The organism is Citrobacter sp. 506, assembly GCF_050434985.1.
Classification (GTDB): Bacteria; Pseudomonadota; Gammaproteobacteria; order Enterobacterales; family Enterobacteriaceae; genus Citrobacter; species Citrobacter braakii.
Map to the genome: position 1 here is coordinate 228,141 of NZ_JBNDJN010000004.1, position 57,671 is coordinate 285,811.

At 52.6% G+C, this 57,671-nt stretch carries 50 protein-coding genes, 1 tRNA gene and 1 pseudogene (2 of these 52 cut by a window edge); 32 read left to right on the forward strand and 20 right to left on the reverse strand.

Annotated elements, in window-relative coordinates; genetic code table 11:
* The 4 genes in view from ureC to ureG are tightly spaced (at most 9 nt apart) and all read left to right on the forward strand, a layout consistent with a single transcriptional unit that may run on beyond the window.
* On the forward strand, positions 1 to 532 hold the 3' end of the coding sequence (gene ureC, locus ABIE10_RS16620) for an urease subunit alpha (protein WP_016154544.1). It extends 1,172 nt beyond the left edge of the window; the window shows 532 of its 1,704 coding nt (coding positions 1,173-1,704); the start codon falls outside the window, past its left edge; the stop codon is at positions 530 to 532.
* 9 nt (positions 533 to 541) lie between these two features.
* Positions 542 to 1,000, forward strand: a complete 459-nt coding sequence (gene ureE / locus ABIE10_RS16625) for an urease accessory protein UreE (RefSeq protein WP_286455561.1) — start codon at positions 542 to 544, stop codon at positions 998 to 1,000.
* Positions 1,000 to 1,671: an urease accessory protein UreF gene (locus tag ABIE10_RS16630; protein ID WP_016154546.1), complete on the forward strand. Its 672-nt coding sequence runs from the start codon at positions 1,000 to 1,002 to the stop codon at positions 1,669 to 1,671. Before ureE ends, ABIE10_RS16630 begins: the two co-directional genes overlap by 1 nt.
* 9 nt (positions 1,672 to 1,680) lie before the next feature.
* Positions 1,681 to 2,298, forward strand: a complete 618-nt coding sequence (ureG, locus tag ABIE10_RS16635; protein WP_016154547.1) for an urease accessory protein UreG — start codon at positions 1,681 to 1,683, stop codon at positions 2,296 to 2,298.
* Between the two features lie 48 nt (positions 2,299 to 2,346).
* Here ureG and tsaD read toward each other — a convergent pair whose 3' ends face one another.
* On the reverse strand, positions 2,347 to 3,360 hold the full coding sequence (gene tsaD / locus ABIE10_RS16640; RefSeq protein ID WP_003024694.1) for a tRNA (adenosine(37)-N6)-threonylcarbamoyltransferase complex transferase subunit TsaD: 1,014 nt from the start codon (positions 3,358 to 3,360) through the stop codon (positions 2,347 to 2,349).
* 235 nt (positions 3,361 to 3,595) lie between these two features.
* Here tsaD and rpsU point away from each other — a divergent pair, with 235 nt between their 5' ends.
* From rpsU to rpoD, 3 genes are all read left to right on the forward strand, one after another.
* A complete protein-coding gene (gene rpsU / locus ABIE10_RS16645; protein WP_001144069.1) occupies positions 3,596 to 3,811 on the forward strand; it encodes a 30S ribosomal protein S21 in 216 nt (71 codons plus the stop codon).
* Positions 3,812 to 4,051: 240 nt separating this feature from the next.
* Positions 4,052 to 5,797, forward strand: coding sequence for a DNA primase (gene dnaG / locus ABIE10_RS16650; protein WP_046276250.1), 1,746 nt, complete (start codon positions 4,052 to 4,054; stop codon positions 5,795 to 5,797).
* 164 nt (positions 5,798 to 5,961) lie between these two features.
* Positions 5,962 to 7,806 (forward strand): RNA polymerase sigma factor RpoD, encoded by a 1,845-nt coding sequence (rpoD, locus tag ABIE10_RS16655; protein ID WP_016154549.1) that lies wholly within the window; start codon positions 5,962 to 5,964, stop codon positions 7,804 to 7,806.
* A gap of 45 nt (positions 7,807 to 7,851) precedes the next feature.
* Here rpoD and mug read toward each other — a convergent pair whose 3' ends face one another.
* Positions 7,852 to 8,358 carry a G/U mismatch-specific DNA glycosylase gene (gene mug / locus ABIE10_RS16660; protein ID WP_429156343.1) on the reverse strand — a complete coding sequence of 169 codons (507 nt, stop codon included), beginning with the start codon at positions 8,356 to 8,358 and terminating at the stop codon, positions 7,852 to 7,854.
* 125 nt (positions 8,359 to 8,483) lie between these two features.
* On the opposite strand from mug, the gene ABIE10_RS16665 reads away from it, so the two are divergent.
* Positions 8,484 to 8,559: transfer RNA gene (locus ABIE10_RS16665), tRNA-Ile, on the forward strand.
* A 483-nt stretch (positions 8,560 to 9,042) separates the two neighbouring features.
* Here ABIE10_RS16665 and ABIE10_RS16670 read toward each other — a convergent pair.
* Positions 9,043 to 9,195: pseudogene (locus ABIE10_RS16670) on the reverse strand (regulator); the annotation flags it as partial.
* Positions 9,196 to 9,295: 100 nt separating this feature from the next.
* Here ABIE10_RS16670 and ABIE10_RS16675 point away from each other — a divergent pair.
* The 4 genes from ABIE10_RS16675 (at position 9,296) to ABIE10_RS16690 (ending at position 13,498) form a co-directional block, all read left to right on the forward strand.
* The gene (locus ABIE10_RS16675; RefSeq protein ID WP_103767161.1) at positions 9,296 to 9,919 is read left to right on the forward strand and encodes a phage repressor protein CI; all 624 of its coding nucleotides are present in this window, start codon (positions 9,296 to 9,298) and stop codon (positions 9,917 to 9,919) included.
* Positions 9,920 to 9,930: 11 nt separating this feature from the next.
* Entirely contained in the window at positions 9,931 to 10,824 is an 894-nt protein-coding gene (locus ABIE10_RS16680) for a BRCT domain-containing protein (RefSeq protein ID WP_103767094.1), read from the forward strand.
* A gap of 3 nt (positions 10,825 to 10,827) precedes the next feature.
* Positions 10,828 to 11,844 carry a phage integrase gene (locus tag ABIE10_RS16685; protein ID WP_103767093.1) on the forward strand — a complete coding sequence of 339 codons (1,017 nt, stop codon included), beginning with the start codon at positions 10,828 to 10,830 and terminating at the stop codon, positions 11,842 to 11,844.
* Between the two features lie 91 nt (positions 11,845 to 11,935).
* Positions 11,936 to 13,498: an ATP-dependent nuclease gene (locus ABIE10_RS16690; protein WP_103767092.1), complete on the forward strand. Its 1,563-nt coding sequence runs from the start codon at positions 11,936 to 11,938 to the stop codon at positions 13,496 to 13,498.
* A gap of 473 nt (positions 13,499 to 13,971) precedes the next feature.
* Here ABIE10_RS16690 and ABIE10_RS16695 read toward each other — a convergent pair whose 3' ends face one another.
* The 5 genes from ABIE10_RS16695 to ABIE10_RS16715 all read right to left on the reverse strand — a co-directional run bounded on the left by ABIE10_RS16695 (position 13,972) and on the right by ABIE10_RS16715 (position 18,925).
* Entirely contained in the window at positions 13,972 to 14,295 is a 324-nt protein-coding gene (locus ABIE10_RS16695) for a DUF1889 family protein (RefSeq protein WP_429156346.1), read from the reverse strand.
* A 113-nt stretch (positions 14,296 to 14,408) separates the two neighbouring features.
* Positions 14,409 to 16,220: a diol dehydratase reactivase subunit alpha gene (locus ABIE10_RS16700; protein WP_429156348.1), complete on the reverse strand. Its 1,812-nt coding sequence runs from the start codon at positions 16,218 to 16,220 to the stop codon at positions 14,409 to 14,411.
* A gap of 10 nt (positions 16,221 to 16,230) precedes the next feature.
* Positions 16,231 to 16,659, reverse strand: coding sequence for a diol dehydratase small subunit (locus tag ABIE10_RS16705; RefSeq protein WP_429156350.1), 429 nt, complete (start codon positions 16,657 to 16,659; stop codon positions 16,231 to 16,233).
* Positions 16,660 to 16,661: 2 nt separating this feature from the next.
* On the reverse strand, positions 16,662 to 17,246 hold the full coding sequence (locus tag ABIE10_RS16710) for a propanediol/glycerol family dehydratase medium subunit (RefSeq protein ID WP_016154579.1): 585 nt from the start codon (positions 17,244 to 17,246) through the stop codon (positions 16,662 to 16,664).
* Between the two features lie 11 nt (positions 17,247 to 17,257).
* Positions 17,258 to 18,925, reverse strand: coding sequence for a propanediol/glycerol family dehydratase large subunit (locus ABIE10_RS16715; RefSeq protein ID WP_016154580.1), 1,668 nt, complete (start codon positions 18,923 to 18,925; stop codon positions 17,258 to 17,260).
* Positions 18,926 to 19,316: 391 nt separating this feature from the next.
* On the opposite strand from ABIE10_RS16715, the gene ABIE10_RS16720 reads away from it, so the two are divergent.
* The 4 genes from ABIE10_RS16720 to ABIE10_RS16735 are packed head-to-tail and all read left to right on the forward strand — an operon-like array spanning position 19,317 to position 21,832.
* Positions 19,317 to 19,745, forward strand: coding sequence for a GlcG/HbpS family heme-binding protein (locus ABIE10_RS16720; protein ID WP_047499194.1), 429 nt, complete (start codon positions 19,317 to 19,319; stop codon positions 19,743 to 19,745).
* Positions 19,746 to 19,767: 22 nt separating this feature from the next.
* Positions 19,768 to 20,931: a 1,3-propanediol dehydrogenase gene (gene dhaT / locus ABIE10_RS16725; protein WP_016157511.1), complete on the forward strand. Its 1,164-nt coding sequence runs from the start codon at positions 19,768 to 19,770 to the stop codon at positions 20,929 to 20,931.
* A 16-nt stretch (positions 20,932 to 20,947) separates the two neighbouring features.
* A complete protein-coding gene (locus tag ABIE10_RS16730; RefSeq protein WP_047499192.1) occupies positions 20,948 to 21,301 on the forward strand; it encodes a glycerol dehydratase reactivase beta/small subunit family protein in 354 nt (117 codons plus the stop codon).
* Positions 21,302 to 21,832: a cob(I)yrinic acid a,c-diamide adenosyltransferase gene (locus tag ABIE10_RS16735; protein WP_047499190.1), complete on the forward strand. Its 531-nt coding sequence runs from the start codon at positions 21,302 to 21,304 to the stop codon at positions 21,830 to 21,832.
* Here ABIE10_RS16735 and dhaR read toward each other — a convergent pair.
* Both dhaR and ABIE10_RS16745 read right to left on the reverse strand, forming a co-directional pair.
* A complete protein-coding gene (gene dhaR, locus ABIE10_RS16740) occupies positions 21,810 to 23,735 on the reverse strand; it encodes a dihydroxyacetone kinase operon transcriptional regulator DhaR (RefSeq protein WP_047499188.1) in 1,926 nt (641 codons plus the stop codon). The genes ABIE10_RS16735 and dhaR overlap by 23 nt on opposite strands.
* 92 nt (positions 23,736 to 23,827) lie before the next feature.
* Complete coding sequence (locus tag ABIE10_RS16745) at positions 23,828 to 24,925, reverse strand: glycerol dehydrogenase (protein ID WP_016154586.1); 1,098 nt, start codon at positions 24,923 to 24,925, stop codon at positions 23,828 to 23,830.
* A gap of 561 nt (positions 24,926 to 25,486) precedes the next feature.
* On the opposite strand from ABIE10_RS16745, the gene ABIE10_RS16750 reads away from it, so the two are divergent.
* Positions 25,487 to 27,145, forward strand: coding sequence for a glycerone kinase (locus tag ABIE10_RS16750; protein WP_279263750.1), 1,659 nt, complete (start codon positions 25,487 to 25,489; stop codon positions 27,143 to 27,145).
* 65 nt (positions 27,146 to 27,210) lie between these two features.
* On the opposite strand, the gene cfa is transcribed toward ABIE10_RS16750, so the two are convergent.
* Positions 27,211 to 28,365 (reverse strand): cyclopropane fatty acyl phospholipid synthase, encoded by a 1,155-nt coding sequence (gene cfa, locus ABIE10_RS16755; RefSeq protein ID WP_019077741.1) that lies wholly within the window; start codon positions 28,363 to 28,365, stop codon positions 27,211 to 27,213.
* Positions 28,366 to 28,432: 67 nt separating this feature from the next.
* Here cfa and ABIE10_RS16760 point away from each other — a divergent pair, with 67 nt between their 5' ends.
* A complete protein-coding gene (locus tag ABIE10_RS16760; RefSeq protein ID WP_047358672.1) occupies positions 28,433 to 29,281 on the forward strand; it encodes a helix-turn-helix domain-containing protein in 849 nt (282 codons plus the stop codon).
* On the opposite strand, the gene ABIE10_RS16765 is transcribed toward ABIE10_RS16760, so the two are convergent.
* On the reverse strand, positions 29,282 to 30,055 hold the full coding sequence (locus tag ABIE10_RS16765) for a siderophore-interacting protein (RefSeq protein ID WP_049040510.1): 774 nt from the start codon (positions 30,053 to 30,055) through the stop codon (positions 29,282 to 29,284).
* Between the two features lie 235 nt (positions 30,056 to 30,290).
* Between ABIE10_RS16765 and ABIE10_RS16770 the strand changes: the two genes are divergently transcribed.
* Positions 30,291 to 30,965: a PadR family transcriptional regulator gene (locus ABIE10_RS16770; protein WP_161623113.1), complete on the forward strand. Its 675-nt coding sequence runs from the start codon at positions 30,291 to 30,293 to the stop codon at positions 30,963 to 30,965.
* 53 nt (positions 30,966 to 31,018) lie between these two features.
* Here the strand turns inward: ABIE10_RS16770 and ABIE10_RS16775 are convergent, their stop codons facing one another.
* Positions 31,019 to 32,539, reverse strand: coding sequence for a methyl-accepting chemotaxis protein (locus ABIE10_RS16775; protein ID WP_016154592.1), 1,521 nt, complete (start codon positions 32,537 to 32,539; stop codon positions 31,019 to 31,021).
* A 430-nt stretch (positions 32,540 to 32,969) separates the two neighbouring features.
* Between ABIE10_RS16775 and ygjG the strand changes: the two genes are divergently transcribed.
* Entirely contained in the window at positions 32,970 to 34,349 is a 1,380-nt protein-coding gene (gene ygjG / locus ABIE10_RS16780; protein WP_049259762.1) for a putrescine aminotransferase, read from the forward strand.
* A gap of 90 nt (positions 34,350 to 34,439) precedes the next feature.
* On the opposite strand, the gene ABIE10_RS16785 is transcribed toward ygjG, so the two are convergent.
* Positions 34,440 to 34,772 (reverse strand): tRNA-binding protein, encoded by a 333-nt coding sequence (locus tag ABIE10_RS16785; RefSeq protein ID WP_016157522.1) that lies wholly within the window; start codon positions 34,770 to 34,772, stop codon positions 34,440 to 34,442.
* A 209-nt stretch (positions 34,773 to 34,981) separates the two neighbouring features.
* Between ABIE10_RS16785 and ebgR the strand changes: the two genes are divergently transcribed.
* The 4 genes from ebgR (at position 34,982) to ABIE10_RS16805 (ending at position 41,210) form a co-directional block, all read left to right on the forward strand.
* Entirely contained in the window at positions 34,982 to 35,965 is a 984-nt protein-coding gene (gene ebgR / locus ABIE10_RS16790) for a transcriptional regulator EbgR (protein ID WP_200084101.1), read from the forward strand.
* Positions 35,966 to 36,172: 207 nt separating this feature from the next.
* On the forward strand, positions 36,173 to 39,265 hold the full coding sequence (gene ebgA, locus ABIE10_RS16795; protein ID WP_429156357.1) for a beta-galactosidase subunit alpha: 3,093 nt from the start codon (positions 36,173 to 36,175) through the stop codon (positions 39,263 to 39,265).
* Positions 39,262 to 39,711 (forward strand): beta-galactosidase subunit beta, encoded by a 450-nt coding sequence (locus ABIE10_RS16800; RefSeq protein WP_016154597.1) that lies wholly within the window; start codon positions 39,262 to 39,264, stop codon positions 39,709 to 39,711. The genes ebgA and ABIE10_RS16800 overlap by 4 nt, the downstream gene beginning before the upstream one ends.
* A gap of 65 nt (positions 39,712 to 39,776) precedes the next feature.
* A complete protein-coding gene (locus tag ABIE10_RS16805; RefSeq protein ID WP_016154598.1) occupies positions 39,777 to 41,210 on the forward strand; it encodes an amino acid permease in 1,434 nt (477 codons plus the stop codon).
* A gap of 211 nt (positions 41,211 to 41,421) precedes the next feature.
* Here the strand turns inward: ABIE10_RS16805 and ABIE10_RS16810 are convergent, their stop codons facing one another.
* The 5 genes from ABIE10_RS16810 to ABIE10_RS16830 are packed head-to-tail and all read right to left on the reverse strand — an operon-like array spanning position 41,422 to position 47,049.
* Complete coding sequence (locus tag ABIE10_RS16810; protein WP_216403284.1) at positions 41,422 to 42,480, reverse strand: glycoside hydrolase family 130 protein; 1,059 nt, start codon at positions 42,478 to 42,480, stop codon at positions 41,422 to 41,424.
* A complete protein-coding gene (locus tag ABIE10_RS16815) occupies positions 42,464 to 44,047 on the reverse strand; it encodes an alpha-glucosidase (RefSeq protein WP_216403285.1) in 1,584 nt (527 codons plus the stop codon). Before ABIE10_RS16815 ends, ABIE10_RS16810 begins: the two co-directional genes overlap by 17 nt.
* 11 nt (positions 44,048 to 44,058) lie before the next feature.
* Positions 44,059 to 44,886 (reverse strand): carbohydrate ABC transporter permease, encoded by an 828-nt coding sequence (locus ABIE10_RS16820; RefSeq protein ID WP_216403286.1) that lies wholly within the window; start codon positions 44,884 to 44,886, stop codon positions 44,059 to 44,061.
* On the reverse strand, positions 44,887 to 45,753 hold the full coding sequence (locus ABIE10_RS16825) for a carbohydrate ABC transporter permease (protein WP_200047064.1): 867 nt from the start codon (positions 45,751 to 45,753) through the stop codon (positions 44,887 to 44,889). It abuts the gene before it with no gap.
* A gap of 9 nt (positions 45,754 to 45,762) precedes the next feature.
* Entirely contained in the window at positions 45,763 to 47,049 is a 1,287-nt protein-coding gene (locus tag ABIE10_RS16830; protein ID WP_016154603.1) for an ABC transporter substrate-binding protein, read from the reverse strand.
* Between the two features lie 211 nt (positions 47,050 to 47,260).
* On the opposite strand from ABIE10_RS16830, the gene ABIE10_RS16835 reads away from it, so the two are divergent.
* From ABIE10_RS16835 to ABIE10_RS16850, 4 genes are all read left to right on the forward strand, one after another.
* Positions 47,261 to 48,307, forward strand: a complete 1,047-nt coding sequence (locus tag ABIE10_RS16835; RefSeq protein ID WP_016154604.1) for a LacI family DNA-binding transcriptional regulator — start codon at positions 47,261 to 47,263, stop codon at positions 48,305 to 48,307.
* A gap of 25 nt (positions 48,308 to 48,332) precedes the next feature.
* Positions 48,333 to 49,721: a phosphomannomutase CpsG gene (locus ABIE10_RS16840; protein WP_429156362.1), complete on the forward strand. Its 1,389-nt coding sequence runs from the start codon at positions 48,333 to 48,335 to the stop codon at positions 49,719 to 49,721.
* Positions 49,718 to 50,785 (forward strand): ABC transporter ATP-binding protein, encoded by a 1,068-nt coding sequence (locus ABIE10_RS16845; RefSeq protein ID WP_049040409.1) that lies wholly within the window; start codon positions 49,718 to 49,720, stop codon positions 50,783 to 50,785. The genes ABIE10_RS16840 and ABIE10_RS16845 overlap by 4 nt, the downstream gene beginning before the upstream one ends.
* A gap of 141 nt (positions 50,786 to 50,926) precedes the next feature.
* Positions 50,927 to 52,945, forward strand: coding sequence for an FAD-dependent oxidoreductase (locus ABIE10_RS16850; RefSeq protein WP_429156364.1), 2,019 nt, complete (start codon positions 50,927 to 50,929; stop codon positions 52,943 to 52,945).
* A 56-nt stretch (positions 52,946 to 53,001) separates the two neighbouring features.
* Here the strand turns inward: ABIE10_RS16850 and rlmG are convergent, their stop codons facing one another.
* The gene (gene rlmG / locus ABIE10_RS16855) at positions 53,002 to 54,138 is read right to left on the reverse strand and encodes a 23S rRNA (guanine(1835)-N(2))-methyltransferase RlmG (RefSeq protein WP_216403289.1); all 1,137 of its coding nucleotides are present in this window, start codon (positions 54,136 to 54,138) and stop codon (positions 53,002 to 53,004) included.
* 83 nt (positions 54,139 to 54,221) lie between these two features.
* On the opposite strand from rlmG, the gene ABIE10_RS16860 reads away from it, so the two are divergent.
* From ABIE10_RS16860 to sstT, 4 genes are all read left to right on the forward strand, one after another.
* Positions 54,222 to 54,722, forward strand: a complete 501-nt coding sequence (locus ABIE10_RS16860) for a M48 metallopeptidase family protein (RefSeq protein ID WP_103767079.1) — start codon at positions 54,222 to 54,224, stop codon at positions 54,720 to 54,722.
* A gap of 72 nt (positions 54,723 to 54,794) precedes the next feature.
* Complete coding sequence (locus tag ABIE10_RS16865) at positions 54,795 to 55,793, forward strand: Gfo/Idh/MocA family protein (RefSeq protein WP_047499168.1); 999 nt, start codon at positions 54,795 to 54,797, stop codon at positions 55,791 to 55,793.
* A 271-nt stretch (positions 55,794 to 56,064) separates the two neighbouring features.
* Complete coding sequence (locus ABIE10_RS16870; RefSeq protein WP_016154611.1) at positions 56,065 to 57,033, forward strand: TerC family protein; 969 nt, start codon at positions 56,065 to 56,067, stop codon at positions 57,031 to 57,033.
* A 242-nt stretch (positions 57,034 to 57,275) separates the two neighbouring features.
* A protein-coding gene (sstT, locus tag ABIE10_RS16875; protein ID WP_049283300.1) for a serine/threonine transporter SstT crosses the window boundary here: on the forward strand, positions 57,276 to 57,671 show its 5' portion. 849 nt of this gene lie beyond the right edge of the window; the window shows 396 of its 1,245 coding nt (coding positions 1-396); the start codon lies at positions 57,276 to 57,278; the stop codon falls past the right edge of the window.

Genomic DNA, 57,671 nt, shown 5'->3' on the forward strand with positions numbered 1-57,671 from the left:
AACAGGCGACAACGACAACCAGCGCGTTAAACGCTACGTCGCCAAATACACGATCAACCCGGCGCTAACCCACGGCATCGCCCACGAAGTTGGCTCCGTTGAGCCTGGCAAGCTGGCCGATCTGGTGCTGTGGTCCCCAGCCTTTTTTGGCGTAAAACCAGCGACGATCGTAAAGGGCGGGATGATCGCCTGTGCGCCGATGGGCGATATCAACGCCTCGATACCCACCCCGCAGCCGGTGCATTACCGCATGATGTTCGGCGCACTTGGCGCGGCGCGGCATCGTACTCGGCTGACCTTTATTTCGCAGGCCGCTAACGCGCAAAACATCCCGCAGCAGCTCAATTTGCAAAGCGCCATCGCCGTCGTCAAAGGCTGTCGGACGGTGAAAAAGGCCGACATGATCCACAACGGCCTGCAACCCAATATCACCGTCGATGCTCAGACTTATGAGGTGCGCATTGATGGCGAACTAATCACCAGCGAACCGGCAGACGTTTTGCCAATGGCGCAACGCTATTTCCTGTTTTGAGGAGTGACGATGATCTACCTGACCCAACGCCTTGACCACGCCTACCGCGTCACCGCAAGCGTCACGCTACCCATTGATATTCGAGTAAAAAGCCGTGCCAGAGTGACGCTGAACGACGGTCGCGAAGCCGGGCTAATGCTTCCGCGCGGTTTGCTGTTACGCAGTGGTGATCTGCTGACCACCGAAGATGGCAGCGAGGTTATCGAAGTGATCGCCGCGCCGGAGTCGGTTTCCGTGGTGCGCTGCGCCGATCCTTTCCTGCTCGCCAAAGCCTGTTATCACCTCGGCAATCGCCACGTTCCGCTGCAAATTCTGCCGGATGAGTTGCGCTACCATCACGATCATGTGCTGGACGCCATGTTGCGCCAGTTCAGCCTGGAGGTGACGTTTGCTCAACTACCGTTTGAACCGGAAGCAGGCGCTTATGCCAGTGAATCACACGGGCATCATCACGCCCATGCGCACTGATGCATAACATCCAACAGCTGCGTCTGATGCAGCTCGCCAGCAGCGCTCTCCCGGTGGGGTCGTTTACCTGGTCCCAGGGTCTGGAGTGGGCGGTTGAAATCGGCTGGGTGAAAAGCGCCGATGACTTCTCTGACTGGCAAATCCAGCAGATGGAGCAGAACTTCTTTACCGTCGACCTACCGCTACTGGCGAGACTGTATCGCGCCTGCGAGCAGGACGATCTCGCTGCAGCACGCCGCTGGAGCGCTTACCTGTTGGCCTGTCGGGAAACCCGCGAACTACGGGATGAAGAACGCAGTCGGGGCGCGGCGTTTACGCGGCTGGTCACCGACTGGGAAGCAGATTGCTCGCGGGAGTGGCGCGCGCTCTTTGTCGACAGCCAACTCTGCGGTATGGCCTGGCTGGGCGTGCGCTGGAAAATCCCCCTGACGGAGCTGGCATTAAGCCTCGGCTACAGCTGGATTGAGAGCGCAGTGATGGCTGGCGTCAAACTGGTCCCTTTTGGGCAGCAGGCGGCCCAGCGTTTGATCATTGCGCTCTGCAACCGGTATGCACAAGGTCTGGCACAGGCGCTGGCGTGTCCTGACGCCAGCCTCGGCTCAGCAACCCCGTTGGCGGCCATCGCATCTGCCCGGCATGAAACCCAATATTCCCGATTATTCCGCTCCTGAGGAGAAAAAATGAGTAACAACAAGCATCCCCTGCGCGTGGGCGTTGGCGGCCCGGTTGGCTCCGGCAAAACGGCGCTGCTGGAAGCGTTATGCAAATCCATGCGCAGCAGCTATCAACTGGCGGTGGTAACCAACGATATCTATACCAAAGAAGATCAGCGCATTCTCACCGAAGCAGGCGCACTGGAGCCAGACAGGATCGTCGGCGTGGAAACCGGCGGTTGCCCGCACACCGCTATCCGTGAAGATGCGTCGATGAATCTGGCCGCCGTTGAGGCGCTGAGCGAGAAATTCGGCAATCTGGATCTGATTTTTGTGGAAAGCGGCGGCGATAACCTGAGTGCCACCTTCAGCCCGGAATTAGCGGATCTGACGATCTATGTGATCGACGTTGCCGAAGGTGAGAAGATCCCGCGTAAGGGTGGCCCGGGGATCACCAAATCTGATTTTCTGGTGATCAATAAAACCGATCTGGCCCCTTACGTAGGCGCCTCGCTGGAGGTGATGGAGCGCGATACCCTACGCATGCGCGGCGAGCGTCCGTGGACGTTTAGTAATTTAAAATCCGGAGAGGGTCTGGAAAAAATTATCGCGTTTCTGGAAGAGAAAGGGATGCTGCGGGAGTAGAGTATTGCCCGGTGGCGCTACGCTTACCGGGCCTACAATATTATGTACTTATGCCGCCGGTAATTCCGCCAGCGGCCAGCGAGGACGCACGGTCACGCCAAGATCCGCCGTTGCACCCGCTTTAAAACGCACCATGCCCGCGTAGGCGATCATCGCCCCGTTATCGGTGCAAAATTCCGGACGCGCGTAAAACACTTCGCCACGACGCTTTTGCATCATCTCGGCCAGTTTTGCACGCAGCGTACGGTTAGCGCTCACGCCCCCCGCCATTACCAGACGTTTAAAACCGGTTTGATCCAGCGCGCGTTTACACTTGATCATCAGCGTATCAACCACAGCATCTTCAAACGCACGGGCGATATCTGCACGCGTCTGATCGTCATTTTCGTTATTACGAATGGTATTCGCGGCGAAGGTTTTCAGGCCGGAGAAGCTGAAATCCAGACCCGGACGGTCGGTCATCGGGCGCGGGAAGACAAAGCGTTTTTCAACGCCTTGCGATGCAAGCTTTGACAGCATTGGGCCGCCAGGATAATCCAGCCCCAGCAGCTTGGCCGTTTTATCGAACGCTTCACCAGCGGCATCATCTATCGATTCACCCAGCAATTCATACTGCCCAATACCGGTGACGCTGATCAGTTGCGTGTGACCGCCGGAAACCAGCAGCGCAACGAACGGGAAAGCAGGGGGATTATCTTCCAGCATCGGCGCCAGCAGATGCCCTTCCATATGGTGCACAGGAATTGCCGGTACGCCCCAAGCGAACGCCAGCGAACGTCCTACGGTTGCGCCGACCAGCAGCGCGCCAACCAGACCAGGACCTGCGGTATACGCCACCGCATCAATCTCTTTTGCCGTCAGTCCCGCTTCTTTCAGCGCGGCCTGGATCAGCGGTACGGTTTTACGTACGTGATCGCGCGAGGCCAGTTCTGGCACTACGCCGCCGTAGTCAGCGTGTAATTTCACCTGACTATACAATTGGTTGGCTAAAAGACCTTTTTCATCGTCGTAAATGGCGATGCCGGTTTCATCGCAGGATGTTTCAATACCCAGTACACGCATGACTTGTTTTACCTCGCTCTATTACCGCGCAGTGTAGGACCAATGCGGGTTGATGTAAAACTTTGTTCGCCCCAGGAGTTCCGCTCGTGTATACTCCTTATCCTTATAAAAGTCCCTTTCAAAATCGCGTCGGTGCTTTACAAAGCAGCAGCAATTGCAGTAAAATTCCGCACCATTTTGAAATAAGCTGGCGTTGATGCCAGCGGCAAACCGAATTTATAAAGGTGAGAGTTACATGCCGGTAATTAAAGTACGTGAAAACGAGCCGTTCGACGTAGCACTGCGTCGCTTCAAGCGTTCATGCGAAAAAGCAGGTGTTCTGGCGGAAGTTCGTCGTCGTGAGTTCTATGAAAAACCGACTACTGAACGTAAGCGCGCTAAAGCTTCTGCTGTGAAACGTCACGCGAAGAAACTGGCTCGCGAAAACGCACGCCGTACTCGTCTGTACTAATCCATTGAGAGCCAAGGCTCTCAATTCAGACAGAGTTGTAGTTGTAAGGCCGTGCTTCCGGAAGGAATGCGCGGCTTGTTTTCGTTTATACGCGTCATCATTCAAGCTGCCTCTGCGTTGGCTGCAGTCGTTCCCTCCAGTCACGTACTGATGTACGCTCCTGAGGATTCGCTCCCTTGCCGTCTTGATGCATCTTGAATGATTTTGTGTATATAAGTCATAAAAAAATAAACGGGGCATATGGCTGGACGAATTCCACGCGTATTTATAAATGACCTGCTGGCAAGAACCGACATTGTCGATCTCATCGACGCGCGGGTAAAGCTGAAGAAGCAGGGCAAAAATTATCACGCGTGCTGTCCGTTCCATAACGAAAAAACCCCCTCTTTCACCGTAAACGGTGAGAAACAGTTTTATCACTGCTTTGGGTGTGGCGCACATGGCAACGCCGTCGACTTTCTCATGAACTACGACAAGCTCGAGTTTGTGGAAACCGTCGAAGAACTGGCCGCAATGCACAACCTTGAAGTGCCCTATGAAGCAGGCAGTGGCCCTAGTCAGATAGAGCGCCATCAACGGCAAAGCCTTTATCAATTGATGGACGGCCTGAACACTTTTTATCAACAGTCTTTGATGCAACCCGCCGCTACCCCCGCGCGCCAATACCTGGAAAAGCGAGGATTAAGTAGCGACGTGATCACCCGTTTTGCTATTGGTTTTGCGCCCCCCGGCTGGGACAACGTCCTGAAACGGTTTGGCGGCAATGCTGAGAATCGTAAATCGCTGGTCGATGCGGGAATGTTGGTCACCAACGATCAGGGACGCAGTTACGATCGCTTCCGCGAACGGGTGATGTTCCCCATCCGCGACAAACGTGGTCGAGTCATTGGTTTTGGTGGACGCGTGCTGGGCGATGCCCTGCCGAAGTATCTCAACTCCCCGGAAACCGATATTTTCCATAAAGGTCGCCAGCTGTATGGCCTTTATGAAGCCCAGCAGGATAACGCCGATCCGCAGCGCCTGTTAGTGGTAGAAGGCTATATGGATGTGGTGGCGCTGGCGCAATACGGCATTAACTACGCTGTGGCATCCCTTGGGACGTCAACCACCGCCGATCACATCCAGTTGTTGTTCCGCGCGACGAACAACGTAATTTGCTGTTACGACGGTGACCGTGCCGGACGCGACGCAGCATGGCGCGCGCTGGAAACCGCACTGCCCTATATGACAGACGGACGCCAGCTACGCTTTATGTTTTTACCTGACGGCGAAGACCCCGATACGCTGGTGCGTAAAGAAGGGAAAGAGGCCTTTGAAGCCCGGATGGAGAAGGCGCTGCCGCTCTCCGCGTTTTTATTTAACAGCCTGTTGCCGCAGGTGGATTTGAGTACCCCGGACGGACGCGCACAGCTCAGCACGCTGGCATTACCGCTGATTACTCAGGTACCAGGCGAAACGTTACGCATTTATCTGCGACAGGAGTTGGGAAACAAGCTCGGCATTCTGGATGACAGTCAGCTTGAACGTTTAATGCCAAAACTGGCAGAAAATGGGGCTTCCCGCCCTGTTCCACAGCTAAAACGTACGACCATGCGTATACTTATAGGGTTGCTGGTACAGAACCCGGGTCTCGCCCCGCTGGTTCCGCCGTTAGGCGCACTGGATAGCAATAAGCTGCCTGGACTTGGCTTATTCAGAGAACTGGTCAACACTTGTCTGGCTCAGCCAGGTCTGACCACCGGACAACTTTTAGAACACTATCGTGGCACAAATGATGCTGCGACCCTTGAAAAACTGTCGATGTGGGACGATATAGCAGATAAAGATATCGCAGAAAAAACCTTCACCGACTCACTCAACCATATGTTTGATTCGATGCTTGAGCTGCGCCAGGAAGAGTTGATAGCTCGTGAGCGCACACACGGTTTAAGCAGCGAAGAACGCCGGGAACTCTGGACGCTGAACCAGGAACTGGCCAAGAAATAACAGAAAGACAAAAGTATTTAACGGCTTAACTGCCGAATATCGCTCGGGAAGCCCCCGACAGCCGCACGGAGAGGCAGCGGCAAAATATAAGTATGCCCTCGTTTTGCCGTTGGCGGTTTTACCGCCCAACACCAATCAAACGAATTAAGTGTGGATACCGTCTTATGGAGCAAAACCCGCAGTCACAGCTGAAGCTACTTGTCCAACGTGGTAAGGAGCAAGGCTATCTGACCTATGCCGAGGTCAATGACCATCTGCCGGAAGATATCGTCGATTCAGATCAAATCGAAGACATCATCCAAATGATCAATGACATGGGTATTCAGGTGATGGAAGAAGCACCTGATGCCGATGATCTGCTGCTTGCTGAAACCTCCAACAGCACCGATGAAGACGCGGAAGAAGCGGCTGCCCAGGTTCTATCCAGCGTTGAGTCTGAAATCGGTCGTACAACTGACCCGGTCCGCATGTACATGCGTGAAATGGGTACCGTTGAACTGTTAACCCGTGAAGGCGAAATCGACATCGCTAAACGCATCGAAGACGGGATTAACCAGGTTCAATGCTCTGTTGCCGAATACCCGGAAGCCATCACCTATCTGCTTGAGCAATACGATCGTGTAGAAGCTGAAGAAGCGCGTCTTTCCGATCTGATCACCGGCTTTGTCGATCCGAACGCGGAAGAAGACATGGCGCCAACGGCGACACACGTCGGTTCTGAGCTCTCTCAGGAAGAGATGGATGACGATGCAGACGAAGATGAAGAAGATGACGACGACAGCAGCGATGACGACAACAGCATCGACCCTGAATTAGCGCGTGAAAAATTCGGTGAACTGCGTACTCAGTACGAAATCACTCGCGACACCATCAAAGCGAAAGGCCGCAGCCATGCTGCCGCGCAGGAAGAAATTCAGAAGCTGTCTGAAGTGTTCAAACAGTTCCGCCTGGTGCCGAAGCAGTTCGACTACCTGGTAAACAGCATGCGCGTCATGATGGACCGCGTGCGTACTCAGGAACGTCTGATCATGAAGCTCTGCGTTGAGCAGTGCAAAATGCCGAAGAAAAACTTCATCACCCTGTTCACTGGCAACGAAACCAGCGAAACCTGGTTCAACGCGGCAATCGCGATGAACAAACCGTGGTCTGAAAAACTGCACGACGTGGCAGATGATGTTCACCGCGGACTGCAGAAACTGCAGCAGATTGAAGAAGAAACCGGCCTGACCATCGAGCAGGTTAAAGACATCAACCGTCGCATGTCCATCGGTGAAGCGAAAGCCCGCCGTGCGAAAAAAGAGATGGTTGAAGCGAACTTACGTCTGGTTATCTCTATCGCCAAGAAATACACCAACCGTGGTCTGCAGTTCCTGGATTTGATTCAGGAAGGTAACATCGGTCTGATGAAAGCGGTTGATAAGTTTGAATACCGTCGTGGTTACAAGTTCTCTACCTATGCAACCTGGTGGATCCGTCAGGCGATCACCCGCTCGATCGCGGATCAGGCACGTACCATCCGTATCCCGGTACATATGATTGAGACCATCAACAAGCTCAACCGTATCTCCCGTCAGATGCTGCAAGAGATGGGCCGCGAGCCGACGCCAGAAGAGCTGGCTGAACGCATGCTGATGCCGGAAGACAAGATCCGTAAAGTGCTGAAGATCGCTAAAGAGCCTATCTCCATGGAAACGCCGATCGGCGACGATGAAGATTCGCATCTGGGTGATTTCATCGAGGATACCACCCTCGAGCTGCCGCTGGATTCTGCTACTACCGAGAGCCTGCGTGCCGCAACGCACGACGTTCTGGCTGGCCTGACCGCCCGTGAAGCGAAAGTTCTGCGTATGCGTTTCGGTATCGATATGAATACCGACCACACGCTGGAAGAAGTCGGTAAACAGTTCGACGTTACCCGCGAACGTATCCGTCAGATCGAAGCGAAAGCGCTGCGTAAACTGCGCCACCCGAGCCGCTCTGAAGTGCTGCGTAGCTTCCTTGACGATTAATCTCGCCGCATAAGCATAAACGCCACCGCAAGGTGGCGTTTTTCTTTATAGTCCCCGCCTGGCCAGGGCGTCATTCACTTCCCGATACGCCTCCACCAGTTTATCCAGAGTAATCCGACTTAACCCGCTGGGATTCGGCAAAACCCATATTTGCGTCGCGCCAATAGTCAGCGTTTGTTTTCCCCATTGCGCCCCACGCTGGCTGAGGCCCAGCTCAAATGCCTGCTTCCCAAGGATTGCGAGTGCGGCGGGCTGATACTCTTCTATTTTCTCAATGAGCTTACGGCCGCCGTTGCGCATCTCCTGTAGCTTCACTTCATTGGCTTGCACCGTCGGTCTGTCGACAAATTTAGTCACGCCGCAACGGAAGTCCAGCAAGTGTTGTGCCTCTTCGGGTTTGAGCTGGCGATCGGTAAATCCCGCCTGATGGATGACCTTCCAGAAGCGATTAGCGGGATGTGCAAAGGGGAATCCTGTACCTGCGGAAGACAACCCCGGATTGATGCCGCAAAACACCACCCGCAGCCCCGGCGCCAGTATGTCCTTAACCATAATTACTCCCATCAATACATCAGAGGAACAAGTATAACGGACTGAAAATACATTGTTTATAAAAACAGCATCCGTACGCTTATGTCTGGATTGCAACGCGGAGTTACTTTATAATCCACCGCCACGGCCCCTTAGCTCAGTGGTTAGAGCAGGCGACTCATAATCGCTTGGTCGCTGGTTCAAGTCCAGCAGGGGCCACCAAATTTTAGCTTTAAAATCATATAATTAAGCCACCTTTGAGAAGGTGGCTTTTTTATTTTAAATAGTCAGTGTCCCCTTTTTGTCCCCTCATGCCAAAAGAGCCCCCCTCCTCGTCCGCATCCTAATCCAACACCATGCCCATTTTTTACATTTTGCTCATGGCTGGTTATGATTCAGGCGCAAAATTTATAAGGAAATGTTTCTGGCACTCACTAAATGCAAAGAATGCAAAAAAGAAGTATCAACCTCTGCAAAGACCTGCCCACACTGTGGCGTAAAAGATCCTGGCTTTGGTGCAAAGCAGAAACTTAGCGGCTGTCTGATACTGATTATCATTGTGGGAATAATCATGTATTTCGTTGGCAGTGGTGACGATGAAAAAGCAGCTGAAACTCCAAAGGTATGTTCTAACACTGACACCCAGTGCAACTTTGATAAGAATCTGGTAGATGCTGTGACGAAATGCAAACCATTGGTTGAGCGTTCCTTCTTGCGGATAGGTAAACGACCCTCGCGGATCATCTGACGGGCATAGCTAAGCTTGTAGCCAGTGCGACAACAGAACTCATCCAGTGTGATGAATAGCTCAGACACCACAAGATTGATGCTGGGGCGCATTGAAAAGTTACGATTCATGATGCACTATTCCTCAATTTGAGCGACGAACTTACTACTCGTCACTGTTTCACACTATTCACAACATCTTGAATCGAGATATTAGGATCACCAAATGAACGTGTCAACCACAAGCTTAACGAAAAATGATGATATCAGCTTGATTCGAGATTTTATATTCCAGAATAGAGGTGGTAAAGAGGTGATAGGGCGCATCCTTGAAGCCTATGGGTTTACGACCAGAATATCCCTATGTAATCAATTAGGTGTATCTCAGAGCACCATGGCGAACAGGTATGCGCGCGACACATTCCCGGCTGATTGGGTCATAGTTTGCCATCTCGAAACGGGCGCATCATTAATCTGGCTAAGTACGGGCACTGGCAATAAATTTGTGGATGGGCGCGATCACGAAACCGTGCATCTAAAACACATAGACATCACAAATGGGAACATTGCTACCCAAAAAGAAATCATAACTGATAGGTCAACCATTCCCGACGGCTTAACATCACCATTCATTTTGACGGCTGATAAAACAACATATCTAGCAGACAGCTACGAAGGCGAGCTGGTAGACGGTTTCTGGTTTATTGAAATTGATGGAATCGCGAGTGTACGAGAGCTTTACCGCTTCCCAGGAGGCCGTATACGCGTAGAGAACGGCAAAGCATCATTTGAATGCTCTGTATCTGAAATCAAGGTTCTCGGAAAAGTCATCAGCAAAACTGAGTTTATGGAATAAGGAGATTTAAAATGAGTCAGTTCAGCGCATTAAACTACTCAAATAATAGAGATAAAGCCATAGCAAACCTTATTAACATTATCGAAGGTATAACCTGCGATGGAAAAGTTAGTGAAAAGGAAATGATTTTTCTTGATACATGGTTATTAGAATCAGAAATAATTTCTCAAAACTATTATGTGGGTTGCATTAGAGATAAGATTACAGACATTCTCTCTGATGGTATCGTTGAACAAAACGAACTAGACGATTTAAAAGAATTACTGCTTGAGATGCAGCGCGGCCTAATCGACACTCCAAATATTGACCTTTATTCTGTTGATTCAGACAAGCATCTACTAGAAGGGTTATGCAAAGGAATGGCTTCTGATTATCATCTGAGTAATGACGAAATTAGCTATCTTAATTGGTTCCTCTCCACTAATGCTTGCCTTAAAAATAACTATCCTGGTAAACATTTGTATGAATTAGTCAGAGAAATTCTCAGTGACGGGATAATAACTGGGGACGAACGCATTGAATTATTACAGGAGATCACCGCGTTCACAGGCTCTAACATCTCTGAGGGCATAGTAGACGGGTATTCGACAACGTCACCAGTGGACTTCATAGAAAAGTTCACCTCAGAAAGCAGCAAGGTGTGCCTCACAGGGAAGTTCTTATGTGGCTCTCGCCGCCAGTGTGAAGCCGACCTAATTAAACTAGGTTGTAAAATATCAGATCGCGTAACCCAAGATTTGGATTACCTCATCATAGGAGCACTTAGCTCTAAAGATTGGAAATTCCAAAGTTTTGGTAGAAAAATTGAGCAGGCTATTGACTACCGCGACAATAAAGGCGCCCCTCTTAAAATCCTCAGTGAGGAACACTGGCAAAGCCTAATGCGTTCAACAAACCAGAGTTAAGCTATGGCAGTCAGCAAATTAAGCAACGGTAAATGGCAGGCTCAGGTTTTCCCAAACGGCCGTAACGGCAAAAGGATACGCCGCCAGTTTGCAACTAAGGGTGAAGCACAATCCTATGAGAAGTTTGTAAAAGAACAGGCTCAGGATAAGCCTTGGCTGGGAGAGAAAGCAGATAAGCGGCGAGTAATCGAACTGGTTGAATTGTGGTTTAACACGCATGGTATTACTTTGGCTGATGGTGAGAAGCGGCGAACCACAATGGCGTTCGCCTGTGAGTCGATGGGAAACCCACTAGCAACCGAGTTTAACGCCAAGATTTTTGCATCTTATCGCGAGCAGCGATTAAGTGGAAAAATAACCCGCTCCACTCGAGTGAAGACGGTTACGCCTCGCACAGTAAATTTAGAACTGGCGTATTTCAGGGCGATGTTTAATGAACTGCGCCGGTTGGACGAATGGACCGCTCCAAATCCGTTAGAGAATATGCGCGAGTTTAAAATCAGTGAGTCGGAGATGGCGTATCTTACCATTGAGGAAATTAGAACCCTCCTCGCCGAATGTGAGAAAAGCCGCTCCAAAGACCTGGCTACCATTGTGAAAATCTGCTTGGCAACTGGCGCACGATGGAGTGAGGCAGAAGGTTTGAAAGGAAACCAAATCCGCGCCGGCCAGATCATCTACGTAGAAACCAAAGGCAAGAAAAATCGCGCGGTTCCGATAACTGAAAAATCACAGGTTGAGCTACCATCAAGCAGGAAGGCGCAGTTGCTTTTTAAACCATGCTATTCAGCTTTTAGAAAAGCTATGCAACGTGCAGGCATTGAGACGCCAGCTGGACAACTTACGCATGTTTTGCGTCATACCTTCGCGTCTCATTTTATGATGAACGGCGGCAACATACTAGTGCTTCAACGTATACTTAGGCACACAGACATTAAAGTGACAATGCGATATGCACACTTTGCACCAGATCATTTATCAGAAGCTATGTTGCTTAACCCTCTTGATAGGCTGAGTTAATAATGAAAACAAAACCTTTTGATATTCTTACACATAATTTCCGATTCAATAACTTCGAGTAAAAAAATTACAAATTTATACTGAGGAAAAAATGAAGTATAGAGAAAGTCAAACTGACTTAAGTTTAAGAAAATGGTTTTCAAATTCACTAGAGCACGCGCTTTTAAGAAAAGTAGCTCTCGAGCAAGGAAGGTTACGCTCCTTATCCTCATTTGAAATTAAAATAGATTATCCATTGCTAGCAATAGCTGGAAGAAATGGATCTGGAAAATCGACTTTATTAGCTATGATTGCTTGTGCTTATCATAGTGCTGAAGATAAGCATATTATGTCTGGAAAAAGAAAGCCTTATTATACTTTTGCAGATTTTTTCATTCAGCATTCTGACGAAGTGCCTCAAGAAGGAATAGCAATAGGATATCATATTGCTCATAACAACTGGACACCGTCTAAGACAGTACCCACAGGAAAAGGGATTGGTAGGCAACTACGTTTTAAAAAGAAAGGAGGAAAATGGAATAATTACGACAAGAGAGTGAAACGTCAAGTAATCTTCTTGGGAATTGAACGAATAGTTCCCCACAGTGAAAAAAGTCAATCCAAGAGTTATGCTAAGTTATTTATATTTAATGGCCATGAGTTAGGGTGTGAAAATGAAATAAGAGACAATGTAGGTTATATACTTAACAAAAAATATGATGATTTTAAATTTGTTTCACACTCAAGATATAGGTTACCAATTGTCACGCATGAAGGTAAAACAATATCTGGATTCAACATGGGGGCGGGAGAGAATGCGCTCTTCGAAATATTCTCGATATTATATTCAGCAGAACCTGGAGCATTAATCATTGTTGATGAAATCGAGTTGGGCCTTCATGCGGAAGCACAGGTTAAGCTTATTGAAAGATTAAAGTCCGCCTCTCATAAAAGAAAGCTACAAATTATATTCACCACTCACTCAGATATAATATTTGGATGTATCCCAGACGATGCCAGAGTCTATATTGAAAGTATAAACTCTAAAACCATAATTAATACTGAAATATCTCCTGAATATGCCTTTGGAAAATTAAGCTCGGAAAACTCTCAAGAACTCGATGTGTTGGTTGAGGATGTAGTTGCAGCAAAGCTTTTATCAAGCGTTCTTCCTAGTAATATCCGTTCAAGATTGCAAATTGAAGTAATTGGCTCAGCTAGCTCATTGTCACGTCAAATGGCCGCTATTTTCCAAAGGGGGAAGAAAAATAAAGTAATAACAATTTTTGATGGTGACCAAAAAAGATTTTATAAAGACAACCTAAAATGTGCACATTCTATGCTAGAAAAGAACCACGAAGAGTTCACGCAGTGGTTCTCAGAGAATATAAACTACATGCCCGGCAATGAGTGGCCTGAAAAATGGATTATAAGTAAAAATTTAGAATATGTAGATAATCTTTCAATACTGGTAAATGGGGAACCTGACGTTACTACAGCTGCACTAAATCGTGGTGCAGGCTCAGAAAAACATAAAGAATTTTACGAAGCTGCGCTATTGCTTGGTGTTAATGAATCTGAAATGCTGGATAGATGCTGCATAAACCTAGCGATGATGTGTCCCGACAATGTAAGTTATCTTGTCGATTTCATAAAAAATAAATTATCTGAATAAGCCTGAATTTTGGATTTTTAAATTTGTCTCCGAATACGTCCCATAAATTGGCAGCAAAGTGGCAGCAGAGCGCAACTCTATTCGCCACTTTTCATCACTATTCAGCTCAGAGAAATCTTTAAAATCAGCAAGTTATTGATTTCACTCACTTCAAATTGTGACTCATAATCGCTTGGTCGCTGGTTCAAGTCCAGCAGGGGCCACCAAGATTCAAGGACTTGCGAGAAATCGCAGGTCCTTTTTTTGGGGGCTCTTCCGTAGATGTTGGCACGAGCCAAAAGGATTCCTGCTGGAACAAATCAATATCTGTTCGCACCAAAATGTGAAATAAGAGCCGGGAAGAATACGGCAGGCGGGGCGTGAAGATATATTACGGGATGCCTCTGTCCAGCAACAAGCTGGTCACTGTCCCCCCTCTGGACGTCGCCATCCAGAGATGGAAACGTCCGTTAGAGTTTGATTCGATAGTCAGCTCAAACTAGCTCTTTGAGCTGCTCCTGCATATAGGTTGAAAAATATTCTGGGTTCTTGATAAGGATGCGGTTACCGGAGGCCACTTTTCCTGCCCATCCGGCCACTTTTTTCGTGAACTCGGGATTCCATCCCTCCTGCTCACCCCGTGCCATCACAGCTTCCGGACTCGCTGGCACACCTAAGTCATGCAAATACTTTAAGATTCCCTTAGCGGTACTTTCATCCATTGAATGGGGTACTGACGCCGAAGTGTTCATACCACCAATAAAATCCAATGCTTTCTCAATTGCTGTTGGCATGCTCTTATCCTTAAAATTAACCACGTGAGAGACACATTTATACTATGTACCCAACTCCGCCGGGATATCAAAGAGAACATCACCTTTATTTGATTTACCCCGCAGCTAAACGCTTGCGGCGGCTGTTTTCTGCACGATTAATTCACTATCCCGGCCAAAACCAGCCCGGTCGCTACCGCATTACGCGGCCCTTCGGTACCACGGATGTTGCCCTGTCCGGCAACCACGCCGTAATGCGCCAGCGCGTCGGTGATCATCTGCGGGATTTCGAAATCCAGCGAGGAGCCGCCCACCAGCACCACAAAAGTCATATCGCGAATAGAGCCGCCGGGTGACACCTGGCGTAAAGCGCGCAGGCAGTTGGTCACAAAAACTTTCTCTTTGGCCTGTCGGCGCACCAACCGAATTTTTTCCAGCGAGGTCTGGTTATCTACGGGGATCAGCTCGCCGTTTTTCAGATAAACGACTTTGGCAAACACTGACGGACTGAGCGGTTCGCGAAAAAACTCCACCGCGCCGTTCTCGTGGCGAATGCTGAACAGGCTCTCCACTTTTGCCAGCGGGTATTTTTTAATTTCCTCCGCCAGAAACGGATCGCTTAAGCCCAGCTCGGTTTGAATCAACAGGCTGACCATATTCCCCGCGCCAGCCAGATGGACCGCTTTCACAACGCCATCGCTATTGATAATGGCGGCATCGGTAGAGCCTGCGCCTAAATCGAGGATCGCCAGCGGTGCAGCACATCCGGGCGTTGTTAACGCACCGGCAACAGCCATGTTGGCCTCCACGCCGCCGACTTCAACCGGGATGTTTAACCGGGCGCTCAGCTCACTGGCGATGGCCTGCATCTGTAAGCGATCGGATTTCACCATCGCCGCAATGCCAACGGCGTTCTCCATTGAACACTCCCCGGCAATACCGCCCTGCACCTTGCGCGGAATAAACGTATCCACCGCCAACAGATCCTGAATATACACCGCGTGCATGTCGTGACCGGTCAGCGAGGCCATCACCTTACGCACCCGCTCCAGCATGCCACCTGCATGCGTACCTGCTTCACCACGAATATCGCACACGGGCGCACAGGTGCTCATCGCCTGCATAATGGCCTGTGCGCCTTGCGCTACGTCGGCTTCACCGCCGCGCTTTTCGCCGCGGATAAAGATCTTACCCGCCGGGATCACCCTTGAGCGCACATCACCCTGCGGGGTTTTCAGCACCACGGCGGAACGGTTGCCAATTAGCGCTCTGGCGATGGGGACGATAGTTTGCGTTTCCTCGGGCGTCAGGGTAAAGAAGGTCGCGATGCCATAAGGATTCGACAGCACTCGCACCACCTGTCCTGGGGCCGCCACTTCCACCGCCGCCAGCACACCTTCCGGCACCTTCTCCAGCAGGGTGACTTCATCTACCACCGGCATTGTTCGACGCAGACGATTGTTCACCAGCACGCCATCATCTTTTTTCAGGATCGCCGCTACCACGTTGACCCCGCGATCCAGCGCTTCATTGATAAACCAAACCGCCTCGAGGAAATCCTTCTCCTCACCGACCAGCGGGATCCAGCCCTGGGTAAACCGATCTTCGCTCAACGCCGCCAGCTTCTCCACGGCGATGGTAGTTCCCATTCCCACGCCAACGCCGCCGGGCGTTTGCGGGTTATGCCCAATCATTGTTGATTCGGTAATGATGGTTTCAGTGATGGTTTCCATCGCCACATCGCCAATCACCGGTGCCGCCTCGTTGATGCAGATTTTCGCCACGTCCTGAAGCGACCACGGGGTGTTATTCAGCGCCTGCTGCAGGGAGGCCACCACCCCGGCAATATTGTCCCGTGTGCCTTTCATACCGGTCGTGGCGACAATCCCGCTGGCGATAAACCGGCCATGCTGCGCCAACGCCACTTCGGTGGTGGCGTTGCCGATATCAATCCCTGCAATTAACGGCATACAACCTCCGTCACTGGCTGCCTTTACGCAGCTTGTTTCTCTGCAGATACACCTCTGCCGACTCGCGGACAAACCCGGCGTTCACCGTGGCATGCCAGGTATGTTCCAGTTCATCGGCAATGGCCTGAAGCTCGGCGAACGAAGAACGAAACGGCCGCAGCGCGTTATAAATTTCAAGAATACGGGCATCCGGAATTGCTATAAGCTCCGCCGCACGACGGAAATTACGCGCCACGGCGTGACGCTGCATCTGTTCGGCAATCTGCGCCTGGTACTCCAGCGTTTGCTGAGAAATACGCACATCCTGCGGACCTACGCGGCCCGCCAGCACATTCTCAAGGGTAATCTCGGTTAGCGGTTTGCCGGTAGGAGTCTGGATTTTCTCCGGGCAGCGGGTCTCTAATGGATAATCCTGCGCGGTCATGATGTTGTCGTTCATGGTCATTCCCTTACGAGTGCAATATGCAGCGTGACAGGCGCAGCATCCTGCACCACGTGTTTGGTCTCTTTGATATGAAACAGCGCGGCCTTGGCCATAAATTTGGGTCGTACCATCTGGTCATTAACCACTGGCACTGGCGAAGGCGACTCTTTACGTGCATAGCGCGCGGCGTTTTTACCAATCTGGCGATAGGTTTCCAGCGTCAGCAGCGGAGCCTGAGAGAACAGCTCAAGGTTGCTCAGAGGCAGCAGATCGCGCTGATGAATCACCGTGGTTCCTTTCGACTGGATACCAATCCCGATGCCAGAACCGCTGAGATTTGCCGCATCCCATGCCATAAATGAAACATCCGAGGTGCGCAGAATCCTCACCACCCGTGCATGCAGCCCCTCTTCTTCAATGCCGGCAACCAGCTCTTTCAAAATCGCTTTGTGCGGCATATCAATCAATGTTTTGTGCTGATACTTATCAAAGGCGGGGCCGACGCCTATCACGACTTCATCCACGCGTTCGTCCGCTTTAGCCGCCTCGCCTTCACTCACCTGCAAGGTGAAAACCGGCTTACGTTCAGTTGTGCATTCCACTGTGTACCGCCTTATTCGATCGAGCCGGGCTGAACCACGCCCGCAATATTTTTAATTTCCGCCCAACGTTCGGCAGAGATGCGATAGCCGGTGCCGGGTCCCTGATAATCGTTGATGTCATTAACGGCGCTGACGACGTCGAACTGACGATCCAGAATGGCCGACGTTTGCAGGTAATCACCAGTAACACGCTGCCTCAGCATGTTGAGGATATTGCTGGCGATGTCTTCGAAGCCGCTGGAACTCAACGCGCCGACGATATCCAGCCCGGTGATATTGCGTTTCATCATCTCTTCCACGGCAGCCAAATCTTCCACCACATTGCGCGCGGGCATATCTTTGCTGCCGTGAGCGTAAGTGGCGGCCTCCACCTCTTCATCGCTAATCAGCGGCAGGCCCAGTTCGCGGAACACCGCCTGAATGGCGCGTGCGGCCTTATTGCGGATGGCGATTGTCTCCTCTTCCGTGACCGGACGCAGGCCCCCATCAACCATCAGATCGCGTTGCAGAATGTTGTAATCATCGAAGTCTTCAGCGTCGAAGTTCGACCCGGCAAACATGTTGTCGTAGTTCGGTACCGCGCTATAGCCGGAGAAGATAAAGTCGGTGCCCGGCAGCATCTGCATCAGGGTGCGAGCAGTACGACGAATATCGGAGTGGGAAAAGGTCTGGTCATTGGCGGAGGCCACTTCAAGGTCGAGCATCGAGGCAATCAGGTTTTCCGCCAGCACCGCGCGAATCCCCGACGGCACAGCGCCGGTCATGCCGATACAGCTGACCGCGCCGTTTTGTAACCCCTGTACGCCCGCGCCTTTGGTGATAAAAATGCAACGCGACTCCAGATAAAGCATCGATTTACTTTCGGAATAGCCCATCAGCGCTTCCGAGCCGGTGCCGGAGGTGTAGCGCATCTTCAGACCACGAGAAGCATACGCCGAGGCAAGAAACGCTTTTGACCACGGCGTATCATCGCCATCGGTAAACACCGACTCCGTGCCATATACCGACACCGTTTCGGCGTAGCTGGTTAGCCCGCGCATTCCCAGTTCCAGCTCCGTGGCCTCTTCAACGGAGCATTGCGTCAGCACGCCGGGGCGACCGCATTGGGACCCCACCAGCAGCGCCAGGGCGTTAAACGGCGCATAGCGGGCGATCCCGACCGTTGTTTCCTGTTCGGAAAAGCCACGGATCCCCGCTTCAGCAGCGTCGGCAGCAATCTGTACCGGGTTATCTTTCAGGTTGGTCACGTGGCACTGATTGGAGGGGGTGCGTCTGGCGCGCATTTTTTGCAGCGCCATCATCATCTCCACCACGTTCATTTGCGCCATCACCTCCACCGCTTTCGCCGGGGTGATGGCAGTCGTAATGGCAATGATCTCTTCCCGACTGACGTGGATATCCACCAGCATTCTGGCGATCTCCAGCGCGTCGAGCTGCATGGCGCGCTCGGCCTCGGGCACGTTAATCGCGTAATCGGCAATGAACCGGTCAATCATGTCGAACTCGGCGCGGCTCTTGCCGTCCAGCTCAACAATACGACCATTTTCCACCTTCACCGACGAAGCCGGATCGTAAGGGCTTTCCATTGCGATCAGCCCCTCTTCAGGCCATTCGCCAATTAGCCCATCCTGATTTACAGGCCGCTGGGCAAGCACTTCGAATCGTTTTGATCTTCTCATAGTTTATGGACTCAAAAGATAAAAAATAGGGACGCCGGGCCGTATTGCCGGGGACACAACACCCGGCATTCGCCTTTCATCAGCAATAGCCGAACTCTAAATGAGCAGGACAATAAAAAAATAAAATTAATTTCGTTCCAATTTGGTACGTAATAAAAACTCATCGTTTCATATTGAAACGCTGCTCAGGAATATTCGCCGTGAATTGTGACGAGGTTAAATGATCATTATCAATAAACGCCACAACAGGAAACTGAACGTAATATTTTTGAAATCCCCACCCTATTGACTTAATAACGCGGGGCGAGAAAATAAGATAAAGCCAATGATAAAAATAGCTGTTGCGCGATATTTTCGTGACCTCAGCCCTACAACCTTTTCAGGAGAGAATGTGAATAAGAGCCAACAAATCGCCACCATTACGCTGGCGGCTGCAAAGAAAATGGCGCAGGCCGTCGAGGCTAAAGCGCTTGAAATCAACGTTCCGGTGGTATTTTCCGTGGTGGATCACGGCGGGAACACGCTGCTAATGCAACGTATGGACGACGCGTTTGTCACCAGCTGTGATATCTCTCTTAATAAAGCTTATACCGCCTGCTGCCTGCGACAGGGTACCCATGAAATTACCGATGCGGTACAACCAGGTGCCTCTCTATATGGCTTGCAGCTCACCAATCAACAACGAATTGTTATTTTTGGCGGCGGTTTACCTGTCATATTAAACGGCAAAGTAATCGGTGCCGTTGGCGTAAGTGGCGGTACCGTCGAACAAGACAGGTTATTAGCAGAAACCGCATTGAATTTTTTCTCTGAATTATAATTTAAATCTAAGAAGGTATATTATGAGCTATCGTATGTTTGATTACCTGGTGCCAAATGTGAACTTCTTTGGCCCCAATGCTATTTCCGTGGTCGGCGAACGCTGTAAACTGTTGGGCGGTAAAAAAGCGCTGCTGGTCACTGATAAAGGTCTGCGGGCAATTAAAGACGGCGCGGTAGATAAAACCCTCACGCATCTGCGTGAAGCCGGTATTGACGTCGTGGTTTTTGACGGCGTTGAGCCAAACCCCAAAGACACCAACGTGCGCGACGGCCTGGAGGTCTTTCGGAAAGAGCATTGCGACATCATCGTTACCGTTGGCGGCGGTAGCCCGCATGATTGCGGTAAAGGCATCGGTATCGCGGCGACTCACGAAGGGGATCTCTACAGCTATGCCGGGATTGAAACCCTGACCAACCCGCTGCCGCCGATCGTTGCGGTGAATACCACCGCCGGTACCGCCAGCGAAGTCACCCGCCACTGCGTGCTGACCAATACCAAAACCAAAGTGAAGTTTGTGATTGTCAGCTGGCGCAACCTGCCGTCGGTCTCCATTAACGATCCGCTGCTGATGCTCGGCAAGCCAGCCCCACTGACTGCGGCCACCGGGATGGACGCCCTGACCCACGCCGTGGAAGCCTACATTTCCAAAGATGCCAACCCGGTCACCGACGCTGCCGCTATCCAGGCGATCCGCCTGATCGCCCGTAACTTGCGCCAGGCCGTGGCGCTGGGCAGCAACCTGAAAGCTCGCGAGAACATGGCCTACGCCTCCCTGCTGGCGGGTATGGCCTTCAACAACGCCAACCTCGGCTACGTTCACGCGATGGCGCATCAGCTTGGCGGTCTTTACGACATGCCGCACGGCGTGGCGAATGCCGTACTGCTGCCGCACGTAGCGCGCTATAACCTGATCGCTAACCCGGAAAAATTTGCCGACATCGCAGAGTTTATGGGCGAAAACACGGACGGACTCTCCACCATGGATGCCGCCGAGCTGGCCATTCATGCTATTGCCCGCCTCTCCGCCGACATCGGTATTCCGCAGCATCTGCGCGATCTGGGCGTCAAAGAAGCCGATTTCCCGTATATGGCGGAAATGGCGCTGAAGGACGGCAACGCCTTCTCCAACCCGCGCAAAGGGAACGAGAAAGAAATTGCCGAGATCTTCCGTCAGGCATTCTGATAACGCAGGGGGCGCAATGTCACTTTCATCACCGGGCGTACACCTGTTTTATCACTCACGCTGGCAGGGTACTCGCGTGCTTGATGAGCTGTGCTGGGGGCTGGAAGAGCAAGGCGTTCCCTGCCGGGCAATCTGTTGCAACGATCATGATTGCGCGCTGGCGCTCAGCAAACTGGCAGCCAAAAGTTCGACGCTGCGCGTGGGTCTCGGTCTCAACGCCACCGGTGATATTGCCTTAACCCATGCCCAGTTGCCCGAGGATCGGGCGCTGGTCTGCGGGCATACCCGCGCCGGGACAGCACAGATCCGCACGCTCGGCGCCAATGCCGGTCAACTGGTTAAAGTTCTTCCCTTCAGCGAGATAAAATAAATGTACCGCATCTATACCCGAACCGGCGATAACGGCACGACCGCGCTGTTTGGCGGCAGCTGTATCGATAAAGACGACATCCGCGTTGAGGCCTACGGCACGGTGGATGAACTGATTTCCCAGCTTGGCGTCTGCTATGCCAGCACGCGCCAGGCCGAGCTACGCCAGGAATTGCGCGCTATGCAGAAGATGCTGTTCGTACTGGGGGCGGAACTCGCCAGCGATCAGAAAGGACTCACACGCTTAAAACAGCGTATTGGCGAAGAGGATATTCAGGCGCTGGAGCAGCTTATTGACCGCAATATGGCGCAAAGCGGCCCGCTCAAAGAGTTTGTTATTCCGGGGAAAAATCTGGCATCGGCACAGCTGCACGTTGCGCGAACCCTGACGCGTCGGCTGGAGCGGATCCTCATCGCGATGGGAAGAACGCTGACGTTACGCGATGAGGCCAGGCGTTATATCAACCGGCTGTCGGATGCGCTGTTCTCGATGGCCAGAATCGAAGAAACTACTCCAGATGTTTGCGCTTAAACTGGCTGGCATCGATGTCGTACTGCTTCATCTTACGCCACAGGGTGGTGCGACCAATATTCAGCAGTTGCGACATCTCCTGAACACGCCCACTGGTCACGCGGGCGGCATGGATAATCGCCTCTTTCTCGATGGCGGTAAAGGTCAGGCTGGCGGGCAGCAGTGAAGACGCCGTCTCCAGACCAGGGCGTTCGGCAAACAGATAATCCGGCAGATTGCTCAGCCGAATATGGCCGTTATCACTGCTGATGGCGATGTTTTCAATAATGCTGTTCAGCTCAAAATCATTACCCGGCCACGAATAGGCCACCAGTTGTGCCAACGCGTCGTCGTCGATCTTCAGGCTGGATGAAAAGCGTTTTTTCAGGCTATTCAACCGCGTATAAATCAGCGATGGAATACTGTTACGCCGCGCCCGCAGCGGCGGGATAACGATCTCAAAAGAGTGCAGCGCGTAATACAACTGACGGCTAAAGCGGTTTTGCTCCACCAGATTCGCGAGATCAACCGTGGTGGTGGCGATCACTTTGACATCCACCGGAATCAGCCGCCGGGCATCCAGGCGTGTTAAAACCCCCTGCTTGATCACCTGCAGCAACGCGGATTGTAACTCCGGCGCCAGATATTCAATTTTTTCCAGAAACAGCGTGCCGCCGTTCGCCAGTTCAAGACGGCTTAGCCGCCCGTTTTCATCATCAGTGGGCGCACTGCCCATAAAATCCTGCCCCAGTACGCTGTTGGCATACAGCTGGCAGTTCACGGCGATATACGGCCCGCTGGCGCGTTCGCTTTCATTGTGAATGGCCTGACTCAGTAGCTCTTTACCGACGCCCTCTTCCCCGCACAGCAGAATCGGGAAACTTCCCCTCGCCGCCTGACGACCGAAATGGATCAAGCGTCGGGTTTCTGGATCGTCTGTCGACATCTGCTCAAAGGTGTGGCTCACCTTGCCGAGCTGGCTGGTCATCAGTTGACGCATTTGCTCCACCGGATGCAGCAGCAGGATAAAGCTGTTGCCCTGCTCTTCAACAATCGGTTTCAGGGTGATGACGGCATCAATAAACTGGTGCTGGCTTTCAAAGGTGACTTCGACATGATTCAGGCCGCGGGCATGTTTGATCGCCCGACGCAGCAGCATGGGGAGATTGAGCAGGTCGTTAATATTCTTCCCCTGGCTGGCCTGCGCGTCGAGATGCAAAAGCAGCGCCGCGCGCGCATTGAGGAACTGCAATACGCCCTGTTCGTTCCAGGCCATCACGCCATCATCCATACTCTCCAGCAGCCCGTACATCTGGTTCAGATGGCGGTTGGATTCAGCCAGCAGGCTGTCAGTCAGCAATGAGTTGCCGACTTCTCTGGCAATCGCCAGCGTCAGGGATAAATCAGAAACGCACTCATGCTCTACCAGACAGCACAACGAGATGGAGCCAAACAGTCGACCATGGTTATCGAATACTGGCGTAGAGCAGAACGACCACGGATGCAACGCCTGTTTAAAGTGCTGATCGCCAGAGGTTTTTGTCGGTTGCCCCGGCATCGTCGCCAGCGACAACGCGCAGCTGCCAATAATGCTTTCCGCACAGTAACTGCCGTCGCGAAAACCGAGCTCCGCCAGTTGCTCCACCGTCTGCGGATCGCCGCAACGGCTGAGAATACAGGCCGATTCATCCAGAATTAACAGCGCGCACGGACGGCCGTCCATAAACTCCCAGGCATCTTCCAGCGCGGCCTGAGCAATCGTCAGCAGCGCCGTTTTGCGACGACAGATCGACTCAAAGGTCAGGCCCTGCGCCTGATGCGGCGCCTGCCAGGTTTCCCGCTGCATAAACTTGCTGCAACGATGCCATGACTGGGCAATGACCGAAGAGACTTCCTTCCCAATGTCCTGAGTGTGCGTCGTCATATCCCTTTCCGCTGTTTTACCATAGACAACCCCTCCGGCAGAGACTGTCAGAGGGGGGAGAAGATGCCGGATAAAAACTTACCGACGACTGATTAACGCGCCAGCCACTGCTGTCCCAGCAGGTCTGCCGTCAGAATCGCGGCATGTACGCTCTCAGGCGTCACCGGGAACGGCATATTGTGGATGGTTTCACCTTCCGCGCAGGTCGCTTTGGCCACGGCCATGATCTTGCCGTCAATGTCGTCTTTCACGCCCATTTCCGCTAACGTTACCGGCAGGCCTACTTTCTGACAGAAATTCAGCACGGTTTCGATCTCTTCCATCGGGCTGTTTTGCAGCACCAGCTGCGCCAGCGTACCAAAGGCGACTTTTTCACCGTGGTACAAATGGTGGCACTCTTCCAGAATCGTAAAACCGTTGTGGATAGCATGCGCCCCTGCAAGACCGCTGCTTTCAAAGCCGATGCCGCTGAGGTAAGTGTTCGCTTCGACAATACGCTCCAGCGCATCAGTCACCACGCCAGCCTGCGCGGCAAAGCGTGCCTTTTCGCCTTCCGCCAGCAGGGTATCATAGCACAGGCGCGCCAGGCTCAGCGCCGCTACGGTGGACTGTCCGCCCGCCATGCTGGTCGCTCTGGCGTCATAACAGGCTTTCGCTTCAAACCAGGTTGAGAGTGCATCGCCCATCCCGGCCACCAGCAGGCGTACCGGCGCTTTGGCAATGATTGCGGTGTCCATCACCACCATATCCGGGTTTTTCGGGTAGATCAGATACTCTTCAAACTCACCGGCTTCGGTATAGATAACGGACAGCGCGCTGGTTGGCGCATCGGTAGAGGCGATAGTCGGGATCACCACCACCGGTAGCTTCTGGTAGTAACCAATCGCTTTGGCGGTATCCAACGTTTTCCCGCCGCCAATCCCAACCACGCCGCGGCAACCGTGCTGTTTCAGAATGGCAATCAGGCGATTAATTTCAATATGGCTGCATTCACCGTTGAAGCGTTCTGCGTGGCAGCTAATGTCGTGGCTGTGCAGGCCATTGAGTACCTTCTCTCCCGCCAGCTTCATCACGAAGTCATCCGCAATCACGAAAAAGCTGTCCGCCAGATTTTTAGCGTATTGACCAAATAAGGTGGAAGCGTCAGGGCCCTGGAGATATTTGGCTGGAGATTGAATAACTTTTAGCATTCCTTTCATCCTCAAATAAGTACATGTTTTTACATGGTGAGCCCTGGCGTTAACCTGTTTGGCCTGTTGCTGTCGGCAAAAACAGGAGGTACCGGAGCGATGCAATAACTGTATGGCGAGGCGTGAACAAAAAAATCTTTCGTCATTTTGTTCTGATATGAAACAGATAAAAACGACGCACGTTCCATTCTGGAACGCTTATCCATAAAAATGATAAGGTTTGCGATCCCGATCCGTACATTTACCCCCAAATCTCCGGCAAACACGAAGCTCAGTTCCTCTTTTACTCATGCAGTTGTATTAAAACCGGCAAAAAAAGGCTGGCTGCGGCGTATGAGCGGCGCTGATCGCAGGAGAAAAAAGTCGAGCGAGCTCGCATTATGATTATTCCCCGCTTTTTTAAGTTTCATTTCGGAACAAAAAACAGCATCAACGTTCCGTAATGAAACTCATTTTAGCGTTGTTTTTTTCCACGCTGACTTCGCCAGAATCTCTTCATTGCCTCCGCACCATGATCCTACATTCGGGGGTTTGTCTTTCACTCAACCTCGAGGAGCCGTTATGTCTCAATTCTTTTTTAACCAACGCACCCATCTCGTGAGCGACGTCATCGACGGGGCGATTATCGCCAGCCCATGGAATAACCTGGCGCGTCTGGAAAGCGATCCGGCCATTCGCATCGTGGTCCGTCGTGACCTTAATAAAAATAACGTAGCGGTCATTTCCGGCGGCGGTTCGGGACACGAACCCGCGCACGTTGGGTTTATCGGTAAAGGCATGCTAACCGCTGCGGTCTGCGGCGATGTTTTCGCCTCCCCGAGCGTGGATGCAGTACTGACCGCCATTCAGGCGGTGACCGGTGAGGCTGGCTGTTTGTTGATTGTGAAAAACTACACCGGTGACCGTCTTAATTTCGGTCTCGCCGCCGAGAAGGCGCGTCGCCTTGGCTATAACGTTGAAATGCTGATTGTCGGCGACGACATCTCCCTGCCGGATAACAAACACCCACGTGGCATTGCGGGAACTATCCTGGTGCATAAAGTCGCAGGCTATTTTGCCGAACGCGGCTATAACCTCGCCACCGTCCTGCGTGAAGCGCAGTACGCAGCCAGCAACACCTTTAGCCTGGGCGTAGCCCTTTCCAGCTGTCATCTGCCGCAAGAAACCGACGCAGCCCCTCGTCATCATCCGGGTCATGCGGAGCTGGGTATGGGCATTCACGGCGAACCAGGCGCATCGGTTATCGACACCCAAAACAGTGCGCAAGTGGTGAACCTGATGGTGGATAAACTGCTGGCCGCCCTGCCTGAAACCGGTCGTCTGGCGGTGATGATTAATAATCTTGGCGGCGTTTCCGTGGCCGAAATGGCCATCATCACCCGCGAACTCGCCAGCAGCCCGCTGCACTCGCGTATCGACTGGCTAATTGGCCCGGCCTCGCTGGTCACCGCGCTGGATATGAAAGGCTTCTCACTGACGGCCATCGTGCTGGAAGAGAGCATCGAAAAAGCACTGCTCACCGAAGTGGAAACCAGCAACTGGCCGACGCCGGTCCCACCGCGTGAAATCACCTGCGTAGCGTCATCTCAGCGAAGCGCCCGCGTGGAATTCCAGCCTTCGGCAAACGTCCTGGTGGCCGGGATAGTGGAGCTGGTCACCGCAACCCTTTCCGATCTGGAGACTCATCTGAATGCGCTGGACGCCAAAGTCGGCGATGGCGATACCGGTTCGACCTTTGCCGCCGGCGCGCGTGAAATTGCCAGCCTGCTGCATCGCCAGCAGCTGCCGCTGGATAACCTTGCCACGCTGTTCGCGCTGATTGGCGAACGTCTGACCGTGGTGATGGGCGGTTCCAGCGGTGTGCTGATGTCAATCTTCTTTACCGCCGCCGGGCAGAAACTGGAACAGGGCGCTAACGTTGTCGAAGCGCTAAATACGGGGCTGGCGCAGATGAAGTTCTACGGCGGCGCAGACGAAGGCGATCGCACGATGATTGATGCGCTGCAACCGGCCCTGACCTCTCTGCTTACACAGCCGAAAAATCTGCAGGCCGCATTCGACGCCGCGCAAGCGGGAGCCGAACGAACCTGTTTGTCGAGCAAAGCCAATGCGGGTCGCGCATCGTATCTGAGCAGCGAAAGCCTACTCGGAAATATGGACCCCGGCGCGCACGCCGTAGCGATGGTGTTTAAAGCGCTGGCGGAGAGTGAGCTGGGCTAAGATGTAACAAGGAGCGCTTCTCAGGTATTTACTGCCTGATGGCGCTTCGCTTATCAGGCAGAACGTTAACGATAAACGCGGATCCCGCCCTCTACGCCACGACTAAACAGCACCTGCCAAAGTTCAATATCTCTGGCGCGGAAAGCCCCGGCGCAGGCGCATAAATAGTAGTTAAACATTCTTCTGAAGGTGGCGGAATAACGTGATGACAGCTCCGGCCACGCTTGATTAAAGCGCTCGTGCCACGCCATCAGCGTTTTATCGTAATCGCTGCCAAAGTTATGCCAGTCTTCCATCACAAACCGTGATTCGCTGGCTTCGGCAATATGGGAGATCGCCGGTAAGCAGCCGTTCGGGAAAATGTATTTATTGATCCACGGATCGACGCTCATCCCTTTTTTATTGCTACCAATGGTATGTAGCAGGAACAGTCCGTCCGGTTTTAAACAGCGGTCGGCGATGCTGAAATAGGTGTCGTAGTTTTTTGGCCCGACGTGTTCAAACATCCCCACGGAGACAATGCGATCGTAGTGTTTATCGAGGTCGCGATAATCCTGCAGCAGAATCTTAACGTCCAGTCCTTCACAGCGCTGCTGCGCCATTTTTTGCTGCTCTTTGGAAATGGTGACGCCTTCCACCGCCACGCCATAATGACGCGCCGCATATTCCGCCAGCCCGCCCCAGCCACAACCAATATCGAGTAAACGCATGCCCGGTTTCAGTTGTAGCTTCTCACAGATCATTTTTAATTTGGCATTTTGCGCATCGTCTAATGTGGTTGCGTCTTTCCAGTAAGCGCAGGAATATTGCATATGCGGATCAAGCATCAGTGCAAAGAGATCGTTACCAATATCATAATGTTCTTTGCCGACAATCCACGCGCGGCTCCGCGACTGCAAATTAAACAGGCGTGCGCTGGCAATACGTAAAATATCTTTCAGGTTACCCGGCATCTGCTGATCAAGTTTTGCTTTCAGGATTTTGCAGAACAGAATATCGAGCCGCTCGCAGTCCCACCAGCCTTCCATATAGCTTTCGCCAAGCCCTAACGAGCCTTGTTGCAGTACCCGTTTAAAGAAACCGGCATGATGAAGTTGAATGTCCCAGGCACGGGAGCCATTAATCCTGATATCCGCTTGCGAAAGCAGCTCTTTTCCCATTCGGGTCCAGTTATCATTTGTTTCATTGACGATGACAGCATCTGAACAAAGCGAGTTCATGGTATTTACCAAAGGTGGGCTAAAAATTCTTACGCAAGATTATTATGGAAAACAGAGTGTATGTATTATGATCCGCGGACAAGATCTATCGAGCAGCGGACACACCATCGGGAGCATTGACGATTTATTTATGGAAACTCTCGTGCAAAAACAGTGGAACTCCTTCCCGGATAACTCCATGACGGAACTGCCGCAGGATGTTTACTTTCGCTCGTATGTCCTGGAAGCCAATCATCATGTTCCACAGCATTCACACTCTTTTATGCAGTTTCATTTCGCCCGCAAAGGCAGTATGCGTATTGATGTTGCAGGCAAGTGCTGGATAATCCCGGCGCATTATGGCATCTGGATCCCGAATAATACGGAGCATGCGGTTTGGGCATTGGATGATGTGTATTTAGAGAATCTGGATATTAAACCGAGCTTTCTTGAAGAGAGCATCAATGAATGTAAAGTGGTGGCTATCAGTGATTTCGCCAGAGAGTTTATTCATTACGCCACGAATTTAATTTCGGGCCATTATGATAGCCAGTCAAAAGAGGGCAAGCTGGTTAGCGTCCTGGTCGACATTATTCTGCAGCTTCCGGAAGTCGCTTTTGTATTACCCTGGCCGCAGGATCGCGAATTAACCAAAGTTTGCCGAACAATACAAGAATCCCCGGCGTTGGAGCATTCGGTTGAATACTGGGCGCAGCATCTGGGTATGTCTGCCCGTACCTTTTCACGCCATTTCAAAAAAGAAACCGGATTGCCTTTCAGCGTCTGGAAGCAAAAAATGCGTATTCTGGAATCCGTATTAATGCTGAAGAAAAATAAAAGCGTGACCGCCGTGGCACTCGACGTAGGGTATTCAAGCACCGCGGCATTTAGCTACGCATTCCGCCAGGCGTTTGGCGTGCCGCCATCTAATTACTGATTAACGACGCTGATGCCAGTAAGCCGCTGCGCGAACAAGTTGCTGATCGAACGCCTCGGTTTCAAAGCGAGCACTCAGGTTTTTGACCACCTTACCTTCGCCGGTAATCCAGATGTAATAATCATCTGCAGGTACGCTTAGCTGCGATAAGTGTTCATTCACCGCCTGTTCGTCATGGCCGATAAACCACTGAATAGTAAATCCGTCGAGATGGGCAAAATAGTCCTGGTACGCGGCATCCTGCACACTTACCAGCGCCGTGACGTTCGGACGTACCGCTAAACGGCTGAGCGACTCCAGGCGTCGGCGTAGCGCAGGCATTCCCGATTCATCACACACGTAAACCTGATACGCATAGTCCTCTGGCACCACCAAAGAACCGCGCGGTCCACCTACCGTCAGCTTGTCACCCTCGCGGGCATTCATCGCCCACGTACTTGCCACGCCACCGTCATGAATATAGAAATCCAGTGCCAGCTCATGGCGTGCTTCGTCATACAACGGCGTGTAATCACGGGATATCGGACGCACGCCGTCAGCCCAGACAATACCTTCATCGGTGACAACCGGCGGCACAAAGTGGCTGCCCGGTTCAGGGAAAAAGACCTTGGTATGGTCGTCAAAGCCGTGTGAGCTAAAACCATCCAGAGCGTCACCGCCCAGTACAATGCGCTGAAAGCCCGCGCTAATACGTTCGACGCGCAGGACGGTAAGTTCCCGAAAACGCAGTTCATTGCGAACGCGCTGCGGGTAGCGTGAGGTGTTTTTTGTCATTTTTTCGCCTTCGGAAGATAATACGATATATCTAATTTAATTTTTAAATGATAATGATTGCTAATCAGAAAGATTGCAAGCACTTTTTTGATATAGTCGCCTTCTGACTAAACGGCTAACACACACCTTTAAAAAAGATAAAAATCATAAAGTTAAACAAAAAAACATTTTATAGTCTTGCACCAAAACAATATTTAGATATAAATTAGATATATCTAAAACACATCAGGAGACGATGATGCAAAACCATCATGAAGGTTGCTGCAAGCATACAGAGCACCAACACGAAGGCTGCTGCAAGGGTGAAGGGCATCACCACGAAGGCCGCCACAACGAACACCATGCAGGTTGCTGCAAAGGTGAAGAACATCGCCATGAAGGCTGCAACAAAGAACATCACCACGAACAGGGTTGTGGACACCGCCACGGTCGCGGCGGCGGTCGTCGCCAGCGCTTCTTCGGTCACGGAGAATTACGACTGGTCATTCTGGATATCCTGACCCGCGACGCCAGCCACGGCTATGAGCTGATTAAAGCGATTGAAACCCTGACTCAGGGCAACTATACCCCGAGCCCGGGCGTCGTCTATCCGACGCTGGATTTCTTGCAGGATCAAGAGCTGATCACCATCAGCGACGAGGAAGGCGGGCGTAAACAGATTGCGATCACAACCCAGGGCCAGCAGTGGCTGGATGAAAACCGTGAGCATCTGGAACATATCCACGAACGTATTAAAGCCCGCTGCGTGGGTTTTGAATTACGCAAGAACCCGCAGATGAAACGCGCGCTGGAGAACTTCAAAGCCGTGCTGGACCTACGGGTCAATCATGGTGATACCAGCGATGCGCAGATCAAAAAAATCATCGGTATTATCGATCGCGCTGCGCTGGATATTACTCAACTGGATTAATCTACAGAGCAGGCGGAACGCGTTCACCCTGCGTTCCGCCTTTATCCTTAATATTAATGCAGCACCGTGACTGCATCTTCCAGACGACCAGCGCGATGTTTCACCATCGCGGAAATCTGGGCACTCTCTTCAACCAGCTCGGCGTTTTTCTGCGTAATGTTGCTTAATTCATTCACTGCGCGAGTCAGGCTCGAAAGACCATCTGACTGTTCCAGCGTTGAGTGACTGATTTGGGCGATCAACTGCGTCACGTTTTGCACCTGCGCCACAATATCATCCATCGTGCGCCCTGCGGCGTGAACCTGGTCAGATCCGGACTGCACCTTATCGGCGCTGGCATCAATCAGCTTGCGGATATCATTGGCTGCACTGGCGCTGCGGCTGGCAAGATGACGCACCTCTCCCGCCACCACGGCGAACCCTTTCCCCTGCTCACCCGCCCGTGCGGCTTCAACAGCGGCGTTCAGGGCCAGAATATTAGTCTGGAAAGCGATATCGTTAATCAGCGTGGTAATGGTGCCGATCCGCTGGGTGCTGTTGGCGATATCGTCCATAGTTTTGATGACGGTATCCATCGCCTCGCCGCCGTGCGTCGCCGCGCTGCTGGCTGCAATGGAGAGCTTGTCGGCCGCGGCGGCGGTCTCTGAGTTTTGCTTCACCGATGCCGCCATCTGATTCATAGTGGTCACCGTTTCCTGCACGTTCTCTACGGTCTGCTGCGTATGCTTGTTTAAATCATCGCTGCCTTTCGCCAGCGTTTCGCTGTCGCTGCGCACACAGCTCACCTGACTGGAGACATCATGGATGAGCCAACGGCACATTAGCCCCAGTTGCCCCACCGCTCGCAGCATCAGGCCCAGTTCATCACTGCGGTTAAGATGTGACACGCTGTTTCGTTCACCGGTCGCCACTTTTAGCGCCTGACGAGCGACATTCTCAATAGGACGCACAATCTGCCATTCGAAAATAGCCGTTCCCAGCATCATCACCAGCGCGCTTATCAGTAGTAACGGCCATTCGGCGCCCATTTGCTGCAATGCGGCTGCCAGTACGATAAACATAATTGCCATTACGCTGCGCACTCGCCAGCGAATCGGCAGCGCCGGGAGTTTACCCAGCCAGCCTTTGCGTACCACCAGTCCTTTATGGATACGTCGGTTGCAACGCCCTTCATTCAGCGCTTTATATAAAGGCTCTACCGCCGCAATCTCCTCGTCCGTGGCCCGGGTACGAATCGACATATATCCGGTGACACGACCTTCCCGTACCATCGGCACCGCATTGGCCCTTACCCAGTAGTGATCGCCATTCTTACGCCGGTTTTTCACAATCCCGCTCCATGGCTCGCCCTGTTTCAGGGTGTACCACATATCCGCAAACGCCGCTTTTGGCATATCCGGATGACGAACCAGATTGTGCGGCTTATCGAGCAATTCATTCAGTTGATAGCCACTGACCTGGACAAAGGTATCGTTCGCGTGGGTGATATAGCTTTGTAAATCGGTGGTCGACATGAGGGTGATATCATCATCCAGCGGTGTATTTTGCTGACTAACGTAGGGATGAGAAGACATGATTGCGTCCTGTGCAGGTTATCTGGTTGTTAACTCTTTCGGCTTATGTTATTTCGGCGATAATTTTTTTATCTTTAGTTGTTAAATTTGATTTAGATCGCAATTTGCGATTAAACCTCAAAATCTGTACGCATTCTAATCCATTGATTTAAAATACTTTCATTCAGTAACTATTCAACTACACGTCTACCAACGCACCGTCACAGTGCAAATATTGCTCACTTTTAGCGCAGAAAAGTGCTTTTCCGATCTGTTTTCACGGCCTTAACCTGGGCAAAATGCCAGCAAATGTTAAACGTCAGCATTAAATGTTGCGTGAATGAGATGTTTCCTGGTGTTTATCCCGATTTTTGCTAAGCGCGCCGGAATGGCGCAATCACTGCAATACTTAAATCAGTATCATGTGATACGCGAGCTCCGGGAGCATATTTTGAACAGGTTACCTTCCAGCGCATCGGCCCTGGCCTGCAGCGCACACGCACTGAATCTCATCGAAAAGCGCACGCTTGATCATGAGGAAATGAAATCTTTAAACCGAGAGGTGATTGAATACTTCAAGGAGCATGTCAATCCGGGGTTCTTAGAGTATCGAAAATCTGTAACTGCAGGCGGGGATTACGGAGCCGTAGAGTGGCAAGCGGGAAGCCTGAATACGCTTGTCGACACCCAGGGGCAGGAGTTCGTCGATTGCCTGGGTGGATTTGGAATTTTCAACGTGGGGCACCGTAATCCAGTCGTGGTTTCCGCCGTACAGAATCAACTCGCGAAACAACCTCTGCACAGCCAGGAGTTACTTGACCCTCTGCGGGCCATGCTGGCAAAAACCCTCGCCGCGCTGGCGCCAGGTAAACTGAAATACAGTTTTTTCTGTAACAGCGGGACCGAGTCGGTTGAAGCCGCTCTGAAGCTGGCGAAAGCGTATCAATCGCCGCGCGGTAAATTTACGTTCATTGCCACCAGTGGCGCATTCCACGGCAAATCACTGGGAGCACTGTCCGCCACGGCTAAATCAACCTTCCGCAAACCCTTTATGCCGCTGCTGCCGGGTTTCCGCCATGTGCCGTTTGGCGATATTAACGCGATGCGCACCATGCTCAGCGAGTGTAAAAAGACCGGTGACGACGTCGCAGCCGTGATCCTCGAACCTATCCAGGGTGAAGGGGGCGTGATCCTGCCACCGCAAGGGTATTTGCCCGCCGTGCGTAAACTTTGCGATGAGTTTGGCGCGCTGATGATCCTTGATGAAGTGCAGACCGGCATGGGTCGTACCGGCAAAATGTTCGCCTGCGAGCACGAAAACGTGCAGCCCGACATTATGTGTCTGGCCAAGGCGCTGGGCGGCGGCGTGATGCCAATTGGCGCAACTATTGCCACTGAAGAGGTGTTTTCCGTCCTGTTCGACAATCCCTTCTTGCATACCACCACGTTTGGCGGCAACCCGCTCGCTTGTGCGGCTGCGTTAGCCACCATTAACGTCCTGCTGGAGCAAAATTTACCGGCTCAGGCGGAGCAGAAAGGCGATATGTTGCTGGATGGTTTCCGCCAGCTTGCGCGGGAGTACCCAGACCTGGTGCATGATGTACGCGGTAAAGGCATGCTGATGGCAATTGAGTTTGTCGATAATGAAATCGGCTACAACTTTGCCAGTGAGATGTTCCGCCAGCGGGTACTGGTTGCCGGCACGCTAAACAATGCAAAGACGATCCGTATCGAACCGCCGTTAACGTTAACGATCGAGCAATGCGATCTGGTATTGCGATCGACGCGCAAAGCCCTGGCAGCATTACGGGTGAGCGTGGAGCAGGTGTAATACAGGTCGGATGGCGCTGCGCATCTCAGGCTTACGGGATCAAATGTAGGTCGGATAAAAGCGTAGCGGCCATCCGGCAATTAGCACAACTTAAACAATCCGCACACCCGCAGGCATAAGGCGTTCTGGCGTCAGCAGCACGCTTTCGCTGCCATCGTCCGTCTCAGCGCAGAGCAACATGCATTCTGACGTTTCCCCGCGCATTTTGGCCTTTTGCAGATTACACAGCACCACCACCGTTTTCCCCATCAGCTCCTCTTCGCTGTAATAAGGCACCAGGCTGGTCACGGTTTGCAGCGTACGCTCTCCCACATCCACCTGCACGATATACAGCTTATCAGCATTGTCATGGCGCTTTACCTGTGCGATTTTTCCAACACGTATTTCCATTCGGGCAAAATCAGCAAATGCGACGGTATCCATTGTGTTCTCCTTTGGTAAAATTTTACTAAATACTAGCAAAATATTTTCTTGGCATGGTTCTCAAAAGCGGGAAAATGACGTAGTCATCACACTCTGAAAGCCCAGTTTTACCCCAGGCATGTCAATTAAACGTACTTTTTTTACTGAAAACAGATGAATAGATAAGCACTTCATTTACAATGCGCAGGTAACTCAGGGAAAAGGCAAACATGGCAACACTTAAAGACATCGCAATCGAAGCTGGCGTGTCCCTGGCGACAGTGTCCCGGGTTTTAAACGATGACCCCACGCTGAATGTAAAAGAAGAGACCAAGCATCGCATTCTGGAGATCGCGGAAAAACTGGAGTACAAAACCAGCAGTGCTCGTAAAAACCAGACCTGCGCGCTCGGCCCCCAGCATATTCTGGCGCTCTACAGCTACCAGCAGGATTTGGAAATCAACGATCCTTACTATCTCGCGATCCGTCACGGAATAGAAACCCAGTGTGAGAAGCTGGGGATCGAACTGACCAACTGCTATGAGCACAGTGGGCTGCCGGAGAGCAAAAACATTACCGGCATTCTTATTGTCGGCAAGCCTTCTCCGGCTTTGCGTAATGCGGCAACAGCGCTTACTGACAACATCTGCTTTATCGATTTCCATGAACCCGGCAGCGAATATGACGCCGTCGATATCGATCTGGCCCGCATCAGTAAAGAGAGCATCGACTACTTCATCGCCCAGGGCGTCACTCGCATTGGCTTCATCGGCGGTGAAGACGAACCCGGCAAGGCAGATATCCGTGAAGCCGCGTTTGTCGAATACGGTCGTCTGCAGCAGGTCGTTTCTGAACAGGACATCTATCGCGGCGGTTTCTCCAGTTCATCAGGGTATGAACTGGCCAAAAAAATGCTGGCGAAAGCCGACTATCCCGGTGCCCTTTTTGTGGCTTCAGACTCGATTGCTATTGGCGTTCTGCGCGCCATTCACGAGCGTGGCCTGAACATTCCGCAGGACATTTCGCTAATTAGCGTTAATGATATCCCGACAGCGCGCTTCACCTTTCCTCCGCTTTCCACCGTTCGCATCCATTCAGAAATGATGGGCAGTCAGGGCGTCAACCTGCTGTTTGAGAAAGCCCGCGATGGGCGTGCGCTTCCTCTGCTGGTTTTTGTTCCCAGCAAGCTGAAACTGCGCGGCACCACCCGCTAAAATCCCCAGTAAACACGCCCGGTTTCTTCTGATGCCGGGCGCGCATTGTCATGCATTATTTTCTGCGCCCCTATTATTTTCGTGATCCAGTTAAAGTAAATCACCTCACTCGCTATATTTTAGTAAAACTTTTACTAAAATCACCATCAATTACACTTACTCACCATTACAATGAATGGTTCCGATTTTTCTCCACCGGGAGGCCTTATGAATCGCTGGGAAAACATTCAGCTCACCCACGAAAATCGACTGGCGCCACGCGCATATTTTTTCTCTTATGACTCCGTTGCGCAGGCTCGCTCGTTTGCCCGCGAAACCAGCAGCCTCTTTCAGTTGCTAAGCGGTCAGTGGAATTTTCAGTTCTTTGAGCATCCGCTGCAGGTGCCGGAAATCTTTACGTCGCAGTTGATGAATGACTGGGGCAGCATCACCGTCCCAGGCATGTGGCAGATGGAAGGACATGGCAAACTGCAGTATACCGACGAAGGTTTTCCTTTCCCGATTGATGTCCCCTACGTTCCGACCAATAACCCCACCGGAGCCTACCAGCGCATTTTCTCCCTCAGCGAAGGCTGGCAGGGCAAACAAACGCTGATTAAATTTGATGGCGTAGAAACCTACTTCGAAGTTTACGTGAATGGTCAGTACGTCGGTTTCAGCAAAGGCAGCCGCCTGACGGCTGAATTTGATATCAGCGCGGTCGTAAAGACCGGTGACAACCTGCTGTGCGTTCGCGTAATGCAATGGGCTGATTCCACTTACGTTGAAGACCAGGACATGTGGTGGTCGGCGGGAATTTTCCGCGACGTCTATCTGGTAGGCAAACAGGCGACCCATATTCAGGATTTTACTGTTCGCACCGAGTTCGATGATGACTATCGCGACGCCATCCTCACCTGCGACATTGCGCTGGAAAACCTGGGTTCCACGCCAGCGATGGCGTCGCTCGAATACACCTTGTTTGACGGTGAGCAGGCGCTGCATAGCGGCGTGATTAACAATCTGGCAGTGGATCAACACACCCGCACCGCTTTTAATTTCAAGGTTAGCGCGCCGCAGCAGTGGTCAGCGGAATCGCCGTATCTTTATCATCTGGTGATGACGCTGAAAGATGCCAACGGCAATCTCCTTGAGGTCGTGCCACAGCGGGTCGGATTCCGCGATATCAAAGTTCGCGACGGTCTGTTTTACATCAATAACCGCTACGTGATGCTGCATGGCGTTAACCGCCACGATAACGATCATCTTAAAGGCCGTGCGGTTGGCATGGATCGCGTTGAAAAAGATCTGCTGTTAATGAAGCAGCACAACATCAACTCCGTGCGTACCGCCCATTACCCGAACGATCCGCGCTTCTATGAATTGTGCGATATCTACGGTCTGTTCGTGATGGCCGAAACCGACGTTGAATCTCACGGCTTCGCCAATATCGGCGATATCAGCCGGATAACCGACGATCCGCTGTGGGAAAACGTCTACGTTGAGCGCATCGTGCGCCACATCCATGCACAAAAAAACCACCCGTCGATCGTCATCTGGTCGCTCGGCAACGAATCCGGATACGGCTGTAACATCCGCGCCATGTATCACGCCGCGAAAGCGCTGGATGACACGCGTCTGATCCATTACGAAGAAGATCGTGACGCCGAAGTGGTGGATATCATCTCCACCATGTACACCCGTGTGCCGCTGATGAATGAGTTTGGCGAATATCCACATCCTAAGCCGCGCATCATCTGCGAATATGCTCACGCCATGGGCAACGGTCCCGGCGGGCTGACGGAATATCAGAACGTCTTTTATCAGCATGACTGCATTCAGGGACACTATGTCTGGGAATGGTGCGATCACGGGATTCAGGCCAAAGATGACGACGGCAACGTCTGGTACAAATATGGCGGCGACTACGGCGACTATCCGAACAACTACAACTTCTGCCTTGATGGCCTGATTTATTCCGATCAAACCCCGGGGCCGGGTCTGCAGGAGTACAAGCAGGTGATTGCGCCAGTAAAAGTACGCGCACAGGATCTGGCTCGCGGCGAGCTACGGGTAGAAAACAAACTGTGGTTTACCACGCTTGACGACTACACCTTGCATATTGAGGTTCGCGCCGAAGGAGATACGCTTTCTGCTCAGCAGATAAAACTGCGCGACGTCCCTCCTAATAGCGATACCCTTGTGCAATGCACACTGCCGGAGCTGGATGCGCGCGAAGCGTTCCTCAACGTCATCGTGACGAAAGATTCCCGCACGTTATACAGCGAAGCCGGGCACCACATCGCGACTTATCAGTTCCCGCTGAAGGCCAGAACGGCGGCTGCCGTACCGTTTAGCCAGCAAAACGCTACCCCTCTGACGCTGGAAGACAGCCGCCAGAGCTGCACCATACGCGGTTATAACTTCCTTCTGACCTTCTCAAAACTGAACGGTAAGCCCATTAGCTGGACCGTTAACGGTGAGGAGCTGATTACCCGTGAGCCGAAGATTAATTTCTTCAAACCAACCATTGATAACCACAAACAAGAGTTCGAAGGCCTTTGGCAACCAAATCATTTACAGATTATGCAGGAGCATCTGCGCGATTTTGCCATTGAGCAAACCGATGACGCGCTGTTGATAACCAGCCAGACGATTATCGCCCCGCCGGTATTTGATTTCGGTATGCGCTGTACCTACCGCTGGCGGATTGCCGCAGATGGTCAGTTGAACGTGGAGCTTTCCGGCCAGCCTTACGGCGAGTACCGGGACATTATTCCGTGCATCGGCTTCACGATGGGCATCAACGGCGATTTGGGGCAGGTGGCGTATTACGGACGTGGTCCCGGTGAAAACTATGCCGATAGCCAGCAGGCCAACATCATCGATATCTGGCGCAGCAGCGTGGATGAGATGTTCGAAAACTATCCGTTCCCGCAAAACAACGGCAATCGTCAGGACGTGCGCTGGGCAACGCTAACCAACCGCCACGGCAACGGTCTGCTGGTGGTTCCGCAGCGCCCTGTCAACCTGAGCGCCTGGCGCTATACGCCAGAAAATATCTTTGCCGCACAGCACTGTAATGCGCTGCAGCGCAGCGATGACATCACCCTAAATCTGGACCACCAGGTGCTGGGCTTAGGCTCCAACTCCTGGGGAAGCGAGGTGCTTGATTCCTGGCGCGTCTGGTTCCGTTCGTTCAGCTACGGCTTCACGTTGTTGCCGGTTTCCGGTAGCGAATCTAGCGCTCAAACCGCCGCCAGCCGCGTCTTTGGTACCGGGTTCTTTTCCACGAATTTGCACAGTGAGAATACAAAATGAGGATCATCGACAACTTAGCGCAGTTCCAACAAATTTACGCATCCGGGAAGAAGTGGCAGCGCTGCGTCGAAGCGATTGAAAATATTGATAATATTCAACCAGGCGTCGCCCACTCTATCGGTGATTCCCTGAGCTATCGCGTGGAGACAGACTCCGCGACCGATGCACTGTTTACCGGTCATCGTCGTTATTTTGAAATCCATTACTACCTGCAAGGACAGCAAAAAATAGAGTATGCCGCCAAAGAGGATCTCCAGGTGGTTGAATATTATCGCGATGAAACCGATCGCGAATATCTGAAAGGCTGTGGAAAAACCGTAGAAGTGCGCGAAGGACAAATGGTTATTTGTGACAACCATGAAGCCTATCGTTTTATTTGTAATAACGCAGTGAAGAAAGTCGTACTCAAAGTCACCATCGAAGATGGTTATTTTCATAATAAATAAAAACACAGGCGGCGCCGACGTTGCGCCGCCAGTACCCTATAATAATCAGGAATCGGAGATGTGCTATGTCTGATACCAAACGTAATACCATCGGCAAGTTCGGCTTACTTTCACTCACCTTTGCCGCGGTTTATAGTTTTAATAACGTTATCAACAATAATATTGAGCTGGGTCTGGCATCCGCACCGATGTTTTTCCTCGCGACGATCTTCTACTTTATTCCGTTCTGCTTAATCATCGCTGAATTTGTTTCGCTGAATAAAAACTCCGAAGCCGGTGTCTATGCATGGGTGAAAAGTTCGCTGGGCGGACGTTGGGCATTTATTACCGCCTATACCTATTGGTTCGTTAACCTGTTCTTTTTTACCTCGCTGTTACCCCGTGTTATCGCCTACGCCTCATATGCTTTTTTAGGCTACGAATACATTCTGACACCGTTCGCAACCACGGTGTTAAGTATGGTGCTGTTTGCCTTCTCCACCTGGGTTTCGACCAACGGCGCAAAAATGTTAGGACCGATTACTTCGGTCACCTCCACATTGATGCTGCTGCTGACCCTGTCCTACATCCTGCTGGCGGGTACTGCGCTGGTTGGCGGCGTACAGCCTGCTGACCCTATCACCGTAGACGCAATGATCCCGAATTTTAACTGGGCCTTCCTCGGTATCACCACCTGGATCTTTATGGCGGCAGGCGGTGCGGAGTCGGTGGCAGTGTACGTCAACGACGTCAAGGGCGGGTCCAAATCGTTCGTGAAGGTCATTATCATTGCCGGGATTTTTATCGGCGTGCTCTATTCCATCTCCTCGGTACTGATCAACGTCTTCGTGAGCAGCAAAGAGCTGAAATTTACCGGTGGTTCGGTACAGGTATTCCACGGCCTGGCGGCATACTTTGGCCTGCCGGAACTGATCGTTAACCGCTTTGTCGGCCTGGTCTCCTTTACCGCGATGTTCGGCTCTCTGCTGATGTGGACCGCAACGCCGGTGAAAATTTTCTTCTCTGAAATTCCGGCGGGTATTTTCGGTAAAAAAACCGTCGAACTGAATGAAAATGGCGTTCCGGCCCGCGCAGCCTGGATTCAGTTCCTGATTGTTATCCCGCTGATGATTATCCCAACGCTCGGCTCCAATACCGTGCAGGATTTAATGAACACCATCATCAACATGACCGCCGCCGCATCGATGCTGCCGCCGCTGTTTATTATGCTGGCTTACCTGAATCTGCGCGCAAAACTGGACCACTTACCGCGCGACTTCCGTATGGGCTCGCAAAAAACCGGCATTATTGTGGTATCGATGCTGATTGTCCTTTTCACCATCGGGTTTATTGCCTCGACCTTCCCGACCGGTGGTAACATCATGACCATTATTTTCTATAACGTCGGGGGGATTGTTATTTTCCTCGGTTTTGCCTGGTGGAAATACAGTAAATACATCAAAGGGCTAACCAAAGAAGAAAAAGCTATTGAGGCGGCTCCCGCGTCAGATATTAATTAAAATATTAATAACGATTAGAGCGGTCTGTTTTCTTGCTCACCTGAAATACAATGTGAAATTAAATATACAGACTTGCAGGGCATTTATTGCCCTGCTCTTCTGTTGTGTACTTTCATTATTTGCAGCAAAGATTCGTCCACCAGCGGCCGCAACGTGTGAATCGCCCCCCCAGCCAGAAGGAGGTTTAGCAACCCAGGACACTCTGCGGCATTTATTTAACCCCCAGATGCCGCCACAGTTTGTCCAGCGGCATTGTCGCCAGCGCCACGCACTCATCGGCGGCGCCGTACCAGACGTGCAGCGTCTCATCGCGGATCAGCGCCCCACAGGTGAACACCACATTGCCGAAGAAGCCTTCGCGCTCGTAGGGCGCATCTGGCTCCAGCAACGGTACCGGTGATTTCGCCAAAATATGGGTCGGATCGTTGAGATCCAGCAGCAGCGCGCCGAGGCAGTAGTGCTGATCGGCATCCACACCGTGGTAGATCTCCAGCCAGCCGCGATCGGTTTTTAATACCGGCGCGCCGCCGCCTGATTTACGGCAGTCCCAGGCATCGCCGGACCGTCCCAGCAGGTGGCGATGGTTGCCCCAGTGCAGCATATCCGGCGACTCGCAGATCCAGATTTCCGGATGACCGAAGTGGCACGGGGCCGGACGGGTCAGGGCGTGATATTTACCGGCGATCTTTTCCGGGAAAAAGCAGACGTCGCGGTTGTCCGGACAGAGGATCAACCCTTTTTTCTCCACCGTGACAAAGTCTTTGGTCACCGCCAGCGCGGTAGAGATCCCCAGCGACGACACCGCCGAGTAGTTGATGTACGCGATATCATCGATGCGGGTGATCCGCGCATCTTCGCAGCCGAACTCTTCATATTGCGTATCGGCGATGATAAACGGCTGGCTGTCAATCCGGAAGTTCACCCCGTCGCGACTGCGCGCCAGACGCAGATGCGACATGGAGGTCAGCCACACCCGCGCCGGATCGCTTTTCAGCACGATCACCCGCGGATCGCTGAAATCATAGCGTTCATCGCGACGATCGAAACTCGCGGTGGCCTGTACCCAGCCCGCATCGGTTTTTTCCAACAGCGGTACGACACGCTGCTGCGGGTCGGAATTGATCACGCTTTCCGCCACCCGCAGCAGCAAAACGATCTCCCCGTCACACTCCGTTACGCCAGCATTGAAAACACAATCGACCTTCCTGCCGGGCAGTGAAGGCGTCACGTCCGCCGGGGTAATCAACGGGTTTTTACTGTGCCTGTCCATGTACTCTCCTTTTGATCAAACATTGATTCTTACCAATCCATTGCGCGTCCTCTCCGTACAGCTCTTCAGCCTCAATCTCCTGCCACGGATTGCGAACAGGCGCACCAAAGTTGATGGCGATCCAGACCTGCTCCGCCGCCGTCGAACGGGTAAACCAGACGCATTCGTCAGTGAGGTTAAGCGAGTCCTGCTGTCCCTGATGCAGCGCCGCAACGCAGCGGCGCAGGGCGATCAGCAGCCGGTACTGATGCCAGAACGATGTCTCATCCTGTTGCTGGCGCTCCGCGTTAATCAGGGCGATATCGCCGCCGACGGGCATCCACGGCGCGACGGTGGAAAATCCGCCAAAGGGGGCGTCGCGCCAGGGCAGCGGCGCGCGCGAACCATCCCGCGAATGTTCAATAGCCAGCGCCAGCGCCTGCTGTGGGCTGCTGCCTGCGGCAAGGGCGGTGCGGTAATGGGTTTTTCCCTGTATATCAAAAAGCTGCTCTGCCGTTTGCGGACGGTAGTCGGTCACCCCCAGCTCTTCGCCCTGGAAGATAAACGGCACGCCGCTCACCGTTAGCTGGAGCGCCAACACCGCCAGCGCCCGCCCGGTATCGCGCTCGTTTTCGCCAAAGCGGCTGATCATCCGTGACATATCATGGCTGGAGAAAAACAGCGTCGGTAAACCCGACTGCGCAGCCAGCGTGGTTTTTAACTGGCTGAAAAGACGGGAAACATCAAAGGTTTTCTGGCTGCCGATATTGAAATTAAACACCACGTCCATCAGTTGCGGACTTTGATAGCGGCTGAGCACGTCAGGGTCTTCGCTGCCGATTTCGCCAATCAGGAAATAGTCCCCCTGCGCCCGAACATGGGCACATAGCCGTTGCAGCGTTTCCGGGAGTCGCGGCTGATTGATGTCAAATTTATGGCGCTGCTCGCCGTTCTCTTCCGGGTTATCAGGCCCAATGCCGTCGGTAGTAAGAAAGTTGATGACGTCAAAGCGAAAACCGTCCACCCCCTGCGTAACCCAGAAATCCACCACCCGGTAAATTTCCTGTTCCACCGCGGGGTTGGCCCAGTTGAGATCCACCTGGCCGGGCGCGAATTTATGGTAATAAAATTCGCCGGTGTCAGGCTCCGCGGTCCACGCGCTGCCGGAAAAGAAAGAACGCCAGTTATTCGGCTGGCGGCGAAAAAGGAAATAATCACGATAGCGGCTGTCCGGATTATTCCACGCATCGCAAAACCAGGGATGTTCTGAGGAGACGTGATTGACCACCAGATCGATAATCACCCGAATGCCTCTGGCATGGCAGCCGTCAACCACCCGGCGGAAATCGTCGAGAGTGCCGAAACGGGCGTCAACGGCGCAGTAATCGCTGATATCGTAGCCGTTATCCACCAGCGGAGAGGGATAAAACGGCGTGATCCACACCGCGCCAATGCCCAGCGCCTGCAAATAATCCAGCCGGGAAATCAGGCCCGGAAAATCGCCCAGCCCGTCGTTATTGCCGTCGCAAAACGAAGGCAGATAAATTTGATAGCAGGTACACGCCTGCCACCACAGTTGCTTTTTCACCGTCACGTTCCTTATTTCAGTGATAACGACATGCCTTCGAGGAAGTATTTTCTGAACAGAATAAACAGGACAACGATTGGCAGCATCTGCACCACCGACCCCGCCAGCACCGGTCCCAGGTAGATGCCATAGGATTTGCTGAAGGTGGCGAGCAGCACCGAAAACGGCATTTTGTCCACTTCGCGCATCACGATCAGCGGCCAGAGGAAGTTGTCCCATGAGCTGGAAAAGGTGAACAGCGCGACAATCGCCAGAATGGATTTATTCAGCGGCATCATCACATGCCGCAGGATCCCCCACAGGCTGGCGTGATCGAGCCTTGCGGCGTACAGGTAATCATTCGGCGTGCCTTTAAAGCTCTGCGAAACCATGAAAATGCCCCAGGCGCTCATCGCATACGGCAGGATCATCGCCCCGTAGCTGTTGATCAGCCCCAGTTCACGCATCAGGACAAACTGTGGAATGATGAACATAAAGACCGGGAAAACCATCTGCACAATCAACAGGTTGCGAAACGCATTTTTGCCGCGAAAATCGGTTTTCGCGACGGCATATCCCACCAGCATTGAGGTCAGCGTGACGCAGACGGTAATGGTGAGCGACACAAACAGCGAGTTAACCAGGGTGCGCAAAAAAGGTTTGTCCGCCCGGTTGCTGTTATCGAACAGAAAAGCGTAATTCTCCAGCGTCAGATGACCGGAAAACAGCCCGGTCGTGTAGATTTGCGCCGTCGGTTTCAGCGAGGAGATCACCATCCAGATAAAAGGATAGAGCCAGGTGAGCGCCAGCAAAAACATCATGGCGTGAATGAGCAGCGTTAAGGGAGTCAGTTTCTTCATTCACACAATCTCGATATGTTTTTCGAATACTTTGCGGAAGACCCAGATGGCGAGGAAACTGCATGCCGCAACGATAATCGACATGGTCGCCGCCCAGGTTGGCTTCATTTTCTGGAACGCCACTTCATACATCACCACCATCGGACTGGTGGTGCTGTTGAGCGGTCCACCGCCGGTGATAAGATACGGCTCGGTAAAGATGCTGAACGCCACGGTAATCGCCAGCACCATCACCATCACGATTTGCGCGTTCATCATCGGCAGGGTAATCGCCCAACTTTGCTTAAACCTCCCGGTTTTATCCAACTGCGCCGCGCTGTAAATATCCGCGGGGATCGCCACCATCCCGGAATAGAGAATCAGCCCGTAATAACCGACGAATTTCCAGGTAACAATTAACGCAATGGATAACATGGCGCAGTCAGGGTTGGTAAACCAGGGCACAGAGATGCCGAAACTGGCCTGTAAAAATTGATTGACCGGCCCGTATTCGCTGAACAATTTTGAAAAGACGATGGAATAGGCCACCCCCGAAGAGATATTCGCCAGTAAAAAGCTCAGGGCAATAAAACTTTTCCCGTACTTAATTTTTCGTAATCCCGCGGCAAACAGCAGCGAGGCAAGAAAGACAATCGGGATATACCACATTAAAAAACGGCACACGTTCCACATCGACTGCCAGAATAACGCGTCATGAAACACGCCAATGATATTCTGTAATCCGCTAAACGTCGGCGTGCCAATAAATTGCCAGTTCGTCACGCTGAGCACGACCAGCCAGCACAGCGGATAAAACCAGAACAGCAACGAATAACCGATCCACGTGGAGGCCAACAGGCCTCCGGTGCGGGATTCATATCCAGCCATTTTTTCCCCTTATTTCGCCAGCAACGTATTAATTTCCTGCGCGGATTTATCGAGGGTGGCAGCCGGATCGGCGTGGTTGAAAATGACCTGCTCCAGCATCTGCGTCATGCTGCGCTGAATCTCCGTGGTTTGCGTAGTGGCCGCTGGCGGCAGCGCGACGTCCACGTAAGATGCGATCGCCTTCTCCAGCGGGTTTTTCTCAAAGTAATTCACAAACAGCGGATTACTCATTAAATCACTGCGTGCTGGCGGCATACCGGTCAGCTCCAGCCAGCTCCGGTCGTGCTCGGCGTTGTTAAAGACCCACTGAATAAACGCCCACGCCTGCGCTTTGCGCTTGCTGGAACTGAAGATCACCACCCCTTTGCTGTCGCCGAACGTATACGGATGCGCGTCGCCTTTCTCGGTGAGCATCGGCCCAATTTGCAGCGTTTTGAGGATCTCCGGATACTGCTTGTGATAGCGAGCGATATCCCACGGACCGCGCGCGGACGCCAGCACCTGTCCAGTCGCTAACGGATCGTCGGCGGCGGTGAAGTCGTAGCTGCTCCACTTGCTGTTAAAGACTTTCCCCATAAAGGTCAGTACCGCCTGTCCGGCAGGATCGGCAAACGTCGCCTGATGACCCGCGAGGTAAGGTTTACCGCCGTTTTGCGCATAATAAAGCGGAATAAAATCGAACCAGCGTTCCCACCAGTTTTTCCCGGCGGTCATCTGGATAACATAGCCGTTATTATCCGCCGCCCGGCGCTCTGCCAGCTGATAAAGCTCATCATAACGGGTCGGAACATGATCAAAACCATACTGCTTGAGTAAATCGCCCCGCCACCACCAGACGATAGGATTAATATAGATTGGCAGAACATGTTGCTCGCCGTTTAATTGCCAGGCAGGAATAATTTTGCCCATCTGTCGGTTATTAACGAGTTCATTAAAACCACTCATTTTAGACAGGTCTTCAAGCTGACCAATTTCCACCAACTGGCTGGCAAAACCGATAAAGATATTACTGGAAATATCGGGTTCCGTGCCGGAAGCCAGCGCGTTCATTATTGCCTCTTCAGAACTGCTGGCGGCAGGAATGGGCGTAAATTCGACCGGGGTATGCGCCGGGTCTTTATTCCATTCTTTAACCATAGTATTCCAGAAGGCTTCTTCATTTTCGTTTGGTGCCACCCACATTTTAATTGGCGTTTTTGCTGTCTCTGCGGATTTTTTATCATCCGGACCGCAGCCAGAAATACAAAATGCGAATAGTACACAGGCTGTTAATTTAGCTAATTTTACAACTCTCACGATAACTCTCCATTTACTTTCAATAAGTATTGATTTACCGCTACCCTGCTATTGAATGGAGCGTAAATTAACACCCCCTTTTTATGTTTAACGTTAAACAAATCACAAAACGATTTTTGTTTAACGTTAAACTTTGCATCAACGTTCAACGCAATGGACGATAGAAATAAATAATTCACGCCAATATATAAACCCAGCAAATATATTAAACATGAAAATAAACGTTAATGATAATAAAGATAAGAAACGTATTACGATAAAATCATTGGCCAAGATTATGGGTATTTCCCATACCACGGTGTCGAACGCATGGAATAATCCGGAAAAATTATCTCCGGAGCTGCGCCAGCGAATTTTGCAATATGCCAGCGAGCTTGGCTTTCAGGGACCGGACAAGCTGGCGCGCGCGCTGCGTACCGGCAAATCTGACACCATCGGCGTGATATTCAACGACTCTATGAGTTACGTGTTTATCGATCCCCACGACATTGCGCTGATGCGGGGGATCGCCGTCCAGTGTGAAGAACAAAACGTCAATCTGGTCTTGATCCCTTTGCGTAAGCGGCAACAGACGCCGCTCAACACCCTGGTTGATGGCTATATTCTCAACGCCACGCATAACAATGCGGCCATGATCCAGCACGCGCTGGCTCATGGGCGTCCGGTGGTCACGCTCGATTTTCAGTTTCCCGACCATAGCAGCGTCTCCATCGATAACGCCTGCGCCATGCGCGATATTGCCCGCTATCTGGCCGATAAAGGTCATCGACATTTCGGCATCATCGCCTTTCCGTCACAGCCCTCAGCGCAGGGAATGTGCGATCTGACCGCCCCCGTCACCGGCGACAACCTGCTGATGCTCTCCCGCGTGAATGCCTGCCGGGAGGTTTTCCAGCAGCGCGGCTTCGCCCTTGATACGTGCTGGCTGTATCAAACCCGACACGATGAAGAACACGGCGAACAGGCGGCCAAAGCGTTACTGGAAACCCATCCGGAGATCACTGCGCTTATCTGCCTTTCCGATCGCTTCGCCGTCGGCGCGATCCACTACTGCCAACGGCAGCAACTGGCGGTTCCGCAGCGGGTTGCCGTTACCGGTTTCGATAATCTCGCCGTTGAGGTGGCGGGAATACGCCTGACCACCATCGCGCAAGACGCGGAAAAGAAAGGGGAAATGGCCGTCAAATTGCTGCTCACCAGAGGACCGGTGACCCACTATGAATTGCCTTACCAGCTCATCATTCGGGAGTCAGCCTGACTCATTAATTACAGAAGAGTAGATTATGGATGAACTAACCTGTTTTAAAGCCTACGACATTCGCGGTGAGGTTGGCGTCAACCTGACGCCGGATATCGCCTTTCGCATCGGTCGCGCTTACGCCGCCTGGCGCCATCCGCGCCGGGTGGTGATCGGCGCCGACATTCGCCTTAGCTCGGAATCGTTAAAATCCGCCGTGACCGACGGGCTGATTTCCAGCGGCGTGGATGTTATCGACCTTGGTCTGTCAGGCACCGAAGAGATCTATTTCGCCACCCGGGAACTGCGTGCCGACGGCGGCATTCAGATTACCGCCAGCCATAATCCGGCGCAGTACAATGGTATGAAGCTGGTGCGCGAAGAGGCGCGTCCGATCAGTAACGACAACGGCCTGCTGGAGATAAAAGCGCTGGCGGAGCGCAATGACTTTGCACCGATTGTCCATCGTGGCAGCCTCATCCCTTATGATAATCGCCCCGCCTGGATTGCCTGCCTGCTGCGCTTCCTTCAGCATCCGCCGACTCGCCCGTTACGTATTGTGACCAACGCCGGACATGGCACCGTCGGGCCTGCGCTTGACGCGATCGCCGACGGACTGGCCCGTGCGGGGGTTCAGATTGAGTTTATTCGCCTGCACCATCAGCCGGACGGTCATTTCCCGGCGGGCGTGCCGAATCCGATGCTGACGGAAAACCGCCTCATCACCCAGCAGGCGGTTATCGAGAATCAGGCTGATTTCGGCATCGCCTGGGATGGCGATTTCGATCGCTGCTTCTTCTTTGATGAGTGTGGCCGCTTTATTGAGAGCTACTACCTGGTTGGCCTGTTCGCCGAGCACTTCCTGCAACGCTCCGCAGGCAGTCATATCATTCTGGACCCGCGCCTGACGTGGAATACGCTGGACGTTGTAACTCGCTGCGGCGGAATCCCGGTCATCAGCAAAACCGGGCACGCCTTTATCAAAGCGCGAATGCGCGAAGAGGACGCGGTCTACGGCGGAGAAATGAGCGGCCACCACTACTTCCGCGATTTTGGCTATTGCGACAGCGGGATGATCCCACTGGTATTGCTGCTGCAAATTATCGGCAGCGACAGCCGTCCGCTGTCGGCGTATATCGAACACGCCCAGGTGCGCTTTCCGGTTTCCGGCGAAATCAATCTGACGGTGGCCGATCCGCAATTGGTCATGCAATCCATCGCCGCTCACTATCTGCAAGCCGGCGGCCTGCGTGACGATTGCGACGGGTTGAGCATCGACTTCGTTGACTGGCGCTTCAACTTACGCGCCTCCAACACCGAGCCGCTGCTGCGCCTGAACGTGGAAACCCGCGCGGATACGGCACTGCTGGCGCGCAAAACCGATGAACTTTTAACGCTGATTGCAGCCTGGGATTCTGACAAGGAGAGGTTATGACCGCGCTAAGCCTGAGTAATATTCATAAAGCCTGGGGCAAGAACACCATCATTGAAAATCTGTCGCTGGAGATCGCCTCCGGGGAGTTCATTGTGCTGGTTGGCCCTTCCGGATGCGGGAAATCCACGCTGCTGCGGATCATCGCCGGACTGGAAATCCCCGACGGCGGTAAACTGGTGATGGGGGGAAAAGAGGTCACCAGGCTTGCGGCGGGCAAACGCAACCTGTCGATGGTGTTTCAGTCCTACGCCCTCTACCCGCATATGACCGTCAGGGAAAATCTGTCATTCGGTTTACGTAATATCAATACGCCCGCCGCCGAGATTGATAAGCGGGTCGCTCACGCCGCCAGCATGCTGAAGCTGGAAGAGATGCTGGACAGGCTGCCGCAGAATCTGTCCGGCGGGCAGCGCCAACGTGTGGCGATCGGGCGTTCTATTGTCCAGCAACCGGAACTGTTTCTGTTTGATGAACCGCTGTCTAACCTGGATGCCGCGTTGCGGGTCGGGATGCGCCAGGAGATCCAGCAACTGCATAACACCCTGAAAAACACCATGATCTATGTAACGCACGATCAGGTGGAGGCGATGACGCTGGCCGATCGCATCGTGGTGCTTTACAAGGGAAAAATTGAGCAGGTGGGCACGCCGCTGGAGCTGTATAACACCCCGGCAAACCTGTTTGTCGCTGAGTTTATCGGCACGCCGAAAATCAATGTTCTGCCAGCGGTATGGCGCGAAGGCGCGCTGCATATCGCCGATAACCTCGTCTTCCGCCTCACCCGTCAGCCCGCAGGCGTTAGCGACGGGGACAAACTGTTTGTCGCCATCCGCCCGGAGCATATGCAGTACCAGCAGACCGGGGATTTCACATTGCAAGGGCGTACCCGGCTGTGTGAATTACAGGGCGACTCCACGCTGGTGTGGTTGGATCTGGCCGGCCACCCCGTGTGCCTGAAGTCTTTTCAACAGCTTAGCTTCATGCCGGATACACCGCTTACGCTCACCGTACAAGAGTCGCACCTGCACCTCTTTGACGGTCTGGGTAAACGACTGGCGTTCTGACCCACTTGCCCTTGCGTCCGCAGGGGCATTTTTTGAATCCCATCACAATCACGGCATTCCCCTTTTCCCTTTTACGCGGCGACGGCTAAATTATTAACTCATCCGACCACATAACAATAATTTTACATACTGGACACCTTTATGAGCTATCCGTCGCTGTTCGCCCCGCTCGATTTAGGCTTCACCACGCTTAAAAACCGCGTGCTGATGGGTTCAATGCATACCGGGCTGGAGGAGTATCCCGACGGTGCAGAACGGCTGGCCGCGTTCTACGCCGAACGCGCCCGTCACGGCGTAGCGTTAATTGTGAGCGGAGGTATTGCGCCTGCGCTTTCCGGCGTGGGGATGGAAGGCGGCGCGATGCTGAACGACACCAGCCAGCTTGCACATCATCGCGTCATTACCGACGCGGTGCATGACGAAGGCGGCAAAATCGCCCTGCAAATCCTGCATACCGGGCGTTACAGCTACCAGCCGCATCTGGTGGCACCTTCTGCCATTCAGGCGCCAATCAACCGCTTTACGCCGCATGAGCTGACGCACGATGAGGTGCTGCAGTTGATTGAAGATTTTGCCCACTGCGCTCAACTGGCGCGGGAAGCGGGCTATGATGGCGTCGAAGTGATGGGCTCGGAAGGCTATCTCATCAACGAATTCCTGACTCTGCGCACCAATCAGCGCAATGACGAGTGGGGTGGCGAGTATGCCAACCGCATGCGTTTTGCCGTGGAAGTGGTGCGCGCGGTACGCCAGCGTGCCGGTAATGACTTTATTATTATCTTCCGCCTGTCGATGCTCGATCTGGTGGAAAACGGCGGAACCTTCGACGAAACCGTCCAGTTGGCGCAGGCGATAGAAGCCGCAGGGGCGACCATTATTAACACCGGTATTGGCTGGCATGAGGCGCGTATTCCCACTATTGCCACCCCGGTGCCGCGCGGTGCGTTTAGTTGGGTGACACGTAAGCTGAAAGGGCATGTGACGATCCCACTGGTCACCACCAACCGCATTAACGATCCTCAAGTCGCCGATGACATTCTGGCTCGTGGCGATGCCGATATGGTGTCGATGGCCCGTCCGTTCCTCGCCGATGCCGAACTGCTGTCAAAAGCGCAAACCGGGCGAGCGGATGAGATCAATACCTGTATCGGCTGTAACCAGGCCTGCCTGGATCAGATCTTCGTCGGCAAAGTCACCTCTTGCCTGGTGAATCCGCGCGCCTGCCATGAGACCAAAATGCCGATCGTTGCCGCCACTGCGCCGAAAAATCTGGCGGTTGTCGGAGCAGGTCCTGCAGGCCTCGCCTTCGCCATTAATGCCGCCGCACGCGGTCATCACGTGACGTTGTTTGACGCGCATAGCGAGATTGGCGGGCAGTTTAATATCGCTAAGCAGATCCCCGGCAAAGAAGAATTTTATGAAACCCTGCGCTACTACCGCCGGATGATCGATGTGACTGGCGTGTCGCTGAAGCTGAATCACTTTGTCAGCGCACGCGATCTGTACCCCTTCGATGAAGTGATCCTCGCCAGCGGGATCGAGCCACGTATGCCACCGATCGAGGGGATCGCGCATCCTAAAGTGCTCAGCTATCTCGACGTCCTGCGCGATAAAATGCCGGTGGGTAAACGCGTGGCGATCGTTGGCTGCGGCGGGATCGGTTTTGATACCGCCATGTATTTGAGCCAGCCCGGTGAGCCCACCAGCCAAAACATTGCGGAATTCTGCGTGGAATGGGGGATCGACACCAGCCTGCAACAGCCTGGCGGCTTACGCCTGGAAGGCCCGCACTTATCCCGCAGCCCGCGCCAGATAGTGATGTTGCAGCGCAAAGCCAGCAAACCGGGACAAGGTTTAGGGAAAACGACGGGCTGGATCCATCGCGCCACCCTGCTCTCACGCGGCGTGAAAATGATCCCGGCAGTTAGCTATCAGAAAATTGATGATGATGGGTTACACGTCGTGTTGAACGGCGAACCGGTGATCTTTAACGTGGATAACGTGGTGATTTGCGCCGGACAAGAGCCGCGCCGTGAACTGGTTGATCCACTCCACGCAGCAGGTAAAACGGTGCATCTGATCGGCGGCTGCGATATGGCGATGGAGCTGGATGCCCGGCGCGCTATTGCCCAAGGGACGACGCTGGCGCTGGAAATTTAACAGTATGGATTTCGTAGGCCGGATAAGGCGGTCACGCCGCCATCCGGCACACACGATTAGCGGCGGCGACCGGTTTTGACCGCTTTCAGTACCACGAATTTATTATTGGTGGCGATGGTCACACAGTTGCCGAAAATCTTCTTCAGCTTGTGGAAGTAGTCAAGGTGACGGTTAGCCACAATGTACAGCTCACCGTTGATTTTCAGGCAGCGGCGAGCGTGGTGGAACATCTCCCAGGCAATGTTATCCGTCAGCGCGTGCTTCTGGTGGAACGGTGGGTTACACAGCACGGCGTTAAAGCGGAACGGTTCGACGCCCGACAGCGCGTTGTTGATCATAAACTCACAGCGATCCAGCGCTTCAGGCATGTTACTTTCCACGTTCAAGCGGCTTGAAGCCACCGCCATCGGCGATTCATCAACAAATACCACGCTGGCTTCCGGGTTCTTCGCCAACAGCGTCATACCGATGACGCCGTTACCACAGCCGAGGTCAACAATCTCCCCTTCGAGGTTTTCCGGCAGATGCTCGATAAAAAAGCGCGCGCCGATATCCAGTCCGGTACGGGAGAAGACGTTGGCGTGGTTATGGATAGTCCATTCGGTACCTTCCAGCTTCCAGCTTAGCATTTGCGAGGCAGCGGCCAGCTCAGGTTTGCTGAACGTACAGTTGATTAAACGGGCTTTTTTCCACGCCAGCGTGGTGGTGGTTGGACCCAATACTTTTTCAAACAGCTCCAGCGTCGAGGTATGCACATCACGCGCTTTTGCCCCGGCGATGATACGCGTTTGCGGCGTCACCACTTCACGCAGCGCGCGCAGTTGCTGCTCCAGCAGCGCCATGGTTTTTGGCAGCTTAATCAGCACCACGCCCGGCGCCTGCGGATATTCAGCGGTGCTGTCGAGGAATTTGACGCTCGACTCAGCAATATCGTTATGACGCAGGTTCTCGCGTGTGGCAAGCTCGCTGAGATAGGAGTCGCCAATGCTGTACGGCGAATGTTGCGCCAGCGCACAGCCCAGCGCGCCAAAGGTATCATTCAGGATTAGCACCGGGCCGCTAATCTCGGTATCGTCCAGCTGTTGCAGCAGATATTCATCTGCCGCTTCCCACGCCAGCAGCGGGTTAACGTCATCCGTTTCCGGGAAACGTTTAAGTGACAGCGAACGGAAACCGTTGTCTATGTGGCTCATCGGCCCTCCTGAATGGTAAAATTTCGGCGTATCCCTGAAAAGGGTGCGTGAGTATACACTTTTTATGATTGGCATGGGCAAAGATGAACCAACTAACTTATCTCCAGGGCTACCCGGAACATTTGCTTTCTCAGGTGAGAACGCTGATTGCTGAACAGCGTCTGGGCGCAGTGCTGGAGAAGCGCTATCCGGGGACGCATGATTTCGCGACCGACAAAGCGCTCTGGCAATATGCTCAGGATCTGAAAAATCAGTTCCTGCGTAATGCCCCGCCGCTGAATAAAGTCATGTATGACAGCAAGATACACGTTCTGAAGAATGCGCTGGGGCTGCATACCGCCGTATCTCGCGTGCAGGGCGGTAAGCTAAAAGCCAAAGCGGAGATCCGCGTTGCCACCGTGTTTCGCAATGCCCCTGAACCTTTTTTACGCATGATCGTCGTTCATGAACTGGCGCATCTGAAAGAAAAAGAGCACGACAAAGCGTTTTACCAGCTGTGCTGTCATATGGAGCCTCAGTATCATCAACTGGAGTTCGATACCCGCCTGTGGTTAACGCAACAATCGTTAAAGCAAACTGCGTAGTCGCGCACTGGCTTTGTCTTCAGAGCATGCTAAATTGACGAAAGGATCCCTTTTCGCAGCCTGAAGGCCATTATGATACGTTTCGCAGTAATTGGCACAAACTGGATCACCCGCCAGTTTGTCGATGCCGCCCATGAAACCGGCAAATATAAGTTGACCGCGGTCTATTCCCGTAGCCTCGAGCAGGCGCAGACCTTCGCCAATGATTACCCCGTCGAGCATCTGTTTACCTCACTGGAAGCGATGGCGCAAAGCGAGGCGATCGACGCCGTCTACATCGCCAGTCCAAACTCCCTGCACTTCCCGCAGACCGAGCTGTTTTTGCGGCACAAAAAGCATGTTATTTGCGAAAAGCCGCTGGCCTCAAACCTGGCGCAAGCCGAAGCCGCTATCGCCTGCGCGCGCGAAAATCAGGTCGTGCTGTTTGAAGCGTTTAAGACCGCCAGCTTGCCTAACTTCCTGCTGTTGCAGCAATCTCTACCCAAAGTCGGAAGAATCAGGAAAGCGTTTATCAATTACTGCCAGTACTCCTCGCGTTACCAGCGCTATCTGGACGGTGAAAATCCGAACACGTTTAATCCGGCGTTCTCAAATGGCTCGATTATGGATATCGGTTTTTACTGCCTGGCCTCAGCGGTTGCGCTGTGGGGTGAGCCGCAAAGCGTTCAGGCCAGCGCCAGTCTGCTGGAAAGCGGCGTAGATGCCCACGGCGTGGTGGTGATGAATTACGGTGATTTCAGCGTCACACTCCAGCACTCAAAAGTAAGCGACTCGGTGTTAGCCAGTGAAATTCAGGGTGAGCAGGGATCGCTGGTGATCGAGCATATCTCCGAGTGTCAGAAAGTGTGCTTCGTTCCTCGCGGGGGGAAAACCCAGGATCTGACGACGCCTCAGCACATCAATACTATGCTGTATGAGGCAGAGGCTTTTGCTCATTTGGTTGAATCCGGCGAAGTGGATCACCCCGCACTGGCCGTCAGCCGTATCACCGCCAAACTGCAAACAGAGATTCGCCGCCAGACCGGCGTGATTTTCCCGGCAGACGAAGCGGTAATATCGCTGACTGCGTAAAAGTATGTAAAACGAATGTTGCAGGCCATTGACTGAATGCATGGCCTGTAATATTTTGTAACCCGCAAAGGGGAGTAACTTCGTTGTCGGTTGATCGTCATTACGATGTGTGAAAAACCACATCCGGTCGCCGGGCGATAACAAAGGAATACGCCATCGTATTCCTTTGTTGTTGTAAGTGAGACCTTGCCGAATGGCAAGGTCTATGCATAAAAAGCAGCGGCTAACGTCATTCGGCGTTGGCCGTTTTTTTTATGCATGGGGAAATACAATGAATACTGTCGGCACACCGTTGTTATGGGGTGGCTTCGCTGTCGTGGTGGTAATTATGCTGGCCATCGACCTGCTGTTGCAGGGTCGTCGTGGCGCGCATACGATGTCGATGAAGCAGGCTGCGGCCTGGTCAATCGTTTGGGTAACGCTGTCGTTACTGTTTAACGCCGTCTTCTGGTGGTACCTGGCACAAACCCAGGGCCGCGCCGTTGCCGACCCACAGGCGCTGGCGTTCCTTACCGGCTATTTGATCGAAAAATCGCTGGCAGTAGATAACGTCTTTGTCTGGTTGATGCTGTTCAGCTACTTCTCCGTACCGCCTGCGTTGCAGCGTCGGGTACTGGTGTATGGCGTGCTGGGAGCCATTGTTCTGCGTACGATCATGATCTTCGCCGGCAGTTGGCTTATCACCCAATTTGAGTGGCTGTTGTACGTGTTCGGTGCATTCCTGCTGTTTACCGGCGTAAAAATGGCGCTGGCGAAAGAAGATGCTTCCGGTATTGGCGACAGGCCGTTAGTACGCTGGCTGCGCGGTCATTTGCGCATGACCGATACCATCGAAGATGAAAAATTCTTCGTGCGTAAAAACGGCCTGCTGTTTGTTACGCCGCTGATGCTGGTGTTGATTCTGGTTGAGCTGAGCGACGTCATTTTTGCCGTCGACAGTATTCCGGCTATCTTTGCCGTCACTACCGACCCGTTCATCGTGTTGACCTCAAACCTGTTTGCTATTTTGGGTCTGCGCGCAATGTACTTCCTGCTGGCGGGCGTGGCGGAGCGTTTCTCCATGCTGAAGTACGGTTTGTCGGTCATTCTGGTGTTTATCGGTATTAAGATGCTGATCGTCGATTTCTACCATATCCCGATCGCTATCTCGTTAGGCGTGGTATTTGGCATTCTGTTTGTGACGCTGATTGTGAACGCCTGGGTCAACCACCAGCACGATAAAAAGCAACAAATACAGTAAGTTTCATCTGCTAGCTGAAAAGCCCGACAGCACACTGCGTGCGTCGGGCTTTTTGTTTATCATGTCAAAATAATGTTAACCCAAAGTTATAAAATATGATCTCAACGCGAAATCCAGGATATTTCGCTTCCAGAACCCTGTTCTTTCCTTATACTCAGCCATGCAAACATTTGCCTCATCCTGAAAGATGCGTCTACAGAACGCACAAAGGCAGGGCAACAACACAATGAAAGGATTACTACATGACTACGCAACGTTCATCGGGGCTATTCTCGCGCCTGGCGCAAGGGAGCCTGGTTAAACAAATTTTGATCGGTTTGGTTCTGGGGATTTTACTGGCACTGGTGTCAAAACCTGCGGCAGAAGCCGTTGGTTTACTGGGTACTCTGTTCGTCGGCGCGTTAAAAGCCGTCGCACCAATTCTGGTTCTGATGCTGGTAATGGCTTCTATCGCCAACCACCAGCACGGGCAAAAAACCAATATCCGCCCAATCCTGTTCCTCTACCTGCTCGGAACATTTTCCGCAGCGCTAGCGGCCGTTGTCTTCAGCTTCGCCTTCCCATCAACGCTGCATCTTTCAAGCAGCGCCAGCGATATCGTACCGCCGTCCGGCATTATTGAAGTGATGCGTGGCCTG

Excerpts from the sequence above, each read along its gene's own strand:
- ureE (WP_286455561.1), top strand. The coding sequence starts at position 542 with ATGATCTACCTGACCCAACGCCTTGACCACGCCTACCGCGTCACCGCA.
- ABIE10_RS16630 (WP_016154546.1), top strand. The coding sequence starts at position 1,000 with ATGCATAACATCCAACAGCTGCGTCTGATGCAGCTCGCCAGCAGCGCT.
- ureG (WP_016154547.1), top strand. The coding sequence starts at position 1,681 with ATGAGTAACAACAAGCATCCCCTGCGCGTGGGCGTTGGCGGCCCGGTT.
- tsaD (WP_003024694.1), bottom strand. The coding sequence starts at position 3,360 with ATGCGTGTACTGGGTATTGAAACATCCTGCGATGAAACCGGCATCGCC.
- rpsU (WP_001144069.1), top strand. The coding sequence starts at position 3,596 with ATGCCGGTAATTAAAGTACGTGAAAACGAGCCGTTCGACGTAGCACTG.
- dnaG (WP_046276250.1), top strand. The coding sequence starts at position 4,052 with ATGGCTGGACGAATTCCACGCGTATTTATAAATGACCTGCTGGCAAGA.
- rpoD (WP_016154549.1), top strand. The coding sequence starts at position 5,962 with ATGGAGCAAAACCCGCAGTCACAGCTGAAGCTACTTGTCCAACGTGGT.
- mug (WP_429156343.1), bottom strand. The coding sequence starts at position 8,358 with ATGGTTAAGGACATACTGGCGCCGGGGCTGCGGGTGGTGTTTTGCGGC.
- ABIE10_RS16680 (WP_103767094.1), top strand. The coding sequence starts at position 9,931 with ATGAGTCAGTTCAGCGCATTAAACTACTCAAATAATAGAGATAAAGCC.
- ABIE10_RS16685 (WP_103767093.1), top strand. The coding sequence starts at position 10,828 with ATGGCAGTCAGCAAATTAAGCAACGGTAAATGGCAGGCTCAGGTTTTC.
- ABIE10_RS16690 (WP_103767092.1), top strand. The coding sequence starts at position 11,936 with ATGAAGTATAGAGAAAGTCAAACTGACTTAAGTTTAAGAAAATGGTTT.
- ABIE10_RS16700 (WP_429156348.1), bottom strand. The coding sequence starts at position 16,220 with ATGCCGTTAATTGCAGGGATTGATATCGGCAACGCCACCACCGAAGTG.
- ABIE10_RS16705 (WP_429156350.1), bottom strand. The coding sequence starts at position 16,659 with ATGAACGACAACATCATGACCGCGCAGGATTATCCATTAGAGACCCGC.
- ABIE10_RS16715 (WP_016154580.1), bottom strand. The coding sequence starts at position 18,925 with ATGAGAAGATCAAAACGATTCGAAGTGCTTGCCCAGCGGCCTGTAAAT.
- dhaT (WP_016157511.1), top strand. The coding sequence starts at position 19,768 with ATGAGCTATCGTATGTTTGATTACCTGGTGCCAAATGTGAACTTCTTT.
- ABIE10_RS16730 (WP_047499192.1), top strand. The coding sequence starts at position 20,948 with ATGTCACTTTCATCACCGGGCGTACACCTGTTTTATCACTCACGCTGG.
- ABIE10_RS16735 (WP_047499190.1), top strand. The coding sequence starts at position 21,302 with ATGTACCGCATCTATACCCGAACCGGCGATAACGGCACGACCGCGCTG.
- dhaR (WP_047499188.1), bottom strand. The coding sequence starts at position 23,735 with ATGACGACGCACACTCAGGACATTGGGAAGGAAGTCTCTTCGGTCATT.
- ABIE10_RS16745 (WP_016154586.1), bottom strand. The coding sequence starts at position 24,925 with ATGCTAAAAGTTATTCAATCTCCAGCCAAATATCTCCAGGGCCCTGAC.
- ABIE10_RS16750 (WP_279263750.1), top strand. The coding sequence starts at position 25,487 with ATGTCTCAATTCTTTTTTAACCAACGCACCCATCTCGTGAGCGACGTC.
- cfa (WP_019077741.1), bottom strand. The coding sequence starts at position 28,365 with ATGAACTCGCTTTGTTCAGATGCTGTCATCGTCAATGAAACAAATGAT.
- ABIE10_RS16760 (WP_047358672.1), top strand. The coding sequence starts at position 28,433 with ATGATCCGCGGACAAGATCTATCGAGCAGCGGACACACCATCGGGAGC.
- ABIE10_RS16765 (WP_049040510.1), bottom strand. The coding sequence starts at position 30,055 with ATGACAAAAAACACCTCACGCTACCCGCAGCGCGTTCGCAATGAACTG.
- ABIE10_RS16770 (WP_161623113.1), top strand. The coding sequence starts at position 30,291 with ATGATGCAAAACCATCATGAAGGTTGCTGCAAGCATACAGAGCACCAA.
- ABIE10_RS16775 (WP_016154592.1), bottom strand. The coding sequence starts at position 32,539 with ATGTCTTCTCATCCCTACGTTAGTCAGCAAAATACACCGCTGGATGAT.
- ABIE10_RS16785 (WP_016157522.1), bottom strand. The coding sequence starts at position 34,772 with ATGGATACCGTCGCATTTGCTGATTTTGCCCGAATGGAAATACGTGTT.
- ebgR (WP_200084101.1), top strand. The coding sequence starts at position 34,982 with ATGGCAACACTTAAAGACATCGCAATCGAAGCTGGCGTGTCCCTGGCG.
- ebgA (WP_429156357.1), top strand. The coding sequence starts at position 36,173 with ATGAATCGCTGGGAAAACATTCAGCTCACCCACGAAAATCGACTGGCG.
- ABIE10_RS16800 (WP_016154597.1), top strand. The coding sequence starts at position 39,262 with ATGAGGATCATCGACAACTTAGCGCAGTTCCAACAAATTTACGCATCC.
- ABIE10_RS16805 (WP_016154598.1), top strand. The coding sequence starts at position 39,777 with ATGTCTGATACCAAACGTAATACCATCGGCAAGTTCGGCTTACTTTCA.
- ABIE10_RS16810 (WP_216403284.1), bottom strand. The coding sequence starts at position 42,480 with ATGGACAGGCACAGTAAAAACCCGTTGATTACCCCGGCGGACGTGACG.
- ABIE10_RS16820 (WP_216403286.1), bottom strand. The coding sequence starts at position 44,886 with ATGAAGAAACTGACTCCCTTAACGCTGCTCATTCACGCCATGATGTTT.
- ABIE10_RS16825 (WP_200047064.1), bottom strand. The coding sequence starts at position 45,753 with ATGGCTGGATATGAATCCCGCACCGGAGGCCTGTTGGCCTCCACGTGG.
- ABIE10_RS16835 (WP_016154604.1), top strand. The coding sequence starts at position 47,261 with ATGAAAATAAACGTTAATGATAATAAAGATAAGAAACGTATTACGATA.
- ABIE10_RS16840 (WP_429156362.1), top strand. The coding sequence starts at position 48,333 with ATGGATGAACTAACCTGTTTTAAAGCCTACGACATTCGCGGTGAGGTT.
- ABIE10_RS16845 (WP_049040409.1), top strand. The coding sequence starts at position 49,718 with ATGACCGCGCTAAGCCTGAGTAATATTCATAAAGCCTGGGGCAAGAAC.
- ABIE10_RS16850 (WP_429156364.1), top strand. The coding sequence starts at position 50,927 with ATGAGCTATCCGTCGCTGTTCGCCCCGCTCGATTTAGGCTTCACCACG.
- rlmG (WP_216403289.1), bottom strand. The coding sequence starts at position 54,138 with ATGAGCCACATAGACAACGGTTTCCGTTCGCTGTCACTTAAACGTTTC.
- ABIE10_RS16860 (WP_103767079.1), top strand. The coding sequence starts at position 54,222 with ATGAACCAACTAACTTATCTCCAGGGCTACCCGGAACATTTGCTTTCT.
- ABIE10_RS16865 (WP_047499168.1), top strand. The coding sequence starts at position 54,795 with ATGATACGTTTCGCAGTAATTGGCACAAACTGGATCACCCGCCAGTTT.
- ABIE10_RS16870 (WP_016154611.1), top strand. The coding sequence starts at position 56,065 with ATGAATACTGTCGGCACACCGTTGTTATGGGGTGGCTTCGCTGTCGTG.